A 57,671-nucleotide genomic window follows, 5' to 3' on the forward strand; every position below is an offset into this window, starting at 1 on the left:
AGAAATAAAGGACAAAGCCTATAAGAAGAAGGTATTTTTAGAATCGGGCTTTGAATATCCGATTAAAAATGAGGAAAAAGGTCTATTTCGCATTGAATATAAAATGATGAAGCCAGATAAAAGGTGGGAGAATGGAGAAAGTATACCCGAAATTGTTGGGAAGGCAATTATTTATTTTGATAATCAGCCATTAAAAACATTGCCAGTCTACTTTAAAGCCCAAAAGATGGACGAGGGTAATTCGTTTATAAACTTTTTTAGAAGTATTTTTATCTCCATTATTGGTGTGAAAACAGATGATTAACATAATTTGGGTATTGATGACGCTAATTGGAATTGTCTTTGCAATAGTGAACGGGACGATGGAGCAAGTTAATGAAGCGGTTTTTAAGGGAGCTTCTGAAGCTGTTACCCTTTGTATAGGGATGATAAGCATACTTGTATTCTGGCTGGGAATGATGAAAATTGCAGAGGATGCAGGGCTATTAAATAAATTATCGCAAGTTTTTAAGCCAATTGTAAGCAGACTCTTTCCTGAGGTCCCTCCTAATCATCCGGCAATGGGATATATTCTTTCTAATATGATGGCAAATATGTTTGGTCTTGGAAATGCAGCGACGCCACTTGGAATTAAGGCAATGGAAGAACTGAAGAATGTGAATGGAGGAAAGAATGAAGCTAGTCGTTCCATGATTACATTTTTAGCGATAAACACTTCTAGTATTACGCTAATTCCAACAATGGTTATTGCTATTCGAATGAAATACGAATCAGTTTCTCCGACAGAAATCGTCGGCCCAACATTAATTGCCTCGATAAGTTCAGCGATTGGCGCTATTTTAATTGATCGTTATTTTTACTATCGAAGAACAAGAAAAGGATGAAGCTGCATGCAAATTGTATCAATTATCTCATTATTGTTTATTCCTGTATTAATTGGCTTCATATTAATTTATGGAACCATTAAGCGTATTCCCACTTATGAGAGTTTTGTAGAAGGGGGAAAAGAAGGGATAAAAATTGCGGTATCCATTATACCTTTTCTTGTTGGGATGTTAGTAGCGATTTCTGTATTTCGCGCTTCTGGAGCTTTGGAATATTTCATGGAATTAATCAGACCGGGATTAGAATCAATAGGGGTACCACCGGAGATTTTTCCGCTTGCCATTATTCGTCCAATCTCTGGCTCGGCTGCTCTTGGAATGACCAGTGACCTCATTGCGACATATGGACCAGATTCCTTTATTGGCCGCCTTGCATCTGTTCTGCAAGGCAGCACAGATACAACCTTCTATGTATTAACCGTTTATTTTGGAGCGGTTGGAATTAGAAAAATGGGAGATGCGTTAAAAGTTGGCCTGTTGGCAGATTTAGTCGGTATTATAGCAGCCATTGTTGTAGTTACATTAGTCTTCGGTATGTAAATAGAGCTATATCTTAAAGATGCCTTAATTGGTATCTTTTTTTTCGTATTAAACCATTACTTTGAAAAAAGGCTGTTTTATGTCATAATTCAAAAGGATAGAATTAGGCAGATTGAATATTAATCCTAAGAAAAAATGGAGTGACATAATTTGGAAAGATTACAAAAAGTAATAGCGCATGCTGGTCTTGCTTCACGTAGAAAAGCGGAGCAGTTAATTTTAGAAGGTCATGTTAAAGTAAATGGAAAAGTTGTTAAGGAACTTGGTGTGAAAGTTTCATCCTCCGATAAAGTAGAAGTGAGCGGTATTCCTATTGAAAGGGAAGAGCCTGTTTATTTTCTTCTTTATAAACCAAGGGGAGTTATTTCCAGTGTACAGGATGATAAAGGAAGAAAAGTAGTGACAGATTATCTGCCGGCAGTGGAACAAAGAATATATCCAATTGGCCGCTTAGATTATGATACATCCGGCCTGTTATTGCTAACAAACGATGGAGAATTCGCCAATTTACTTATGCACCCGAAAAGTGAAGTAGAAAAGGTATACGTTGCAAAAGTAAAAGGAATTCCTTCACGTGAAAAAACAAGAAGTCTTGAAAAAGGGATAAAATTAGAGGATGGCATGACAGCACCTGCACGGGTAAAAATGATATCGATGGATAAGAAAAAGCAAACAGCAATTATTGAGCTAACGATCCATGAAGGTCGAAATCGTCAAGTAAGAAGAATGTTTGAAGCAATCGGCCATCCAGTGATGAAATTAAAACGGGAAAGATATGGAACTTTAACACTTCAAGGATTAAAAGCTGGAGAGGCGAGAGAATTAACCACTCATGAAGTAAAGCAGCTGCGAGTCCAAGCTCAGGCAAAATAGTTTGATTTTGGTAAATTTCATAGAATAGTCACACTTCCTTCATATTGTAAACATTATCATAATGGTGATAAATGCTATAATTGGGATGGACTTTTCTGTTAATCAAACTTATTAGAGGATTAAAGTTAATTTTTAAAGGGGATATTTGAATGAAAAAACAGCGTTTAGTAATAAGGTCAATTATATTGCTTTTATTAGGCGCAGCTGTTGCTTACACCTTATATGCAAACTTTACGAAAGAAGATGTTAAAAAAGTTGCAATTGGTGAAAAAGCACCTGATTTTGTTCTTGTGGATATGAACGGTGAAAAACACCGCTTGTCCGACTACAAGGGCCAAGGAGTCTTTTTGAATTTTTGGGGAACTTGGTGTAAACCTTGTGAACGCGAAATGCCGTATTTGGATAATCAATATAAGCAATTTAAAGACAATGGTGTACAGGTTTTAGCTGTCAATGTAGGAGAGTCAGATTTGTCAGTTAATAAATTTATTGATAAACATAATTTATCTTTCCCTGTTGTTATTGATAAGGATGGTCAGGTGCAAACGGCTTACAAAATTGGCCCGCTTCCAGCAACTTATATGATCGATAAAGATGGCAAGGTTGTTAAATATCATACTGGTCAGTTAACAGAAGAGATGATTAAAGATCTTATGGAAATGGTTAAACCATAAGTAGGGAGTTTTTAAAATGAAGGACGTAAAATGTGAATGCGGACACGTGAACCCGCACGGAACGATTCTTTGTGAGGCTTGCGGCAGGATATTGGAGGAGAATGAGAAAGAAAAAAAGCTCGTCGATATGCGCTATGAGGGCAGTGCACGCAGATCACAAACGTATAACAAAACAATTGTTGATAAAATATGGAATTTCTTTTCTTCGGTTAAGGTCGGAGTGTGGCTAATTGTTATCACTCTTGTTGCCTCTGCATTAGGTACGATTTTACCTCAGGAAATGTACATACCCCCAATCATGCCTGCTTCAGAATACTATGAAGATCAATATGGCTGGATTGGAAAACTATACTATGATTTAGGCTTTCATAACCTGTATAGCTCTTGGTGGTATTTAGTCGTAGTCGCTTCGATTGGGATTTCACTTGTTATTTGCAGTTTAGACCGGGTAATTCCGCTTTATCGTGCATTAAAGGCACAGCGTGTAACAAGACACGAAGGATTCTTAAAGCGCCAGCGTTTGTTTGGAATTTCTGAGGTGAGCAATCTAGATGACGCCTATGATAAGGTAAAAGGAAAATTAAAAGCAAAACGGTATAATATTCGTGAAGAGGATGGAAATATTCTTGCAGAAAAAGGCCGATTTTCAAGATGGGGCCCATATATAAATCATATTGGGTTAATCATTTTTTTAATTGGCGGAATGCTGCGATTTGTCCCTGGGATGTATGTAGATAAAGTTCTTTGGCTGCGTGAAGGGGAAACAAAAGTTATCCCGGAAACAGATGGAGAGTATTACTTAAAAAATGACCGTTTTATATTGGAAGTTTATGACAAAGATAAAGATGACAAAGTATTTAGTAAAGCACTGGACAAAGTAGGAATGGTAGCTAAAAACTTCCAGACAAATGTAACCCTTTATAAAAAGAAAGGGAACGCAATTGCAGGAGAAACTCCAGAGCTTGAAAAAGTAAAGGATTATGAGATTCGTGTAAATGATCCATTAAAGTTTGAAAGCTTTGCATTGTATCAGGTTGAGTATAAACTTGACGAATTAAATAAAATGACATTTGCTCTTTCAAATAAGGATACTCATGCAGAATACGGTAATCTTACAATTGATTTATTTGATCCGAAAGATAAGTATGATCTTGGGAATGGGTATTCAGTTGAGGTAGTAAGCTATTTCCCGGATTTTGAGTTTGATGAAAGCGGAGAACCTGTTACGAAATCAAGAATTCCAAACAATCCTGCTTTTGTCTTTAAAATGCTGACACCAGATAAACCTGATGGTGAGGTTAGCTTTGTTGCCATTAGACAAACAATTGAGCCGTTTGGTGATAATACTTATAAAATGGCATTTAAAGGTGTAGAAACGAAGAATGTTTCCGCTTTAACTGTCAGAAAAGATTTAACGTTATGGTTTATTTCGTTAGGCGGATTAATTTTCATGATTGGGGTCGCTCAAGGATCTTATTGGAATCATCGCCGGATTTGGATTCGCCGGATAAATAACGAAGTTTGGGTTGCAGGCCATACGAATAAAAACTGGTATGGGTTAAAAAGAGAAATGGGCTTTATTTTAGAGGATACAGGCATTAATCAGCCAGAAGATCAATCTGAGAAAGAAAACAAGGAATAGGGGAGAACCTTAATGGTAAGTCTTAGCGGAAATTTATTATATGCATCCTTCTTCCTGTATTTAGTAGCTACCGTATTTTTTGCGGGCGCTATTAAGGATAAAAAAGGAAAGCAATTAGAAAAGGGTCCAAATAAATGGGCTAAACTCGCTATTTTTATAACGATTATTGGCTTTATTGCACAACTGGGTTATTTTATTACACGCTGGATTGCTGCAGGGCATGCGCCTGTTAGTAATTTATTTGAGTTTACAACATTTTTCGGTATGTCATTAGTAGGTGCGTTCATTGTTATCTATTTGATTTACAAAACACCAATGCTTGGAGCATTCACACTACCTGTTGCAATATTAATGATTGCATACGCAAGTATGTTTCCGCGGGATATTTCTCCGCTCATTCCTGCATTGCAGAGTGATTGGCTTCATATTCACGTAACAACAGCAGCTGTAGGCCAAGCTATTCTTGCGATTAGTTTTGCGGCAGGAATTATCTACTTAGTAAAGGCTATTGACCAAACTAAATCAAGTAAGCGGACATTTTGGCTAGAAGCAATTATGTTTGGCTTAGTTTGTACAGTTGGATTTATTATTATTTCATCTACATTTTCCGGAATGGGCTATCAAGCTGAATTTAATTGGGTAGATAAAAATGACAAACAAGACCAAATGGAATATCATATGCCGGCACTTATCGGTCCTAATGAAGGAGAATTGCTAACTTCAGGAGCGTTTAAGCCATTAATAGAAGTTCCTGGAATTATTAATGCGAAAAAATTAAATACAGTTATTTGGTCATTAACATCTGGTATTATCCTATATTTATTGTTGAGGTTAATCTTACGTAAACGTATTGGGGCAGCTTTACAGCCATTGACTAAAAATATTAATCTTGACCTAGTGGATGAAATTGGCTACCGTTCAGTTTTAATCGGTTTCCCTGTCTTTACTCTTGGGGCTTTAATATTTGCGATGATTTGGGCCCAAATTGCTTGGACACGCTTCTGGGGATGGGATCCAAAGGAAGTTTGGGCACTTATTACGTTCTTATTCTATGCAGCTTTTCTTCATCTTCGGTTATCAAAAGGCTGGCATGGTGAAAAGTCGGCTTGGCTAGCTGTAATTGGATTTGTTATTATTATGTTTAATTTAGTTGCAGTTAACCTCGTTATTGCCGGGCTTCATTCATATGCGGGATCATAATGATTGCCGGAACAATGCAAACAAATTATTAATTTTCACCTGACTTACAAAGCCTTCACTTCGTGGAGGCTTGTTTCAAAAATATTTCTATTCATTAGTGAGAAAAGGGGAAATGTAAAATGGAAAACAACGTTAAGATACTTGTTGTTGATGATGAGGAAAGAATACGCCGTTTATTAAAAATGTATTTAGAAAGGGAGCACTTTATTATCGATGAAGCAGAAGATGGAAATGAAGCACTAACAAAAGCTTTAGCTAATGATTATGATATTATTCTTCTTGATTTGATGATGCCTGAAAAAGATGGAATTGAAGTTTGCCGGGAATTAAGAGAAAAGAAAGCTACCCCGATTATAATGCTTACTGCAAAGGGAGAAGAAGTTAATAGAGTGCAAGGCTTTGAAGCCGGTACGGATGACTATATTGTAAAACCATTCAGTCCAAGAGAAGTAGTTCTTCGTGTAAAAGCATTATTGCGCCGCTCATCTAAAACCTCTTATATTCAAACAGAAGCTGCTGCTGCGAAGGATATAATTGTTTTCCCGCATTTAACAATTGACAATGATGCACATAGAGTACTTGCTGATGGGAAAGAGGTTGCTCTTACACCAAAAGAATATGAATTACTCTACTTTCTTGCAAAATCCCCAGACAAAGTCTTTGACCGTGAGCAATTGTTAAAGGAAGTATGGCATTATGAGTTTTTCGGTGATTTACGTACTGTTGACACTCACGTGAAACGTTTACGTGAAAAATTAAACAAAGTTTCGGAGCAGGCTGCCAAAATGATTGTAACTGTATGGGGTGTAGGTTACAAGTTCGAGGTTAATAATGAATGATGCTTTGGAGAAGTGTTGTAGGGAAACTATGGGTTACAATTTTACTGCTAGTATCTTTAGTACTTTTTATTTTAACGATTATGCTCCTGGAATTCTTTGAGAAGTACCATGTTGATGAGATGGAAAGAGGGCTAAATAATACAGCGCAAAAAATTTCTCGTATTTTAGACGAGCATGATCGAGAAGTTGGTCTAGAAATTGCTTGGGAATTAGTTGATGATGTTACAGAGGTCGTTATTGTAACAAATCCAAATGAGTATTTTTATTCTCCTAATGAAAATCAAGCATTTAAGCTTCCTATCAAAAATCTCACGGAAGATCCAGATTTAAAAAAGGTCTTAACAGAAGATAAAACAGTGAAAAAAATGATTACATATTCACTTAATAAGGATAATGACAATAAGGATTCACGAATCTTGATCATTGGTGTTCCGCTTAGAGAGTCTACAAGTCCTAATGGAGCAGTTTACATTTATCAATCACTTGAAGTGATGGAAGAAACAACAAGAACGACAACTAAGTTTATTTTCCTCGCAGCTGGTGTAGCGATCATATTAACTACTATTTTTGCCTTTTTCCTATCAACTCGAATTACTGCACCTCTTCGCAAAATGCGTGAGGCGGCATTTGAGGTGGCAAGGGGAAAATTTGATACAAAAGTTCCTTTCCCATCACAAGATGAAATCGGAGAATTAGCGATTGCGTTTAATCAAATGGCAAGGCAGCTTAAATTTAATATGGATGCTCTAAGTCAGGAAAAGGAGCAGCTTGCAAGCATCTTAAGTGGTATGGCAGATGGGGTTATTACATTTAATAAGGATGGAACAATTCTCATTACAAATCCGCCAGCAGATCGTTTTTTAAATAGTTGGTATTATGAGCAGGGTGAAACGAATAATGACATTGCTGCAGTCCCAACGAAAGTAATGGAGCTTTTTCAGCTAGCTGTTAGTACGGAAAAAGAACAAGTTGGTGAAATTTCGATACAAGGCCGATTTTGGGTGATGATCGTCAGTCCTTTATATAGTAATAAATATATTCGCGGGGCTGTCGCAGTTATTAGAGATATGACTGAGGAAAGGCAGCTTGATAAACTAAGGCAGGATTTCATAGCAAATGTTTCACATGAGCTCAGAACACCGATTGCAATGATGCAAGGATATAGTGAGGCCATTGTTGATGATATTGCTGGAACAGATGAAGAAAAGAAAGAAATGGCAAGCGTCATTTACGATGAATCATTAAGAATGGGACGATTAGTGAATGAGCTTTTAGATCTTGCGAGAATGGAAGCTGGTCATGTCCAGCTTACAATGGAAGTTGTTGAAGTCCATTCTTTCTTGCAGAAAATTGTTCGTAAATTTCAAGGTCTGGCAAAAGAAAAGGAAATATATTTGACTTTACAGCTTAGTGAACAAATGGATCAGTTTATCTTTGATCCAGATGGTATGGAGCAAGTGTTAACCAATTTAATAGATAATGCAATCCGTCATACACCAAATTTGGGGAAGGTAATTGTTTCAGAACGGAATGATGATCGAGGACTCTACATAGAAGTAGAAGATTCAGGATCTGGCATTCCGGAAGAAGATTTGCCTTTTGTATTCGAGCGTTTTTATAAAGCGGATAAGGCTAGAACTAGAGGAAGATCAGGAACAGGTCTAGGGCTTGCGATTGCAAAGAATATTATCAATGCACACAAGGGGCAAATATCAGTTAAGAGTAAAATAGGTCAAGGAACGACATTTTCCCTTTTTATTCCTCGAAATATAGATTAATTTAGAAAAATGTGCAGATTTATCTTGATACACGGGAAACATTTAGATCTCAAGCATGTCTGTACAATGCATAATCTTAACTTGGAAGGATTTTCATAAAATCCTTCCTTTTTTTATCGTTATAAAAGTATAATAGGGCGAGAGGAATTATTTAGGTTGTAACCTTTTTTTAACCTTTTACGACTATTAAATTGAACGGGGAGGGAAATAGATGGACTCCGTTTTTGATGAATTATATAGAAAGTATCATCATGACGTTTTTCAATTTTTATTTTATATGGTTAAGAATAGGGAGCTTGCTGAAGATCTTGTACAGGAAGTATATATTCGAGTTCTCAAATCATATGAAAAGTTTGAAGGAAAAAGCAGTGAAAAGACATGGCTATTTTCCATTGCAAGAAATGTAGCAATCGATTCATTTCGAAAACAGAAGGGATGGAAACAGCGGCTGTTAGAAAAATTCGATTGGACCACACAACAAGTAAAAGATAATGATCCTTTACCAGAAGAAATTACTATTCAGAATGAAGAAATACAATATATTTATAAATGCCTTGATCAGTGTACGTTAGACCAAAGAATGGTTATTATCATGAGATATATTCACGAGCTTTCGATTTCTGAAGCAGCTGAAGCGCTTGGCTGGACGGAGAGCAAAGTAAAAACGACACAGCACCGTGCTCTAAAGATATTAAAGGTTCATATGGAGGATGTTAAAAGAAAGGAGGGAATAGAATTTGAAAAGGTCAGAATGGACTGATGATCAGATTGAGGAACTATTAGGACAAATGCCGCGAATTACAGATAATCGAGATCCTAGAGAAATTTATCATAATATCTCTCTAAAATTAAATAAGCGCAAACAAAGAATGTGGGTAATGCCTAGTGTAGCAACTGCAGGTGCTTTCATTCTGTTTTTCATCCTTGTTCCCAACCTTTTTGATTGGAATGGCGGTAAAGAAAATTCGATGGAATTAGCTAATAATTCTTCCACTGCTTCCGAAATGGCGATCGAAAAGAGAAGTTTCGATGAAGCTGAGCACCAAAATACTTCCTTAATAGATGAAAGACAACCGTCTACGAAAATGGCGGAAATTGACAAGAATCAAAAAATGGGGATAACCTCCATTGAAAATGTAGACCAATCAACAGCTGTCTATGAGGAAGATTTAGCCGGAAACGAAGTATTAACCTATGCTATTCCAGATGATACTGTTCAATTTATCGTACCAGTTAGCATCATAGTTCCAAAAGAGGATAATAAAACAAAATTTGATTTATTTAAAGAGAATATGGAAAGTCTGAGAGAGCAAGAATGGGGATTAAACGATTATTTTCCTCTGAAAGCAAATTTAGATTTTGAAGAAGAAAATAAAATATTAACAGTAGATGTTCAAGCTGATCATCCATATAGTATATCCTCAAATTCAGAGTGGCTTTTAAACCAAGTTTTAAATTACACAATGTCCACTTTAGATATTAAGAAGGTAAGGTTAACAACCGATGGAAATAATGGAATCGACTTTAGCCATATGGGTCAGATAAATGAATTTGTGTATAGTGATCAGCCTGGGGATGATGCTTATTATTTTTATTTTCCTAATAAGTCAGAGTCAAAGCCTTTTATCGTACCTTTTAAATTTTCCGATAAACAAAGTACGATCGCTGAAGCATTTGCTGTCATGAGAAACAGCCAGAAGGGGGAGAGACTAGTAGCTTCGATCCCAAGTACGATTCAATTTGACATTGAGGATAATCCGGATGAAAATAAGCTGGTAATCAGATTTGCAAATGACACAATTTTAAATAATGATGAGTCAACACTTCATACTCTTGAAGCTATATTATTAACTGCTAAAGAGTTTAATTATGATGTTGTTAAATTAGAAAATGTAAATATAGATAGAATAGGTCGATTTGATTTAACTCATGAAATAAAAGTACCTGTTGCACCGAACAAGCGAGAATATACACACTAACAATGAAGACAATCCAACTGGGTTGTCTTTTTGTTTTAATTGCGAAATCCATAGACTTAATCATCATTTTTACTATATTTAGTTCTAAAATAGCGCATAAAAACATACTGTGGATATGGGAAAAGAACAATTAATATAACATTGATACAGGAGGATACTATGCGCGATTACTTAAGACGCTTTATGATTGCAGGAATCATGGGGATATTTATTAGTTTATTATTTCTAGGAGGAAGTATGTACAAGCTATAAACATAAATAAAATTGATCTAAACAATGATAATACGATCAGCGAAAGAAATAGAAAATTTAATTCCTTCCCAATTCCTTGGTTTTCAAGTATAATAATAGTTGTAATAATTAAATACGGTCTATCTTCGGGGCAGGGTGAAATTCCCGACCGGCGGTGATGAGATTATTCTCTAAGCCCGCGAGCCTTTTTGGGGCAGGATTTGGTGCGATTCCAAAGCCGACAGTACAGTCTGGATGGGAGAAGATGGAGGTTCTGCAGACGTTCAAAAAATGCAGGTTTATTGAACGTTTATTTAGTGAGCCTTTAAATTTATCTCCCTCAAGTGCTAGCTTGAGGGTTTTATTTATGATGGCCACAGTTATCTGCTGAACCTTTCTTCTTTAGGAGAGATAGTCCTAAAAAGGAGAGAGGAACATGAAAAGATTTTCTGTTAAAGCTTTAGTTTCAATTGGGATGTTAAGCAGTATTTCATATGTATTGATGCTGTTAAATTTCCCGCTGCCACCGTTTCCACAATTTTTAATGATTGATTTTAGCGATATACCTGCATTAATCGCTGCGTTAATCTTTGGTCCGCTTGCAGGAATATTAGTGGAATTTATTAAAAATGTTTTGGATTACTTCATGACGGGAAGTGCAACTGGTGTTCCAGTTGGCCATATTTCAAACTTTGTTGCGGGGACCCTGTTTGTACTGCCAACTTACTTTGTTTATAACAAATTAAAAACGAAAAAGGGCATGACCTTCGGGCTTGTTGCTGGAACTTTTATTATGGCGGCTGTTATGAGTGTTTTAAATTACTTTATTATTCTGCCGGCATATACATTTTTCTTGAATGCGCCAGCCATGTCAGCTCCGGAAATGCGTACAATGATTGTAACGGGTATTCTTCCGTTTAATATAGTTAAAGGATTCATAATTACTATTGTATTTATGCTGATTTTTGCTCGTATGAGTACTTGGATTAATAAGCAAGGCTCATACAATAGTGCAGCTTAATGAATAAATCATAAAATAATAAGAAAGAGCAGCGGGAAACCGTTGCTCTTTCTTATTATGACTTACTCTACCTCTAATATTTTCTCTCCTAATGTCCAATCCATTGGACACATGCCGCCAGATTGAAGAGCATTTAAGACACGAATTGTTTCACTTGCGCTTCGGCCAACATTATTATTAGTCATATTTGCGTATTCAATCACTCCATCTGGTCCAATAATGTACATGGCACGATATGCAGCGCCTGTATTCGGATCTAAAACATCATAAGCTTGTGACATTTCTTTTTTGAAATCAGAAGCTAATGTAAGCTGAATATTCCCAATAGCGTTTGGATGATCTGCTTTAAGCCAAGCGCGATGTGTGAAAATACTATCAGTACTCACTGCTAATACTTCTGTATTTAGTTTTTCAAATTCAGGCAAATGTTTATCCATTACTCTAATTTCAGTAGGGCAAACGATTGAAAAATCATAAGGGTAAAAGAAAAGAATAAGCCATTTATTCTTATAGTGATCAAGACTGACTGAAATAGGCAAACTTGTTAAAGACGAAACGGTATCAACTTTAAAATTAGGTGCTGTTTGTCCGATATTCAACATAAGTAACATTCCTTTCGGGGCAAAACATTTTTGTATTTAGTAAAAATTCACTAGGTAATTATATCTAAAAATTATATTTATTTCAAAATATTAACCTATGTAATGATCTTAATTTTTACAAAGGAAAAGCCCCCATTCGCATAGAACAGGGGCAAATATTTAAACAGGAATGTTACTATTCAAATTTAAGTGGATCACCATCAAATGCATCGTCTGCAACTTTTATGGAATCAGTTGGGCAGCCTTCAAATGCATCCATCATATCATCAATTAATACATCTGGAATTTCAACAATTCCTTGGTTATCATCTAGAGTAACGAATGCAATGCCTTCGTCATCGTAATCATAAATATCTGGTGCTGCTGCTCCGCATGCTCCACATGCGATGCATGTTTCCTTATCAACAATTGTGTACTTAGCCATGAAAAATTACCTCCCAAGATTATAACAAAATAATATAAAAAATTTTCCTGTGTGAAGATGGAAACACATCCCTCATCCCCTATTGTAAAACTGAATGGGAAACATTTCAATAGTAAAAGTATTGAGAATGCTTATCATACAAGGTTCTAACAATAGTCAGAATTATAGAGGCTCATACTTTTTATTCATGATAAGATATAGGTGAGTGATTAATATTTAGCTTATCCAAAAAAGTAATAATATATGGTGTGATTTTATGATAGATACTTATTTAAAGTTAATAGTTTTGTATTGTTTACAAAAAATTAATGGACAGCGCTCTATTTATTCAATTTTTCATCTTCTTAAAGGAAAAAAGTCAGCTCAAACAATTCAGGATGCTCATTTCTTTCAATTAACAAATCTTTTTTATACTTTTCCTAATTTACAACGTACTGTATTAGAGGATATCGTTAGCTCTTTAACGGATGAAGGGATCGTAAAGCAAGATGCAGAGCAAAGTTACAGTTTAACTTCTAAAGGTGAAAAGCTGCTGCAGCATTCACTAACGGATCAGTCTATTCCAAATTCATTGAACGGATTAAAGTTTCATCAAATACTTGATCTTTTCTGGGAGAGGCTCTCATTAACAATTCAGGTTATTTCTCATTTAAAAAGCAGGGACACAATGTATCTGCCAATCCAAAGAAAAAAAGAAGCTCACTTCTGGGTAAAAAACTTCCTCCAGCAAACGGCTTTAAACAGGGATGAATTAGGCAAAAAGCTTTACATGGAGCTAGTGCAGTGTCTAGAGGGAAATAAAGAACTTAATCCTTCACTTCTCGTCCTTAGACTGACAGGTTATAAAAAAATCGGATTAACTCCATTGCAGGCTGCGGAGACTTTAACGATCGAATATGATAAATACCATATTCAATTTATTAGTCTTCTTCATTATATGCTTGAAAATATACAAACTAACCAAAAAGATTATCCTCTCCTAAGTATGTTTATTTCTCATGAACAACAATCTTTCTCGTTAACTCAATCTGCACACAAAACATTTTCATTATTGAAAAAAGGTATAATGATTGAAGAGATTGTTTCCATCCGACGACTTAAGAGAAATACAATAGAGGACCATATTGTTGAAATTGCACTAAATATTAAGGAGTTTGATATTTCTTCCTTCGTTAGTGTAAATAAGCAAAAATTAATAATAGAGGCATTTCAGAGAAGCTCGTCAAAACAGCTAAAATATATTCGCCAGTTAGTTCCCAGTGCAGACTATTTCGAAATACGTCTTACTTTAAGTAGAGCGGGTGAGCAGAATGAAACTTGAAAAGCTACTACAGCAACACTTTAACTACACATCATTTAGAACAGGGCAAAAGGAAGTGATTTCATCTTTATTAGAAGGAAATCATACAATAGCTATACTGCCAACTGGGACTGGTAAATCTTTATGCTATCAATTGCCTGGATATGCATTGAATGGACAAGTAATTATTATTTCACCTCTCTTATCTTTAATGCAGGATCAAGCTGAACAATTAATGATGAGAGGTGAGAAAAGAGTTATTGCATTTAATTCCTTTTTAACTTTTGAAGAAAAGCAGCAAGCTTTATGGCAATTAAATAAATTTAAATTTATATTTATTTCACCTGAAATGCTTCGAATTGAACATGTCATGACTAGACTAAAAGAGCTTCAAATCGCACTGTTTGTCATAGATGAAGCGCACTGTATCTCACAGTGGGGCTATGAATTCAGACCAGATTATTTAAAGCTTGGAGAAGTTAGAGAAAAGTTGGGAAATCCTCTTACTCTTGCCTTAACTGCTACTGCCACACCTGAAGTGAAGGATGATATTATTGCTTCACTATGCTTAGAGAATTGGAATGAGTTCGTTTATTCTGTAGATCGGCCGAATATTTCATTATCCGTGGAATTAATAAATTCCTTTGAAGAAAAAAAGAATAGATTAATTGAATTAATAAAAACATTAAAAGGTTCAGGTATTATCTACTTTTCAAGTAAAAAAATGGCTGAACAGATGGCCATCCTTTTAAAGGGAAATGGAATAAAAAAGGCAGCAGCCTATCATGGGGGAATGGAACAGGAATCAAGAATTTTGATTCAGCAGCAGTTTATTCAGGATCAATTAGAGATCATTTGTGCAACAAGTGCATTTGGAATGGGAATTAATAAGGATAATATTCGCTTTATTATTCATTTTCATATGCCACTTCAAATAGAGTCATATTTGCAGGAAATTGGCAGGGCTGGACGAGACGGCGGGAAAAGCCTCGCTGTATTGCTTTATTCCCCAGGAGATGAACAGCTCCCGTTTCAGCTCGCTGAAGGAGAGCTCCCTACTGAAAATCAGGTGAGCTGGCTGTTTAACTGGTTCTTAGACAATCCACAAGCTCTACAGAGATTAACAGATTATGAAGAAGAAATTAGAAGAATTTCCGGCCTTACCGACATTCAGTGGAGAATTATCGCTGACTTACTTCAAGGAATGGAAATGAATCAGCTTGAACATTCAATGAAGCAAATATATACGTTTATTCAAAAACGGCTAAATATTAAAAAGAAGAAAATTGAAGAAATGTATGATTGGACACAAATTTCAGAGTGCCGCAGAAAAAAAATCTTGAAGTATTTTAAAGAAGATAACACAATAGAGATAGAAGATTGCTGCGACTATTGCGGCATTGATTATTCAAAATTTTATTCTTCTAATGATAGAAATAAGATGATAACTCATGAATTAGATATTAATTGGAAAGAACGTTTGAAAGAAATACTATTAAGCGAGCGAATGAAATGAAAGATAAATATACTGGAATTATTAAAGAGCTTACAGAAAAAGAGCTGCTGTTTCATCTCTATTTAACACAAGCGATTCTATTTTTTATATCAATTATTTTAAGCATAATCTTATTTGACCGCATTTCTGACGTACTAAGCCTTTTTGAACTCAAAGATATTAATATTCTGCTTATCGGAGGAAGTGCGGGATTAGCGGTAGTTTTACTAGATCTTATTTTTATGAAGATACTCCCTCCGTCCTATTATGATGATGGAGGGTTAAATGAAAGAGTATTCCGTAATCGCGGTGTACTGCATATGGCGGTTATCGCAGCCATCGTAGCTTTTTGTGAAGAATTATTGTTTCGTGGAATCATACAGACCCATGTTGGTCTTGTTATTACCAGTCTAATTTTTGCGGTTATTCATTATCGTTATTTATTTAATTGGTTTTTGTTTTTAAATGTTGTTGTTTTAAGTTTTTTTATCGGCTATATTTTTTTTATAACAGAAAATTTATTCGTCACAATATTTATGCATTTTATTATTGATTTCTTACTAGGACTAAATATAAAATACCGACATAATAAAGGTTCCAAAAGGGAAACAGGAAGGGATGTTTCATGAATAAAGAAGGCCCTTATAGAGATCAAGCTGAACGCCTAAGAAAAAAGGTTGATCGCAAATGGGAAGCAGAACAATTCACAAATGGGAAAGAAGAATTACCACCAAGAAGCAGACTGCATCGTGAGAAAAGGAAGAAGAATAAATGGAAAGTAAAATATCCTGTTATCCGTCTTCTTGCCTTATTATTTATTTTACTGCCTATCACAATATTTACTATGTATAACTATTTACAAAAGAATAGCTCTTCAGGGACTGAGAAGGCAAGTACTCAATCAGGATATGAAACAATAGGCTTTGAAGAGGAAAAAAGTGAAAAAGGAACGATTATTGAAGAAAGAGAAGAGGATGTAGGGAAATCTGACCAAACAGATAGAGATCAAAAAGAAGAAAAGGATCATGTAACCCCAGCACCTGAATCACCAGTTGTAAATCACGCCGATGATAAGAGTTCTGTCAAACTAGATGAGAAAGTTGAAGAAGAACAAAAAGATAAAGCGAATGAGTCTAATAGTGAAGCTGAAGTGATCTATCATACTGTTAAAGCAAATGAAACGATGTTTCGAATTGCCATGAAATATTACAATTCACAAGCAGGTATCGATATTATTAAAAAAGCTAACGGATTGAGTAGTAATGATATTCAAGCTGGACAAGTATTGAAAATACCAAAGAAATAGATTCATATTCCCCAAACATATAATGCTGTACAAGCTCATACATTAAATAGAAAAGGAATAAGGACAATCCTTGACAAGTATGAGTGAATGGAGGGGGAATATGGAGTCATCTATAACAATGCTAGATGACCGAACCGATCAAGCTACCCGGCAAATGCTGCAAAAGGTAGTAGAAAGGAAACGGAAATTCGATAAATTAAAGCTACAGCATTTAATGACAATGTGGATTACAATTTTTTTGACTTTTTTTTACCTTTTATATATATATAAAACAGTTATGCAGCCTTATTCCTTTTCATTTTCAGCGATGTTCTCGGTTTACGTGAATGAAAAAGCAAATTTATATTTCCTTGTTATCACAGTTGGATTATATGGGTTAATGAATTTATTAAGAGAGAAAAGAGAAAAGGCAGAAAAAGAGTACCATGCTTTGCGCTGCGAAATTATTGATAAGAGCAAAGATTTATGGAAAAAAGAAGATGAATGGAAAAACAGGCATGTCGTATTTGAAATGATGAAGAAGAATTATGATATTAATTTATTTCATGAGAATAAATAGCTGAAAAAGAAGCAGTGATAGCTGCTTCTTTTTTAACTTCAGTAGTATTAGAAGATTCTCTTTTTGCCTTGCTCATCCTTTAGAATTTCTACTGCTTCCCTAAAACGCTGAGAATGAATAATCTCTCTTTCTCTTAAAAAACGAAGTCCGTCATTTAAGTCCACATCATCACTCATATTGATAATCCATTGATAAGTAGCTCTCGCTTTTTCTTCTGCGGCAATATCTTCATATAAATCGGCTATCGGATCTCCCTTTGCTTGAATATATGTTGCTGTCCAGGGAACCCCGCCGGAATTTTCATAATATAATGCGTTGTCGTGATTTGCATAGTGAGCATCAAGGCCAGCAGCCTTCATTTGCTCAGGAGTTGCATCCTTAGTCAGCTTAAACACCATCGTCGCGATCATTTCTAAATGAGCAAATTCCTCAGTCCCTATATCCGTGAGCAGACCGATAATTTTGTCAGGGATTGTATATCTCTGATTTAAGTACCTTAAGGCTGCAGATAGTTCCCCATCGGCCCCCCCATATTGTTCAATTAAAAACTTTGCCAGCTTAGGATTACATGTACTTACCCGAACAGGATACTGCAATTTCTTTTCATAAACCCACATAATCATTCCGCCCCTTCGTTTAAGTAAATTTCAAGTTAGTATAGATAAGTTAATTGCAGCACAGTCTAAACTTGCCATGGCCACGGTGCGTCGTCCCAGTTCCAAGGTTTGCCTGAATAGCTGTGGCCATATTGCATGAGCGGTCCAAATTGGCTTTCAAAGAGCTTCCTGATTTTCTTTCTTTCCTTCACATAGTGATTAAATTGATTGATGGCATCTTCATCACCATTGTGAGTATCAAGGTATAAACTTAATTCAACTAAAACAAAATCAACTGCCTGAAGCTGTTCCAATAATTGATAGTACTCTGCTGGCATTTGCTTCATGTTGAAGGTCCCTCCTTTGCCCTTTCATATGGACTATAATAAGGGTCATAGAATGCCTTCCATAAAGTTCCTGCTCGCAATGCTTCTATTGGAGTAAATTGAGGTAAATTAGGCGGCTGAAAGCCCATATAAAGATTTGGTGGGGTGGAATATGTTTTTACGACAATCGGTTTACAAGGATCAAAAGGACTGACATACGGATAGTAAGCCTTTTCTGGTGTAAACATGCAATCCCTCCTTCTATATGCGTCATTTCATCCTATGACAAAATTTCTTCATTCATGTTACATTCGGAAGGGATTTTATCTCTTGCTGCAGAATAAAGTAATTAGAAACTGTAAATCATACTTTGAGGTGATACGAATGTTTGTAAAAAGCGTTATGATTCCTAAATTCTCTAGCTACACAATTGATCACGAAGCAACAATTAAAGAAACTCTAGATACATTAGAAAAACATCAAATTGATGGATTGCCAGTTCTAGATGGCGATCACTATGTTGGAATGATTACTAGATATACAATTTATGAAAATTATTTTAACGCTGGACAAACAAAGGAAGATTTTATACAGAAGACGAAGGTTAAAGAAATTGCTACACATAAAGATCAATACCTCAAAGGGAATGAAATTTTTGAAAAAACACTTTTAAGTTTAAAAGACTTTCCTTTATTAGCAGTATTGGATGAATCTAAGAATTTTTTAGGGGTAGTAACTCGCTTTGATGTGCTTGAACAATTTCAATCGGCATTCGGAATGAACAAACCGGGTGTCAGAATAGCTTTCACAGCTTCTGAAACAGAAGGAAGATTAGCAAGATTATCAGAAATTGCCCACCAATTTCATGAGCATATCATTTCCATTGTTACATTTGATGAAACAGACAAGCTTGTCCGCAGAATCGTTATGAAGGTGGAAAAGAAAGACAACTTGCAAAAGTTTCTTCATAAGCTTGAGGATTCAGGATTCAGAATTCTCGATGTTTGCGAAGATTAATCAAGTGCCTCAACAATAATTATACGAGAAAAATGCATAATCCCTCTCATACATATTTATGGGAGGGATTATTTTTGATCAGAAAACATGTCAGCTTTATTGGGGGTTATTGTATAATTTCAAATCTGAATTGGCAAACAGCTGTATTTTTCTGTTTTTCTTTTCTTTATGGTATTATTTCTATAGATTTTAAGGAACTTAAACTCGCAAAAGTATAGACATAAAAATGGTGGGGCAGGAGACATGATGATTTATGCAGTAACTTTATCTTTATTAATACTTGGTATTGGGCTTATTCTATTTATGTATAAAGAGGCTTTCGCTGACCGGGTTATTCGGCATAACCTTTTCTTTGAAGAATTTCCGGAAAGTTTTGGAGAAATCAAAATCTTTTTTATTTCTGACATACATAAACGATTAATATCTGAAAAGCTAATTGAAGAAGTTCGTTCATTACACCCTAATATCGTTATTATTGGCGGTGATCTAGTTGAAAAAGGGGTGCCATTCCAAAGGGTTAAAGCAAATCTTGAAAAATTAAAATCACTCGGACCGGTATATTTTGTTTGGGGGAATAATGATTACGAAGTAGACTTTCGCAAGTTAGATACGCTGTTCTTGGACTGCGGAGTGAAAGTTTTGGATAATACGGCTGTTTCATTTGAGTCAGAAACTGGCGATCAATTGATTCTATTAGGTGTTGATGATATGAGTAAAAGACGAGACCGGCTTGATTTAGCACTTTCGGACGCAGGGGAAACAGGATTTAGAGTGTTAGTAAGCCATAGCCCTGATATTATTAGGAAGCTTAAAGAAGACCATCGCATTCAATTAATTTTAAGCGGACATACGCATGGCGGGCAAATACATATTTTGGGCTACAGTCCTTATGAAAAGGGAGGTATAAAAATACGAAAGGGTACGACATTATTAATAAGTAATGGTTATGGAACAACCGCTTTACCATTAAGATTAGGAGCAAAGGCAGAAACTCATGTCATAACTTTAAAAAAAGGGCAGAAGATCGGCTAACTCCCTCTTCTACAATATGGATGCAATGGTAAGATAAGCGCATAAGCTAAATAATTTAGACGACTCACCTTCTTTTGATTCTGTCATACACTAAATAAAAGAGTTGGTTCACGGCAGGGGGCAGTTACATGCGCTTAGAACGTTTAAATTATAATAAAATCAAAATATTTCTTACTCAAGATGACTTATCGGAAAGAGGACTGACGAAAGAAGATATTTGGAAGGATTCAATGAAATGGCATCAGCTGTTCCATGATATGCTGGAAGAGGCAAGTGTAGAATTCGGTGTCGAAATTCAAGGTTCTGTTGCAGTTGAAATCTTTTCAATGCATGCTCAAGGTATGATTATGATTGTAACGATGGAGGAGCCTAATGACGAGGAATTACTTCAGGATGGCTTTATTGAAATGCAAGTTATTATGGATGGCAAAGAGGAAATCCTGTATGAATTAGACGACTTAGAAAATGTCATTAGGTTAGCGAAATGCCTAGAAATCCACAAGATTACAAATGCAAGCCTATATAGGTATAATAATTACTATTATTTTCATCTAGCTAACCAACCTGCGGATGATATTAACAAGCTTGTGGCCATTTTATCAGAATACGGCAATCCGTCTATCGTAAGTATTCATGTGCTGATGGAATACGGATCTGAAATTATTAAAGATCAAGCTATTGAAAAGCTTACTTACTATTTTCAGTAAGAAACAGACGGAGGAGATTTTCTCCTCCGTTATATTTAAGTCTTTCTATTAAAAATAAATAATGATTTCTACCCGTATTGGGAAAAACAAAGGGAGAATATGAACATCGTTTCTAAACTGCTTATATACAATTTTGGTAAATATTTTTTCTGCCTTTTCCTTAATATTACAGAAGTGATAACGGTTACATATAATTATCAAAAAATGCGGAAAAAATTTTTTTCTATCTTGCATAAAATAATCAAAGGTGTATACTATTGCATGGAAGCGGACAACAAATGATAGGATTTCTAGGAGGTTTACAAATGGTGGCCAATAATGGTACTGATACAAATAAAGAAGACAAGCTTGACGTGTTAAAGTCAACGCAAACAGTTATTCATAAGGCTTTGGAAAAGCTAGGTTATTCTGATGAGGTGTTTGAACTATTAAAAGAGCCTCTTCGAATGATGACAGTTAAAATCCCTGTCCGGATGGATGATGGTACAGTGAAAGTCTTTACTGGCTACCGTGCACAGCATAATGATGCAGTGGGACCTACTAAAGGTGGAATTCGTTTCCATCCAGGTGTTACTGAAAAAGAAGTTAAAGCTTTATCTATTTGGATGAGCTTAAAGTGTGGTATTGTGGATCTTCCTTATGGCGGTGGTAAGGGTGGAATTATTTGTGACCCGCGTAATATGTCTTTCCGTGAATTAGAAGCACTGAGCCGTGGATATGTACGTGCTATCAGCCAAATTGTTGGACCAACTAAAGATATTCCAGCTCCAGACGTGTTTACAAACTCTCAAATCATGGCTTGGATGATGGATGAATATAGCAGAATTGATGAATTTAACTCACCAGGGTTTATTACTGGTAAACCATTAGTATTGGGCGGTTCTCATGGACGTGAAACAGCTACAGCTAAAGGTGTAACGATCTGTATTAGAGAAGCTGCGAAGAAGCGCGGCATCGAACTAGAAGGAGCTCGTGTTGTTGTACAAGGTTTCGGTAACGCAGGAAGCTTCTTATCTAAATTCCTTCATGATGCAGGTGCTAAAGTGATTGGTATCTCTGATGCATACGGTGCGCTTCATGATCCTAATGGACTTGATATTGATTATTTATTAGATCGTCGTGATAGCTTTGGTACTGTAACAAACCTATTCAATGATACAATCACAAACAAAGAGCTTTTAGAGCTTGATTGTGATATTCTTGTTCCTGCTGCAATTGAGAACCAAATTACAGATGAAAACGCTCATAACATTAAAGCGAAGATTGTTGTTGAGGCTGCAAACGGACCAACTACATTAGAAGCTACTCAAATCTTAACTGAGCGCGGAATTCTTCTTGTTCCAGATGTTTTGGCATCTGCAGGCGGTGTAACAGTTTCTTATTTTGAATGGGTACAAAACAATCAAGGTTACTACTGGTCTGAAGAAGAAATTGAAGAAAAGCTTGAAAAGATTTTAGTACAATCCTTCAATAATATTTATGAAACTGCTCAATCTCGCCGTGTAGATATGCGTCTTGCCGCTTATATGGTCGGTGTTCGCAAAATGGCAGAAGCTTCAAGATTCCGCGGTTGGGTATAAGCTAGAGTATTTGAATCTTAATGAAAAATCTCCTATCATATTTGATGGGAGATTTTTTTGATGCGTTAATTTTTCTGTTTTAACCATAGAAGGGAGTACGACAAAATGAAAAACGAAGAAGTCATCATTGTTGGAGGAGGACCATGTGGATTAGCGGCTGCAATTTCCCTTCAAGAAATTGGAATAATGCCGCTCATAATTGAAAAGGGAAACATTGTAAATGCAATTTTCCATTATCCGACACACCAAACTTTTTTCAGCACAAGTGAAAAATTGGAAATCGGGGGTGTGCCATTTATAACAGTTGACTACAAGCCGAGAAGAAATGAAGCATTATCCTACTATCGGGAAGTTGTTAAAAGGAAAAATCTAAGAATAAATGCTTATGAGAAAGTAATCAATGTCAGCAAACAAAGCAAGGAATTCATTGTTACGACGGATCAAGCCGAATATAAAGCAGCCTATGTCATTATTGCGACCGGTTATTATGATCATCCTAATTATATGAATGTGCCTGGAGAAAATCTGCCAAAGGTTTTTCATTATTTTAAAGAAGCTCATCCGTATTTTGATAAGGATGTTGTTGTAGTTGGCGGGAAAAATTCAAGTGTCGATGCTGCCATTGAACTAGTTAAAGCCGGTGCGAGAGTAACAGTCATTTACAGGGGGAGCGAATATTCTCCAAGTATTAAGCCGTGGATATTGCCGGAATTTGATTCTCTTGTTCGAAACGGTGTGATCAAAATGGAGTTTAATGCACATATTCAAGAAATTCAGGAAGATACAGTGATTTATACGGTTGGAGAAGAGCGTTATGAAATAAAAAATGATTTTGTTTTTGCAATGACTGGTTATCATCCTGATCATAGCTTTCTTCAGAAGATGGGTGTGGCAATTGACGCTGAATCAGGCAGGCCCATTATTAATAGTGAAACAATGGAAACGAATGTGGAAGGTATTTTCATTGCAGGCGTGATTGCTGCAGGAAATAATGCTAATGAGATTTTTATTGAAAACGGCCGTTTCCATGGAGACTTAATTGCTAAAGCAATTTCAGAAAAATAATCAAACGAAAAGAAATCGGCAAATACCGATTTCTTTTCCATTAAATCTTAAATATTTCCTCAATTTCGGTACGATTATTTGTCGTTTCTAGACCAACAAGCAATTTAATTCGGGCTTTTTGTCCATTGAGCCCATTTGAAAAAATGACTCCCAATTCCTTTAAATGCTTCCCTCCGCCTTCATAGCCATAGACATCCTGGGCAATTCCATTAAAACATCTGGACACAATTACTACAGCAATATTTTTTTCAATTAATGCTTTAATTCCTTCTACTGTGCCAGGCGGTAAATTCCCTTGTCCTAAAGCTTCAATGACAACACCATGATATTCAAGATCACGGATCGCCAATAGAAGGGTTGAATCCATACCTGCATGAGCTTTAATTAATGCTACACGAACTGAAACATTTTGAATGTTGTAATGTTCATAGTTTGTTGGGAGATGATGGAAAAATACACCTCGTTTCGTAACAATTCCAATAGGACCATATTGAGGGCTTTGGAAAGTGGATACATTGCTAGTATGAGTTTTTGTAACATTTTCCGCTGTATGAATTTCATCATTTAAGACAACAAGCACACCTTTATTTTTTGCTTCTTCACAGGAAGCTACATTAATAGATGAGATTAAATTATATAGTCCATCCGAGCCAATTTCATTGCTAGATCGCATTGCACCAGTTACCACTATTGGCAGCTCGGTCTGTACTGTTAATTGTAAGAAATATGCTGTTTCCTCCAATGTATCTGTTCCATGTGTGATAACAACACCAGAGATTTCACCTTTATCTACATAGCTATTAATAATTTCCTTTAGCTTTAGCATTTCAACAGGCGTAATGTGAGGTGAAGGCAGATTGAATGGCTCCTCAATAATAATATCTGCCATAGAAAGCAATTCGAGAGTTTTTTCAGTCATCGGATTGCGTTCGGAAGGCTTAACTGCACCTGTTGATGTATCTTCGCTCATTGAAATTGTTCCGCCTGTATGAATAACAAGTATTTTTTTCTTTTGCATAAAAAACTCCTCCAACTTGCTATAATTTAAAGTAAAAATAGTGTAGAAAGTGTATATTAGAATCAAAGTTTACTATTTTAGAAGATTTGGATATTTTTTATCCAATATTTGAAAATGCATTTTCTTTCGTCAAACATCGTGTTACGATTAATGTGTATTAATTGTACAACATTTACTTGTTTTATTGCGAATTCAGTTTGCAATTGGGGAATTGCACCAAATTAATTTAGAGAAATGAGGACAGTACATGCTTGGTATCTTATCTGCGGGTATTGCCCCTGGTTTAGCGTTATTAAGTTATTTTTATTTGAAAGATCAATATGATTCAGAACCGGTCTTTACAGTATTCAAGACCTTTTTATTTGGTGCGATTCTTGTTTTCCCAATCGCGTTTATTCAATATGTTCTTGAAACAGAGTACAACATAAAGTCTAGCTTTATTAATGCATTTCTAGCATCAGGTATGCTTGAAGAATTTTTTAAATGGTTTATTCTTTTTTATGCTGTCTATCAGCATGTTGACTTTAATGAACCGTATGATGGAATTGTTTATGGTGCATCAGTCTCATTAGGGTTTGCATCGCTAGAAAATATTTTCTACCTTATAACCTATGGATTAGAGCATGCAATTGGCCGGGCACTTTTGCCTGTTTCAAGCCATGCTTTGTTTGGGGTTATTATGGGCTATTATATAGGAAAAGGGAAATTTTCGGCAACCTCGAAGGGAAAATGGCTTATCTTGTCATTGCTTATCCCAGTCTTGCTGCATGGGACATATGACTTCATTCTAATGACCCAAGAGAACTGGATGCTTATTATGTTCCCGTTTATGATCTTTCTTTGGTGGCTAGGATTGAGAAAGGTAAAGAAAGCCCGTGAATTGAGTACAAAACATTTTGAAAATCAGCTAAATTTTTAAAAAGAACTCTTCATTTTGTAAATGAGGAGTTTTTTTTTTATTGAAAATGAGTTTGTATAAAAAACCATCTACTACAAAATATAGAGATAATGTTATAAAGATTTACTTTGGAGGTTACTATCCGTGAAAAAGAACATGTTGTTTACTAAAGTAATTCTTATTATCTCACTATGTATGCTGATTGTTCCAATGAGTGGGAACGAACAAAAGGCGACAGCTTTTACAAGTCAAGTCATCCAGCAAGGTGCAGTTGGTGATGATGTAATCGAACTTCAATCAAGACTGCAATACCTAGGATTTTATAATGGAAAGATTGATGGCGTCTTTGGCTGGGGAACATACTGGGCTTTAAGGAATTTTCAATATGAATTTGGGTTAAAGATTGACGGGATGGCAGGAGCTGAAACGAAAAATAAGCTCGTTAAGGCATCCAAATACAATCAGCAGTTTGTAAAGGAGCAAATGGCAAAGGGAAATAAGTTTACTCATTACGGCGGAATGAGTCTGGAATCACAAAAGAAGCCAGCGAACAAGGCTCCTGCTCCTGCTGCTCCTACTAAAAAACCGGCAGCACAAAAGCCAACATCTGCAAATATGCCTAACGGTTTTTCTCAAAACGACATTCAATTAATGGCGAATGCAGTTTATGGTGAATCAAGGGGAGAGCCATATACAGGACAAGTTGCGGTGGCAGCGGTTATTTTGAACAGATTAAATAGTGCAACATTTCCTAATACGATATCAGGAGTTATTTTTGAACCAGGTGCATTTACAGCAGTAGCAGATGGACAAATTTGGCTTACTCCTAATGAAAGAGCGAAAGAGGCAGTAATTGATGCAATAAATGGTTGGGATCCTACAGGGAATGCTCTTTACTATTTTAATCCTGACACAGCTACAAGTGCTTGGATATGGTCACGTCCACAAATTAAACGCATAGGAAAACATATTTTTTGCAAATAGAGAGGTGAAGAAGTTTGCTTAGAGGAATATTAATCGGAGTACTAACATTAGGTGTCGCAGGAACGGCTTTCTGGGGCTATCAGGAACATAGGGAAAAAAATGCAATCCTAATTAATGCAGAAAATAGCTATCAGCGCGCGTTTCATACTCTAACTTATAAAATTGATCTTCTCCATGATAAAATCGGAACAACATTAGCAATGAATTCCCGTAAATCATTATCACCGGCTTTGGCTGATGTTTGGAGGCTTACATCAGAGGCACATTCTAACGTTGGACAGCTGCCTCTTACCCTGCTCCCATTTAATAAAACAGAGGAGTTTCTAGCAAATATCGGTGATTTTAGCTATCGTACAGCTGTTAGGGATCTTGATAAAGAACCGTTAACTGATAAAGAGTATGAGAACTTAAAAAAATTATATTCCCATTCTGAAGAAATTCAGCAGGAGCTGCGCAAGGTACAGCATTTAGTGCTGAAAAATAACCTCCGCTGGATGGATGTTGAAATGGCACTGGCTTCGGGTAAAGAAACGGCAGATAATACGATCATTGACGGCTTCAAGACTGTGGAAAAAACAGTTGAAGGATACGGAGAAACCGATCTTGGTCCGACGAATGTCAGCCTCCAAAGACAGGAAAACAACTTTAAACACTTAAAAGGCAGGCAAATTTCAGAGGATGAGGCTGTGAAAATTGCCAGTAAATATTCTGGTCTAAAAAATAATTTATCCGTGAATGTGACGGAAAATGGCAAAGGATCGGATTATGGGTTTTATAGCGTAGCGCTTCTTGACCAAAAAACAAAACAAGAAGCCAGCATGGATATTACAAAAAGAGGCGGATATCCAATCTGGTTTATTCTATCTAGAGATATAAACAATCAAAAAATAAGTTTAAATGAAGCTAGTAATAGAGCAATAAATTTTCTCAATGAAAATGGATTTAAAGATCTTGATTTGTTTGAAAGTGCACAATACAACAATACAGGTGTATTCAATTTTGTATCAACCCAAGATCATATAAGAATATATCCGGACTCAATACGGATAAAAATTGCACTAGATAATGGAGGAATCGTAGGTTTGTCAGCAACAAATTACTTACAGCATAATCACAAAAGAAACATACAAAAGCCTGCGATCTCACTCGAAGATGCACGTTCAAAAATTAATCCTCAATTAAAAGTAATGGAAGACCGGTTAGCAGTAATTGAAAATGATCTAAAAGAAGAAGTGCTTTGCTATGAGTTTCTTGGTACACTCGGAAATGATACGTATCGAATATTTATTAATGCAGATGATGGTCATGAAGAGATGGTAGAAAAGTTAAAAAATGCAGAACCAATATATGATGAAGTTATTTAAGGAAAAGCGATATTTGCTTTTCCTTATTTTTGTAAGTTGAGATGAATAAAGTGGATGTACAAACACATTTATACATGTCATAATTAAATGACAAGATTATCCTTTGGATTTGAAAACGGATAGAGAAAGTGTGGTCAGCATGATAAAAATTGGTGATGTCCTTTTTTTAGAACCGAGGCATTCTGAAAATGTCGAAAAATATAAGTGCAGAGTTGTTGAAACGGCAGATAATTGTATTTATATTGATTATCCAATAAATATGAAAACAGAAAGAACAGTTTTTCTTATAGATGGCACTCAGTTAAAAGGGACTTTTGTCACTGGGGATGGAACTGTTTTTCTTTTTGAATGTGAAGTTCTCAGAAGGAGTATGGCTAATATTCCAATGATAATATTATCCTATCCAGGGGCAGATCAGCTTGTGAAAATTCAGCGTAGGCAATTTGTTCGCATTGAGACAGCAGTAGATGTGGCTGTTCATCCAACAGGAGGGGAATTTGAACCATTTGTTACAGTAACAGATGATATTAGTGCTGGAGGAGCAGCGATTATTAATGACAAATCAAGACCTCTTACACAAAATATAGTTCTTCAAACTTGGTTTGTTTTGCCTATGCAAAATGGAGAAGCTTATTATTTAAAGCTAAATAGTAAAATTGTCAGAATAGTAGAGTTGAATGAGTGGAAATCCCTTATTTCTCTTCAATTTATCGATATTTCAGCTGCTGATAGACAATTACTGCTTCGATTTTGTTTTGATCGTCAATTAGCATATAAGAAAAGAGGTATAGAAGTATAAAATAGGAATAAATTTCATAAAAAGCTCGCATACTTTATCATAAATATTACTTAATGCGGGGACGAAGTAAATGAAATCGATTGAAAGAATATTAATGAAAATCGTCATAATACAATTTTTATTTTTATTTATCACGCAAATATTTTTTCATAAATTTGATATTTTTCCTGAATTAAAACAGCTTACACAATATGAAGGTGTAACGGATAATAACTTTACAGAATTCCTTGAAACCTTCAAGGAGCAAAAATAGCAGGCGCAGCCTGCTTTTTGTTTTTTTGTATAGAATTAAAAGAAGTAAAGAGGTCAACATACTTTAATACGGTTATTTAAGCAGGCATATGATAAAATAAAATGGACAAGATCATAGAAATTGTAATGTTATCAGGAGGAACTATGAATAAAAAGATTTCGATTGCAATCGATGGCCCTGCAGCAGCAGGAAAAAGCACGGTTGCCAAAATTGTTGCAGAAAAACTTTCATACATTTACATCGATACAGGTGCAATGTATAGAGCTTTAACATATAAAGCGATAAGAGAGAAAATAGACTTAGAAAATGAGTATGATTTAGTAAATATACTAAAAGAAACAAATATTGAATTATTCCCTGGAGAGGATGGTCAATTAATATATTTAGATGGTCAAAATGTGTCATCCGAAATTAGATCAGCTGAAGTAACAAATTCTGTTTCCATTGCTGCAAAACATAAGCTTGTAAGAGAAGAAATGGTTGCCAGACAAAAGAGCTTTGCCGATAATGGCGGTGTTGTTATGGATGGAAGGGATATTGGCACACATGTCCTGCCGAATGCAGAGGTTAAAATATTTTTATTAGCATCGGTTGATGAACGTGCAATTCGCAGACATACAGAAAATTTAAAAAAGGGTTATCCATCCGATTTAGAGAAATTAAAAGAGGAAATCTCTTTAAGAGATAAATTAGATTCAGAACGTGAGGTTGCACCATTGAAAAAAGCAGATGATGCAATAGAAATTGATACAACCTCATTAAATATAGAACAGGTTGTAGAAAGAATCATGGTGCTTGTGCATGAAAGGATCGGTTGAAAGTGAATTTATATTCTTTTGCTAAAACAGTAGTTTATGGAGTTTTAAATCCAATATATCGTTTTGAAGTGATTGGAACAGAACATTTTCCGAAAGAGGGCGGTGTGCTTCTTTGTACAAATCATATACATAATTTTGATCCGCCGGTAGTAGGAATAAATGCACCTAGGCCAGTTCACTTCATGGCTAAAGAAGAATTATTTCGTGTCCCATTATTAGGAAAGATCGTTCCGCACTTAAATGCTTTCCCTGTAAAGAGAGGCATGAGTGACAGGGAAGCTTTAAGAAAAGGCCTTGCTATTTTAAAGGAAGGCAAGGTGTTAGGGCTTTTCCCAGAAGGAACAAGAAGTAAAACAGGTGAGTTAGGGAAAGGCCTTGCTGGAGCTGGCTTCTTTGCTTTACGGACAGATGCTTCTATTGTTCCATGTGCCATTATCGGTCCTTATAAGGCTTTTAAAAGATTAAAAGTCGTATATGGAAAGCCGATAGATTTGACTCCGCTGCGAGAAAGGAAAGCTTCAGCTGAGGAGACAACTGAATTAATTATGGGTGAAATTCGCAAACTGATAAATGAGAATAGTTAAACCTTCTTGCTTGACAAAAGAAGTGGTTTGTAAGAAGTTAGTAAAAAGGCGAATTTTATGCCCTTCCGCATTACTAATAAGGAGGAATACATATGTCTGAAGAGATGAATCAAGTTCAAGTGAGAAATTTTGAAGTTGGCGATAAGGTTACTGGACAAGTAACAAAAGTCGAAGAGAAACAAGTTATTGTGAATATTATTGACAGTAAGCTTGATGGAATCATTCCTATTAGTGAGTTATCAAGTCTTCACGTAGAGAAGGCTAGTGATGCTGTTTCAGATGGAGAGCAGCTGGAGCTTGAGGTGTTAAAAGTGGAAGAAGACGCATTAATTTTGTCCAAGCGAAAAGTTGATGCAGAAAAATCATGGACAGATCTTGAAGCAAAGTTCAATAATGGTGAAATTTTTGAGGCTGAAATTAAAGATGTTGTTAAGGGCGGCCTAGTTGTAGATCTTGGAGTTCGTGGATTTGTACCTGCATCCTTAGTAGAAGATTTCTTTGTTGAGGACTTTTCAGATTACAAAGGCAACACAATGACTTTTAAAATTGTTGAACTTGAGAAGGATAAAAATCGTTTAATCCTTTCACATCGTGCTGTAATTGAGGAAGCAAAAGGGAAGCAAAAGAACCAAATTCTTGATTCACTTGAGCCTGGTAAGGTGATTGAAGGAACTGTTCAAAGAATTACTGATTTCGGAGCTTTCGTTGATATCGGCGGTATTGATGGCCTTGTTCATATTTCACAGCTGTCTCATGAGCATGTGAGCAACCCTTCTGAAGTAGTTGCTGAAGGTCAAAAGGTTAAAGTAAAGGTTTTAAGTGTTGATCGTGCAAATGAACGTATTTCTTTATCAATTAAAGATACACTTCCTGGACCTTGGGCAAGTATAGCCGAAAAAGCGCCAAAGGGCAGCACGCTTAATGGAGTTGTGAAGAGACTAGTTTCCTACGGTGCATTTGTGGAATTATTCCCAGGAGTTGAGGGTCTTGTTCACATTTCACAAATTTCACATAAACATATTGCTACACCTCATGAAGTATTAAAAGAAGGCCAAGAAATTCAAGTAAAAGTATTAGATGTAAATGAGCAAGAGCAGCGTCTCTCTCTTAGCATCAAGGAGCTTCAAGATAAAGAACCTGAATATGTTACGGATTATGTGCTACCAGAGGAATCAAAAGGATTCCAGCTTGGAGATATGATTGGCGATAAATTAAAGAATTTAAAATGATAATGGTGTGATAAATGGTGTCTAGATCAAAGAGAAAATGGGATCATATTCAAATAGCTTTATCAACAGGGCAAAAAAGACAAGCGGGTTTTGAAGATATTTCATTTATTCACCAAAGTATGCCTCATTCTTCATTAGATCAGACAAATTTACACGTAAAAGTTGGCGGACTTTCTTTAAGTTCGCCAATTTTTATAAATGGAATGACTGGCGGCGGCGGAGAGAGAACGTTTCAAATTAATCGTGATTTAGCTTTGGCAGCAAAGGAATTGGGGATGGCAGTGGCTGTCGGCTCTCAAATGTCTGCTCTGAAAGACCCGGGAGAAAGAGAATCGTATCAAGTTATGAGAAAAGAATATCCCGAAGGCATTATTATTGGTAATCTAGGCAGTGAGGCTACCGTAGACCAAGCATTAGAAGCAGTAGAGATGATTAAAGCAAATGCCTTGCAAATTCATCTCAATGCTGTCCAAGAATTAACAATGCCTGAAGGAGACCGAGATTTTCGTTTTGCGCTTCAGAGAATTGAAGAAATAATAAAACATGTACATGTTCCTGTTATTGTAAAAGAAGTTGGCTTCGGAATGAATAAAGAAACAGTACAAAAACTGCAATCTATTGGCGTATCAGCTGTCGATGTTGGAGGGTTCGGAGGAACGAACTTTGCGAAAATTGAAAATGAGCGCCGTGAAAAGGCGTTTTCGTTTTTTAATGAGTGGGGAATACCTACAGCTATTTCTATAGCAGAAGTAAAACATGACTCAAAAGACTTGTCCATTATTGGATCTGGCGGCGTACAGACGAGTCTTGATATTGCCAAAGCTATAGCTCTTGGTGCTGATGCAGTTGGCATGGCGGGCTATATTCTGAAAATACTAATGAATAAAGGTCTTGAAGCTTTAGTAGAAGAGCTTCAAATAATACATCAAGAACTCAAGATGATTATGACCGCACTTGGCGCAGCTACAATTGCTGAACTTCAACAGGCTCCGATTATCATTTCGGGATATACGCACCATTGGTTAAATGAAAGAAGCGTTGATACAAAAAAATATAGTCAGCGAATTATCTCCGGATAAAGAAAAGGCTCTAGCAAGGAAATTCTTGCAGAGCCTTTTCCGTTTTTAGGAAATAATAAATTCGCGTGATGTGGATAACGTTGTGAAGAAATTTGTTTGCGTTCAGCTCCAGCGCCTACCCCCGACGTATAGGAAGTACTAGTGTCGACAATGCAACAGGACGTTGCGTTTTTGTCGACCTCTAGGTCACAAGCCAATCCTCTCAGAAAGGTAAAGAACACCTTTCAGAGAGGATCGACTTGTGCTTGTCGGGGGTGAGCACAAAGGAAAGCTTCTGCGAATAATCCTCGCAGGAACAATTGTCCTTTAATTGTTCCGAAGGCGCTTGCGCATTTGTTCCTACAATTTATTGTTATTTAAATCCCGGGCTTCTTCTGGACTTTGCATTTTGGTTGCACCATCATAGTGAAGAGCTTGATCTCTATCTGATTCCACTCTTCGGCTTTTCTTTAATTTTGACTCTTGACGATCCCTTCCCATTCATAAACACCTCCCTCTCATTAACATGGACTAGCTTAGACAATTTATTCAGTATGTACTGCACAAGTAATGGGAGATAGGTAAAATTCTCATGAATAAAGGGATTAAAAAGGGTTCCGAAGAGCCATAATGGGAAGCATAGGGAGGTGTGCATGAAGTGGAAGGATTGACTTTTTATTGGATCACGTGGATATATTGGGTGATCTCTACTTTTTTTATGAAAAAGGGAAGTTTATCGAGGTTTTATTTATCTTTATGGATATTAATGCTTATTATTATTTCGCCTTACTCTTTTTCCCTTTACGATTTTGAAATATCATTTGCAAGCATTATGCTGTTAGTAACGTTATTTTTAATGGTTAGTACAATCAAAAGCTTAAAAGCTGCATATGTTTTATTAAGCTCTTTTATTATTATGCTTGCTTATGTGTGCTTTCATTTATTTGAATTATTTGATCCGGTTTTACTCATTTTCCCAAGGAATTGGATGCTTGCTATACTGTTAATTTCTCTAACATTTATCCTGCAAGCTAATAAACTGTACCGGTTTATCATCCTCATATTAGGATCGATTCAAGGTGAATTTCTTTATGCATACATTCTTAATAAATATTCATTTCCGTTTTTAATCGGCTCATATGCTTATTTAGATGCTATTGCACTATCAACTGCACTGGCAGCCGCATGGACAAGCTTTGAATACTTAACGTCCTTCTATGAGAAGCATTTGAACCAAATTGAAAAGGAAAAACAGAAATTATCGTGAAACCATTTTATGTCTATTATGTAAAAGATCGTTGTTTTTTACTATTGAAAGCACACAGTGAATTGGAGCGGAAGGCGCTTGACTCCTGCGGGAAGTAGAGGAAAGGTCGAGACCCCGCAGACGGAACGGCGAAGAGGCTCGACTTCCTCCCCGCGATCGCTGCGTGCCTGTAGCGGAAAGGAACGGTTCACTGTTTAGTCATAAAAAGAAAGTTTACGAAAACAGAATTATAGAAAATTGATTTTCAATCCAGCTTTATCGTAAAACAGCAGGCTATTCCAAGTTTTTAATTGCTACTATGGTACTGCTTTGATAAGATTATAAAGTTAGGCCCTTCTATGTAACGTAAAGAAGGGTTTATTTAGCTAATTGGAATTTTAACCTTAATAATTTTTTCAGAAATGTTTTAGTTTCGATTAAATTTCCAATGAAGTATCACAAAGAATTACGTTGCCTTTGCCGAATGGACATGGCAAATGCTTAGTTTTTCTAATTAGGAATGAAAGGGTGATGTTCATGGCAAAGCCAGTTATAGCAATTGTCGGACGTCCAAACGTTGGAAAATCAACCATATTTAATAGAATAGTCGGAGAAAGGATTTCCATTGTAGAAGATATACCTGGAGTAACTAGGGATCGTATATACAGTTCAGGAGATTGGTTAAATCATGAATTTAATATCATTGATACAGGTGGTATTGATATTGGGGACGAGCCTTTCCTTGAACAAATACGCCAGCAGGCTGAAATTGCAATTGATGAAGCAGATGTTATTATCTTTTTAACTAACGGACGAGAAGGGGTAACGGCTGCAGACGAAGAAGTTGCAAAAATTTTGTATAAAGCGAAAAAGCCTGTTGTTCTTGGTGTTAATAAAATTGATAATCCAGAGATGAGAGAACAAATATATGATTTCTACGCACTTGGTTTTGGAGAGCCTTTTCCTATTTCCGGCTCACATGGATTAGGTTTAGGTGACTTGCTTGATGAAGCGGCAAAGCATTTCCCTAAGCACGGACAAAAGGATTATGATGAAGATGTAATCAAGTTTTCATTAATTGGCCGTCCAAACGTAGGAAAGTCCTCTCTAGTCAATGCAATATTAGGAGAAGATCGAGTAATTGTGAGCAATATTGCAGGGACAACTAGGGATGCAATTGATTCAGAGCTTACTTATAATGGAGAAAAATACGTCATTATAGATACAGCTGGTATGCGCAAAAAAGGTAAGGTATACGAAACGACTGAAAAATATAGTGTGCTTCGGGCATTAAGAGCCATTGAACGATCAGATGTAGTTCTCGTTGTCATCGATGGTGAGGAAGGTATAATTGAACAGGATAAGCGGATTGCCGGATATGCTCATGAAGCAGGACGAGCAGTAGTGATTGTCGTTAACAAATGGGATGCAGTGGAAAAAGACGAAAAAACAATGAAGGAATTTGAGCAAAAAATTCGCGAGCATTTCTTATTCCTTGATTATGCGCCAATCGTATTTCTATCAGCAAAAACAAAAAAACGGATTCATACCCTTATTCCAATGATTAATACAGCTAGTGAAAATCATGCTCTGCGCGTTGAAACTAGTGTATTAAATGATGTCATAATGGATGCAGTTGCGATGAATCCAACACCGACGGATAAAGGTAAGCGTCTGAGACTTTACTATGCGACTCAGGTTGCAGTTAAGCCGCCAACTTTTGTTGTCTTTGTAAATGAGCCTGATTTAATGCATTTTTCTTATGAACGCTTTTTGGAAAATAGAATTAGAGATGCTTTCGGTTTTGAAGGAACGCCAATTAAAATATATGCACGAGAAAGAAAATAAAAAACGTGAGTGCGTGTTCAGGAGGCATTAATTAATGGCTTCTGAACTCTGCCATTCTTAAAATGATTAAAAGGTGTGATGAAATGGAGCAAAGGGTTGAACGAGTAGCTGTGGTTGGAGCTGGCAGTTGGGGTACTGCCTTAGCTATGGTTTTAGCGGATAATGGACATGAAGTTCGTCTATGGGGTCATAACCTTTATCAAATTAATGAAATCAATGAAAATCACACAAACAAGAAATATTTACCTGAAATCATTCTCCCTGAAAGCATTACAGGATTTTATGATTTAAAGGAAGCGCTACTAGACGTACATACGATCATTCTTGCTGTTCCTACAAAAGCAATTCGTGAAGTAACGAGCAAGATAGATTCTATCATTGAACAACCAGTCACTATAGTCCATGTAAGTAAAGGCGTTGAACCAGATACACTTCTCCGCATATCAGAAATGATTGAGCAGGAAATGTCTCCCCTTCATCTTGGCAGTGTTGTTGTTTTATCTGGACCTAGTCATGCTGAAGAGGTAAGCTTAAGGCACCCAACAACTGTTACTGTGTCTTCAAAGAACATGGAGGCTGCTGAAGGAATCCAAGATTTATTTATTAACAATAATTTTAGAGTATATACGAATCCGGATATAGTCGGTGTTGAAATTGGAGGAGCATTAAAAAATATTATTGCACTTGCCGCAGGGATTACTGATGGCTTAGGATATGGCGATAATGCGAAAGCTGCCTTAATTACGAGGGGGTTGGCGGAAATTGCCCGTTTAGGAATGAAAATGGGAGCAAGCCCTCTTACTTTTTCAGGATTGACAGGAATTGGCGATTTAATTGTCACATGCACAAGTGTGCATTCACGAAACTGGAGAGCAGGTCACATGCTTGGAAAAGGGCATAATCTGCAAGAAGTTCTAGATAATATGGGAATGGTTGTAGAAGGGGTTAGAACGACTAAGGCAGCTAAACAGCTAGCTGAAAAATATGATGTGAGTATGCCAATAACTGACGTGCTTTACGAAGTTCTGTTCAATGATGTCAATGCAAAGGATGCAGTAGATCTCCTAATGGCACGTGGAAAGAAGAACGAGATGGAAGACCTAACAAATGTTCTTGAGTCTGGAATAAGTGAGTGAAAAAAGATTTGTAATTAAATTTTTTTATATAGGCATTCGAGGATACGTGAGAGCTTCTTTGTGCATACAATGCAACGAAGCAAACTGGTGAAATGAACAGGTGTATGGGTTATTTTAGTCATTTAAGCTTGAGTTAAAGAAATGCCCCTTTCTTTAACTCAGCTTTTTTTGTGATCTTAATAAATGTTTCTTTTTCAAACTTTCAAACTGTATGATATAATACATTCGGCAAAAGGAGTTGAGATCATGTCGCCGTCTTTAATGAAAATGTGGATATCGCTAGCATCAATGGGTTTTATGTTTATTTCCATTTTAATGATTTATTTAAGCCGCTATAAATTAGGCGGAATATTAAAGTTTCTTACAGCTTTTATTGCATATTTATTAATGATTGTTTCAGGGATAATCATTGTACTTGTTGTATTTAGTGGTCCAACTAGTGATTAGTATTAAATTATACATAGACTAAAAGGGTTGATTTAAATGAAAAAAGGTTTGCAGCTGCTTTGCTATTTGCTGCTATCTATACCGTTACTGAGTGGATGCATGTATCCAAAAGAAAATCTAGCACAAAATAAAGTTCCTTATGAAGATCAGCTTTCAGCTGTCCAAACTGCTGTAAATTCATATAAAGAAGCAAATGGCGGGCTATTGCCTATTAAAACAAGAGATGAAACAACCCCAATCTATCAAAAATATCCAATTGATTTCAAAAAGCTTGTCCCTCAATATATGGCTGCAATACCTGGGAATGCCTATGAATCAGGAGGGATTTTTCAATATGTTTTGATAGATGCTGAAACTGACCCTAAGGTTAAAATCTTTGATTTAAGAATGGCTGAAACGATTCGTGACATAAAGCTAAGAATGAAAGCACAAAAGTATCCGCCTTATAAAGAACAGATTGCTAAAAATGTTTTTACGATGGACTATCAAAAGCTTGGGTATAAAGAGGATCCTGCAGCACTTAGCCCGTATAGTGGCAGAAATCTGCCGTTCGTTATTACAGGCGAAGCTGAAGTTTATGTTGATTATACGAGTGACCTTCATGAAGCAATTAAAGACAAGGACCTTTCCTATGAACCTGGGGATGATATTAGGGGTATATTGACTAAAAGCTCTGCATTTGTTCCTGCTTATTCCCTCCCTTATACGATTGATGAAAAAACAAAAAATCCAATCTTTTTAGCGAAATAGGCATAACCCTTCTTCTGCAAAATATATTGTAGGAGAAGGGTTTTTTAATGTAATTTTAACATTAAATGTAAATGAACAGCATAATAGTGAAAAAATGTTATCTTTATCGGGGTAATTTATTATAAAAACTGTCATAACGAGGTAGGACAACGTCATAAACATATACTGTCCAAACGTAATTGATAGGATAATATTATCCCACAGATTCGGGAGGGGATCACTTGGAAAAGGTAGATATTTTTAAAGATATTGCCGAAAGAACAGGCGGCGACATCTATTTCGGAGTAGTAGGTGCAGTACGTACAGGCAAATCAACATTTATTAAAAAGTTTATGGAATTAGTTGTTTTGCCAAACATGACTAATGAAGCTGATAGGGCCCGCACCCAGGATGAACTCCCTCAGAGTGCAGCCGGCAAAACCATTATGACAACTGAACCAAAATTTGTACCAAATCAGGCAGCAACAGTTCATGTAGATGAAGGCTTGGACGTTAACATCCGTTTAGTTGATTGTGTTGGGTACACAGTGCCAGGAGCGAAGGGATATGAGGATGAAAATGGGCCAAGAATGATCAATACACCTTGGTATGAAGAGCCTATTCCATTTCATGAAGCGGCTGAAATTGGCACAAGAAAAGTGATTCAAGAGCATTCAACTATCGGCGTAGTTATTACAACTGATGGAACTATTGGGGAAATTCCTCGAGCGAATTACTTAGAAGCAGAGGAAAGAGTTATTAATGAATTAAAAGAGGTTGGAAAACCCTTCATAATGATTATTAATAGTGTACAGCCGCATCATCCAAATACAGAGGCTCTCAAAAATAATCTCTCTGAAAAATATGATATTCCTGTGTTAGCAATGAGTGTGGAAGGCATGAGAGAATCGGATGTATTAAATGTTATGCGTGAAGCTCTTTATGAGTTCCCGGTTTTAGAGGTCAATGTAAATCTACCAAGCTGGGTTATGGTTCTTCGTGAGGATCATTGGCTAAGAGAAAGCTATCAGGATGCTGTTAAAGAAACTGTAAAGGATATTAAGAGACTGCGCGACGTTGACAGGGTTGTTCATCAATTCAGCGATTTTGAATTCATCGATCGTGCAGGACTTGCGGGGATTGAAATGGGTCAAGGTGTCGCTGAAATTGACCTATACGCCCCAGATGATCTGTATGATGAAGTATTAAAAGAAATTGTAGGTGTAGAAATTCGCGGGAAGGATCATTTACTAGAATTAATGCAGGATTTTGCCCACGCGAAAACAGAGTATGATCAAATTTCGGATGCATTAAAAATGGTGAAGCAAACTGGGTATGGAATTGCAGCACCATCACTAGCGGATATGAGCTTGGATGAACCAGAAATTACACGACATGGATCAAGATTCGGTGTAAGGCTAAAAGCGGTTGCTCCGTCAATTCACATGATTAAAGTGGATGTTGAATCAGAATTCTCTCCAATCATTGGAACAGAGAAGCAAAGTGAGGAGCTAGTTCGTTATTTAATGCAAGATTTCGAGGATGATCCGTTATCAATATGGAATTCGGACATTTTTGGCCGCAGCCTCAGTTCTATTGTTCGAGAAGGCATTCAAGCAAAGCTTTCAATGATGCCTGAAAATGCAAGATATAAATTAAAAGAGACATTAGAAAGAATAATTAACGAGGGATCAGGCGGATTAATTGCCATTATTTTATAAGACTCCAATTGGGGTCTTTTTCTTTTTTACCCATATAAATTAACAAATAAACGTAAAATTGGCTGTTAAATCAAATGAAAATGAAAACTTTCCCATTAAAACGTGAATTATTCTTGATAACAGGAATCTATTGTGATAATCTTTTAAACAGAATTACCGTTGTAACACCTCAAACCCTTATTAATAAAGGATTTATAAGTAAATTTGATTGAAAAAAAATTGAATTTGATTTATTATTGGGCATGTTAAACAAAAATACGTTACAACGTTTAGAATTTAGTAATTTTGTTTACAAATGTTAGTAAGAATGCTTAATAGGTCAATTGATTAAGTTATCAATTACTTTTTTGGGAGGAGGTGAAACCATGAACAAGACAGAATTAATTAACGCAGTTGCTGAAAGCAGTGAACTTTCTAAAAAGGACGCTACTAAAGCAGTTGACGCAGTATTTGATGCAATCCTTGATGCTTTAAAAGCTGGTGATAAAGTACAATTAATTGGTTTCGGAAACTTTGAAGTTCGTGAGCGTGCTGCTCGTAAAGGACGCAATCCACAAACTGGTGAAGAAATCGAAATCGCTGCTAGCAAAGTTCCTGCATTCAAACCAGGAAAAGCACTTAAGGATGCTGTGAAATAAGTACATAAACGTGCTTAAATTAAGCATTGAGTTAAAACCGCGAATTTTTTCGCGGTTTTTTTCTTACCCTTCAAATCCCCTTCCAGTCTTATGCTTGTCGCCGAAGCAAGCAGGCACCTTCTGCTTTTCTTTGTCTAGCTTCAGGTGCCATCGGCTCGAGGTCATAAGTCATGCTGGCAAGAAGGTAAAGAGCGACCTTCCTGCCATCCTGTCTTATGCTTGTCGCCGATAAGCAGGCACCTTCCGCTTTTCATTGTCTAGCTTCAGGTGCCATCGGCTCGAGGTCATAAGTCATGCTGGCAAGAAGGTAAAGAGCGACCTTCCTGCCATCCTGCCTTATGCTTGTCGCCGATAAGCAGGCACCTTCCGCATTTCTTTTTGCTTGTTACGAAAATAATATGCTAATATGGAAATATTGAATTTAAGAATGTAGAGATTTTTTGAGGGGGAAATATTTGATGTCGAATGTAAACCGTGCGCAGATTGAAGAGGCCGTACGTTTAATATTAGAAGCAGTTGGAGAAGATCCAAACCGTGAAGGATTGTTAGATACACCAAAAAGAGTGGCAAAAATGTATGAAGAAGTGTTTATGGGGTTAAACCAAGACCCTAAAGAGTATTTTGAAACAGTATTTGGTGAAGACCATGAAGAACTAGTACTAGTAAAGGATATCCCTTTCTACTCATTATGTGAACATCATCTTGTTCCTTTTTACGGAAAAGCCCATGTTGCTTATATTCCAAGAAACGGACGAGTTACCGGATTAAGCAAATTGGCGAGAGCTGTAGAGGCAGTAGCCAAAAGACCGCAGCTTCAAGAACGAATTACATCTACAGTAGTGGAAGCTATTATGGAAAAGCTAGAGCCGCATGGCGCAATGGTAGTGGTAGAGGCGGAACATATGTGCATGACGATGCGCGGAGTGAAGAAACCAGGCTCTAAAACGGTTACAACTGCTGTTAGAGGTACTTTAGCTGAAGATGAGAAAGCTCGTGCTGAGGTGTTAGCTTTAATAAAGTTTTAGTCCATTCAACTAATTATGAGTGATTCATTCCTTCTTGTCGCTCAAATAATTGCAAAAGGGTGTTAGTATGGAGAAAAAAAATCCGGCTGGAAATGATTTTATTGTTATTAAAGCAAAAGAAGACGGTGTCAATGTCATTGGTTTAACAAGAGGGACTGATACTAGATTTCACCATTCAGAAAAACTAGATCAGGGCGAGGTCATGATTGCACAGTTCACTGAACATACTTCAGCTATTAAAATTAGAGGAAGTGCAAAAATATTAACAGCTTATGGTGAAATTGACAGCGAAGCAAAAAAATAAGGAAAATGATTTGCAGGTGTTTATATCGTGAACTCAGTATTTTCCTGAAATTCTCCTGTCAAGGCACACTAAGTTATGATATAATTGTCCTGCCTTATGGATATCAGTATAAAGTATAAATTATTAATCAAAAGTAAGATTTAAAGAGGACATGGCAGGCTTATTCCTATTTCAAAGCCTAAATCATGAGCCTCTTCAAATCTGTTGCTTTTTCATTGAGCTTTCATAGCAGAAATGAAGAAATCTTAAGGAGAACAAGGGTGATCGAATGCTAAACATGAAGGAAAAAGTGGCAGTTATTAAGGAGCAAATCGAAGAAAAGATACGGCACCCTTATTTACTTAAATACATAGAGTCTCCAATAATAGACGAAGACAAGCTTTTAATCCTGATTTCAGCTTTGGATCATATACAGCTTCCGGAAGATAAGCTTAGAAACTATGCCATTACAATCATGCTCATTCAGATAGCATTAGACACACATGAACTAGTTTCGAATGAAGAACTGCATGCTGATCAGCTAAAACATAGGCAGCTGACGGTCTTGGCAGGTGTTTATTATAGCGGTTTATATTATAAGATTCTTGCGGGTCTTGAAGATATTTCGATGATTCGTTCCCTAGCTACAGGCATTAAGGAAGTAAATGAACATAAGATATCTGTTTATCAAAAAGCTGTGGAAGCAGTAGATATTCTGATGGAAAGTATTAAAAAAGTTGAGTGCTCTTTATTTGATAAAGTATTTGATTTAATTGAGGATCGGAACTGGTGTGAGTTTGCCTCTAACCTCATGCTCTTAAAAAGGCTAATTTCAGAGAAGAATAAATACTTAAAAGGCGAATCATCGATTGTCTTTGATGTTCTAAACGTATTGTTAATTACTAAGCATGATTATTCAGAGCTAAGCGTCGAACAGCAGCATTTATTAATTAGCACATGTGACAGATATATTAATAACTCAAAGCAAATTATTGAAAAATATTTGAGCAAGCTTCCGACTCTAAATGAATGTTTGATAAACAGAGTCAACGCGATTATTAGTCAGCATCTGCCCGCAGAAAATATATTTGTGGAGGAAGGTTAAAAGCATGCAACAATCTAAAGAAGAGCGCGTCCATCATGTTTTTGAGAAGATATATGACAATTATGACAAGATGAACTCCGTTATTAGCTTTCAACAGCATATAAGATGGCGTAAGGACACCATGAAACGCATGAATGTCCAAAAAGGTTCCAAAGCTTTAGACCTTTGCTGTGGAACGGCTGACTGGACGATCGCATTGGCAAATGCAGTTGGACCAGACGGGGAAGTTGTTGGATTAGACTTCAGTAAGAATATGCTTAAAATTGGTGAACAAAAGGTAAAGGATAGCGGGCTGGAGCAAATTACCCTTGTTCATGGCAATGCAATGGAACTTCCTTTCCCTGATAATTCATTTGATTATGTTACAATTGGTTTTGGATTAAGAAATGTGCCTGATTATATGCAAGTATTGAGAGAAATGCGGAGAGTGCTTAAACCGGGTGGAATTGCAGCTTGCCTGGAAACCTCCCAGCCGACAATGTTTGGATACAAACAAGCGTATTATTTCTATTTCCGCTTTATCATGCCTTTGTTCGGTAAAATTTTCGCAAAAAGCTATAAGGAATATTCATGGTTACAGGAATCAGCCCGCGATTTCCCAGGTATGAAAGAGCTAGCAAACATGTTTGAGAAAGCTGGATTTGTTAATGTTTCTTTTAAGCCGTATAGCGGAGGAGTAGCAGCGGTGCATATTGGAAGGAAAGAAAAATAAATTTTTTTCTGAATGCTTTTTTCATAGACACTAATGTTCAATTTATTTATTTGTGAGCCATAGAAGCTCTGTATTTTGAACGAAATCTAATGTATGGAAGCTGCAGACAGGATTTTAAGCTGGGTGAGTATGAGAAATGAAATTGAAAATGATGTATTCATTTCTAAATTCCGATTTAAAGAATATAGAACAAACACTCGAGGAGACTGTCCAGGCAGAGTCTCCGTTATTACACCAAGCGTCCTTGCATTTATTGAAAGCTGGGGGAAAGAGAATTCGCCCTGTTTTTGTTTTGCTTGCTGGCAAGTTTGGCACATATGACATTAATAAAATCAAAAATGTAGCAGTAGCACTTGAACTTATTCACATGGCTTCCCTTGTTCACGATGATGTCATAGATGATGCGGAATTAAGGCGCGGCAAACCAACAATAAAAGCAAAGTGGGATAATAAAGTCGCTATGTATACAGGAGACTATATTTTTGCCCGATCTCTTGAGCTAATTACAGAAATTCAAAAGCCTTTTGCACATCAAATTTTGTCAGATACATTAGTTGAACTTTGTATTGGCGAAATTGAGCAGATCAAGGATAAATATAATTTTGAACAAAATTTAAGAGACTATTTCCGGAGAATAAAGCGGAAAACAGCCATCCTCATTGCTGTAAGCTGTCAATTAGGTGCGATTGCAGCTGATGTTGAAGAAGAAATTCATAAGAAGTTATATCGTTTTGGCTACTATGTCGGAATGTCTTATCAAATTATTGATGATGTTCTTGACTTTACTGGTACCGAAAAAGAACTTGGGAAACCAGCCGGTGATGATCTCCATCAAGGCAATATTACACTTCCAGTCTTGTTTGCTATGGAGGATGAAGAAATCCGGAAAGAAATTATTAAAGTGCGAGAGACGACAGAGCTTAGCGAGATTAAAAAAATCACCTCACTAATAAAAGACTCTGGTGCAATTGAGAGGTCTCTTCAGGTAAGTGATCTTTATTTAACTAAAGCATTAGATATATTAAAAGATCTTCCGCAACATCGAGCAAAGAAAACACTAATGGACATTGCTAAAGTAATTGGGCGAAGAAGTTTTTAACTAAATTATGATAGTGCACCACCGGTTGACTTGTATTATCTGCAAAACAATGTTAATATTTTCGTGGATTATTGGAAATAATAATTCACTATACATAGCTTTAGGAGTTGAAATTTATGGAAAAAACATTTTTAATGGTTAAGCCTGACGGCGTTCAGCGTAATTTAATTGGTGAGATTGTTGCCCGTTTTGAGAAAAAAGGTTTTCAGCTTGTTGGCGGTAAGCTTATGAGCATTTCACAAGAACTTGCTGAGCAGCATTATGGCGAGCACAAAGAGCGTCCTTTCTTCGGTGAATTAGTAGATTTCATTACATCTGGTCCAGTTTTCGCAATGGTTTGGGAAGGTGAAAATGTAATTGCAACAGCTCGCCAAATGATGGGAGCAACAAATCCAAAAGATTCAGCTCCTGGTACAATCCGTGGTGATTTCGCAGCTACAGTAGGAAAAAATATTATTCACGGTTCTGATTCACCTGCAAGTGCAGAACGTGAAATTGCTTTATTCTTTAAACAAGAAGAGCTAGTTGACTATTCAAAGCTAATGAATGAGTGGATTAACTAATTGTAAAGGTACTCGCACCATGCGAGTACTTTTTTTCTTATAAATTTCTTACTTCATATATCTTTATCTATAAAATATAGTCCTTTTTCTCTAATTTTCAGCTATACTTTAATTATCTGAGAATAGAATAAATATCGATATGAGGAGAAGGGCCAATGTCAAGTGATTATCAAAACTTTATTGTCAATATAAAGAATAAAACGGGAATTGATCTCTCCCTATACAAAGAGGCTCAAATGAAAAGAAGGCTTCTTTCCTTATCTGAAAAAAAAGGATATAAAACATTTCAGGACTTTTTTGAAGCGATTCGAAAAGATAATGGTCTATTAAATGAATTTTTAGATCGAATGACGATAAATGTATCTGAGTTTTACCGTAATGCAAAACGATGGGAAGTTCTAGAGAAAAAAATTCTGCCAAAATTGCTCGCACATAACAAACGTTTAAAAATATGGAGTGCAGCATGCTCCACCGGTGAAGAACCTTACACAATTGCTATGATCATGTCAAATTTTATGCCATTATCCCAAGTTCAAATATTGGCAACTGATATTGATGATAATGTCATTGCAAGAGCGAAAATAGGTACATATCCAGAAAGATCATTAAATGAAGTTCCGGAAGAGATGAAGCGAAAATATTTTATAAAAGACGGAAATTTTTATAATGTGTCTGAGGACATAAAAAAAACAGTCACATTTAAAAAACAAAACTTGCTTGCAGATCCATTCGGCGGTCCCTTTGATTTGATTGTTTGCCGAAATGTTCTCATTTATTTTACAGAAGAGGCAAAGGATGAACTTTATAATAAATTTAGCGGAGCATTACGTTCTGATGGTATTTTCTTTGTCGGAAGCACAGAACAGATTTTTAATCCAAACAAATATGATTTTGAAACAGAGGATACGTTCTTTTACAGAAAAAAATGATGGCAAGGAGTCTGAAATAAAGCAGGCTCCTTTCTTTATTTAAGTTATAAAAGTTTATATAGTAAATATTAATACTTACGTAGAAACAGAGGTAAAAGTTAATCTCTATAAAAGTATGAATAGCTTTTTTTTGTGAAAAATAAAATGAATTTTCTATTTTTACTATTCATATTTTTGCCGATATGATATATTGATACATAATTCTTTAATGAGTTGAAGGGGGAAAGAGTTTTGAGATATTTGACTTCAGGTGAATCACACGGACCGCAGCTAACCGCTATTATAGAAGGATTGCCTGCAGGACTTTCTTTGCTTGCTTCTGATATAAATTTTGAATTGGCCAGACGACAAAAAGGACATGGCCGAGGCAGAAGAATGCAAATTGAAAAAGATACTGTACAAATTACAGGCGGAGTGCGACACGGGATTACTTTAGGTTCTCCAGTTGCATTAGTCGTTGAAAATAATGATTGGAAGCATTGGACGAAAATTATGGGGCAAGATCCAATTGCTCCTGAAGAGGAAGATGAGATTAAAAGAAAAATTACTCGCCCCCGCCCAGGCCACGCTGATTTAAATGGTGCCCTTAAATACGGACATAGAGATATGCGCAACGTTCTTGAACGATCTTCTGCCAGAGAAACAACTGTAAGAGTAGCTGCCGGTGCAGTAGCGAAAAAACTGCTGTCAGAGCTAGGTATTCATGTAGCCTCCCATGTAATCGAAATAGGTGGAGTTAAATCAGCTGTCAGAGATTACGAATCTCTTGAAAAGTTAAAGGAAATTACAGAAGCCTCTCCAGTTCGCTGTATAGATCCAGATGCTGAAACGCTAATGATGAAGGCTATCGATGATGCTAAAGAGCAAGGCGATTCAATTGGCGGCATTGTTGAAGTAATTGTGGAAGGCATGCCTGCAGGAGTTGGAAGCTATGTCCATTATGACCGAAAGCTTGATGCTAAATTAGCTAGCGGAATAATGAGTATTAATGCTTTTAAGGGTGTAGAAATTGGCATTGGCTTTGAAGCGGCAAGTATACCAGGCAGCCAAGTTCACGATGAAATTGCTTGGAGTGAGGAAAAAGGCTATTACCGGAAAACAAATAGATTAGGCGGCTTAGAGGGTGGCATGTCGACTGGAATGCCAATTGTCGTTAGGGGAGTAATGAAACCAATCCCAACGCTGTATAAACCGCTTCAAAGTGTGGATATAGAAACGAAAGAACCATTTGCAGCGAGTATTGAGAGGTCTGATAGCTGTGCTGTTCCAGCAGCAGCAGTAGTTGCAGAAAACATCGTTGCTTGGGAATTAGCAGCTGCGATAGTTGACCAATTCTATTCAGATCGATTTGAAGCATTAAAGGAAAATATCGAGGCTCAGAAAAAGTTTGCGAGGGAATTTTAATGAACACTGTTACGATTGAAACAACTTCGAAAACATATCCCGTATATGTTGGAGCAGGTGTTATCAGCAAGCTTTGTTCGTTTATCCAACAATCGTTTCCTTCCTTAACTACAATTATGGTTATGACTGATGAAACAGTTGCGGATATATATTTATCTGAAATAAAAAATGCTTTATCTGATTATAAAACGGAAATATGCATTGTACCAAGCGGGGAAAAAGCAAAAACGTTTGATGTATATTATCATTCGTTAAGTTTTGCCTTAGAAAAAAAGCTTGACCGTAAATCACTATTGATTGCATTTGGCGGCGGTGCCATAGGCGACTTAGGCGGGTTTGTTGCATCTACATACATGAGGGGAATTCCTTTTATTCAGGTGCCAACGACAATTCTTGCCCATGATAGTGCAGTTGGCGGGAAGGTTGCCATTAATCATCCTCTTGGTAAAAATATGATCGGGGCTTTTTATCAGCCGGAAGCTGTATTTTATGATCTGAATTTTTTAAGTTCTCTTCCTTTAAACGAAAGGAGATCAGGCTTTGCAGAAGTCATAAAGCATAGCTTAATTCACGATGCTTCATTTTATGAGTGGCTGATGGAGCATATTCATTCATTAGAAACACTTAATGAAGCTGATTTGCGCTCTGCGCTAGTTAGAGGTATTGAAATTAAGAATTATTTTGTTTCAAGAGATGAAAGAGAATCTGGGATTCGTGCATACTTGAATTTCGGACATACACTTGGCCATGCCATTGAAGCTGAAATGGGCTATGGCAAGTGGACACATGGGGAATCTGTTCTCATCGGCATGTTATTCGCACTGCAATTAAGCAGGAATATAGCAGGTTTACATTTTAATATCGTGGCTTTTAAAGAGTGGCTTTCAGAACTTGGCTATTTGACAGAATTGCCAGATCTGCTAATGATAGATAAATTGATCCATCGTATGAAACAGGATAAAAAATCAATAGGACAAAAAATTAACTTTGTCCTACTAAATGAGATTGGCAGACCTGGTTTATATGAAGTTTCAGAAACAGAAATAGTTAATCAGCTTAAGATTTTTCAGCAATAGAGGAGGGGATATTTGTGATTCGCGGAGTTAGAGGAGCTACTACTGTAAAGCAAAACGATGAAAAAGAAATTATTGAGGCGACAGAAGCTTTACTAAGAAAGATGATAGAGGAAAATAAGATTGAGGCAGATATGGTTGCTTCCGTCTTTATTTCAGTGACTGATGATATTACAGCAGTTTTTCCGGCTAAAGCAATGAGACTAATAAAGGGATGGAAGTATGTTCCTGTGATGTGCATGCAGGAAATACCTGTTACATCCTCATTAAAAAGATGTATTCGAGTCATGATGCATGTAAATACAACTATCCCTCAGCAAGATATCTGTCACATCTATTTGGAAGAAGCTATTAAATTAAGACCGGATCTTAATTCTGTTAATCAGTCGTAAAAAAGCATAAGAAACGAATTCTGACGACATTGCATAGAAAAGGTGAGATTATATATGAAATGGAAAGAGCAGTTGCTTCAATTAACCCCATACCAGCCTGGAAAACCAATTGATGAAGTGAAAAGACAATATGGCTTAGAAAATATTATTAAACTTGCCTCTAATGAAAATCCGTTTGGATGCTCAGAAAAAGTTACGACAGCCTTAAAGTGCAACAGTGCAGCATTTCCTTTATATCCAGATGGAAATGCAACTAATTTAAGAGAAAAAATAGCTAGTCATTTTGGTTTAAGCCCTTCTCAATTTATTTTTGGGAATGGCGCTGATAATATCATTCAAATCATTTCACGTGCCCTGTTAAAACCAGGAACCAATACAGTTATGTCTGCAGGAACATTCTCACAATACAAACATAATGCAATTATAGATGGTGCTGAGGTTAGGGAAGTGGCACAAATCAATGGAGAGCATGATCTTGAGGGTATGCTTAAAGTCATTGATGAAGCAACATCTGTCGTATGGGTTTGTAACCCTAATAATCCAACGGGAACATATATACCAGAAAACGAATTAGTTTCATTTTTAGAAAAAGTGCCAAGTGATATTTTAGTTGTGATTGACGAAGCATACAATGAATACGTTGTTGCTGAAGACTATTGTCAATCAGTAAACTTGCTGGACCGTTTTCCAAATATCATTATCCTCCGCACATTCTCAAAAATTTATGGGCTCGCAAGTCTCCGTGTGGGCTATGGCATAAGTCATTCAGAGATCATTAGAGCTTTAGAGCCTGCGAGAGAACCATTTAATGTGAGTACAATTGCTCAAGAAGCTGCTATTGCTGCTCTTGAAGACCAAGATTATGTTGCATTCTGTAAACAAAAAAATCGTGAGGGTCTCCAGCAGTTTTATTTATTTTGTGATGAAAACGGCTTAAGCTATTATCCATCACAGGCAAACTTTGTATTAATCGACTTTAATAAAGATGGAAATGAAGTATTCCAGTATTTGCTTGAGAGAGGATTCATTGTGCGTTCAGGTAAAGCCCTTGGCTTCCCTACATGTGTAAGAGTGACAGTAGGATCAAAAGAGCAAAATGATGGCGTTATTGGGGTGATGAGCGATTTATTAACCGAAAAGACTATTTTGTCTTAAAAAAGAAATCTTCCATTCAGAGGCTATCATGGCCTCTGTACTTTTTTCGATAAATTTTTTTTCGTCGTAGTCATGCTTAGCGTTTACATAGAAGAAAAGGTGGTGAGCCGCTTGCAAGGCCGTGTATTTGTTATTGGTTTAGGTCTAATTGGAGGTTCTTTAGCTCTATGCGTAAAAAGAAATCATAGGGATGCACTTGTTATCGGATATGATGTTAATGAAGAACAGACAAAGCTTGGTCGTATGCTTGGAGTCATTGACGAAATCGCCTTATCGATTGAAGAAGGTGCTAAACAAGCTGATTTAATTTTAATAGCTACACCAGTGAAGGTAACTGAAAAGGTTATTAAAATCCTCGAAACCATTCCATTAAAAGATCATGTGATTATTTCTGATGCCGGAAGCACAAAGAAAGAAATCGTACAGCTGGCAAGAAATTTTAAAGACAAAGGATTAACTTTTATTGGCGGGCATCCGATGGCTGGGTCGCATAAAAGCGGTGTAACTGCTGCGAAATCAATACTGTTTGAAAATGCTTTTTATATTTTAACACCTGAAGATCATATTACCGAACATAAGCTTCAGGAGCTGCAATATTGGCTGTCAGGTACGAAAGCTAGGTTTATAACTTTAACACCTGAGGAACATGACTATTTAACTGGTGTAATTAGCCATTTTCCACATATTATAGCTGCTTCACTCGTTCACCAGGCTGAGAAAACGAGTGCAAAGCAAAAGCTCGTTCCAAGCTTAGCGGCAGGAGGATTTCGTGATGTAACGAGAATTGCCTCCAGCAGTCCTGAAATGTGGAGAGATATTCTTCTGCATAATAAAGATGTCATGCTGAGTCTTTTAGATGATTGGCAAGCAGAAATGACAAAGGTAGCTGAAATGCTCACTAAAGAAAATGAGGATGAAATCTTTCATTACTTTCATCGTGCTAAACAATTCCGTGATGAATTGCCACAAAAAGAAAAAGGGGCAATTCCATCATTTTATGACTTATTTGTCGATGTTCCTGACTATCCAGGTGTTATTTCTGAAATTACAGGTTATTTAGCGAAGGAAGAAATTAGTATAACAAATATTCGAATTTTGGAAACACGAGAGGATATTAACGGGGTCTTAGTCATAAGCTTCCAAACAGAGGAAGACCGGACACGGGCGGATCTTTGTATTCATAATTATACAAACTATGAAACATCAATGGGACTTTAGTTTACTGATGCAAAAGATTAAAAGTAAGTGGGAAAAATTGCTTGTAAGGGGTGTTTTTTTTGAAGCCAATTAAATTACAGACAAATATTTCATCATTAGAAGGGACAATCGCAATCCCGGGGGATAAATCAATCTCACATCGATCTATTATGTTTGGTGCCATTGCAAAGGGCAAAACAAAAGTTACAAACTTTCTGTTAGGAGAGGATTGCTTAAGTACGATTTCATGCTTCAAAAAATTAGGAGTATGTATTGAACAGGAGGATAATCAAGTAGTAATAGAGGGAAAAGGTATAGATGGACTGCAAGAGCCTTCTCAAATATTAGATGTTGGTAATTCAGGGACTACAATTCGATTATTAATGGGAATACTGGCTGGCCGCCCTTTTCATTCGGTATTAGTTGGTGATGAATCTATTGGTAAAAGACCAATGACAAGGGTAACAAAGCCATTGCAAACGATGGGTGCTGTTATTCATGGTAGAAAAAACTCGGAGTATACACCAATTTCTCTTACAGGGGGACCATTGGATCCCATCCAGTACTCAATGCCGGTAGCAAGTGCTCAAGTCAAGTCATCTCTGCTATTTGCCGGTCTTCAGGCTAATGGCATGACAACTATTGTGGAGCCGGCGAAAACGAGAGACCATACTGAAAGAATGATAGGAAAGTTTGGAGGTTCCATTGATGTTGATGGCTGTACGGTACGAATTACGGGTGGTCAGAAGTTAACAGGAACGGACATCCATGTGCCAGGAGACATTTCCTCAGCCGCATTTTTCCTCGTAGCTGGAGCTATTGTTCCTAATAGCTGCATTACCTTAAAAAATGTCGGATTAAACCCGACGAGAACCGGAATTATCGATGTTATGAAGGAAATGGGTGCTGATATTACGATTGTCCCATATGATGAAGATGCTTTTGAACCAAGCGGTGACATCACTATTAAAACATCAAATCTTAAGGGAATAACGATTAAAGGAGATTTAATTCCTAGACTGATTGATGAAATTCCTGTTATTGCTTTATTAGCTTCTCAAGCTGAGGGTGTGACAGTGATTCAAGATGCAGAGGAACTGAAGGTAAAGGAAACTAACCGAATTGACACCGTCGTTAATGAGCTGAAGAAGCTTGGAGCTAATATTGAAGCTACAGCTGATGGAATGATTATTAAAGGAAGAACAGATTTAACAGGTGGAACTGTTTCAAGCTACGGCGACCATCGAATTGGGATGATGCTATCGATCGCTGCAGCCATCTGTAAGGAAGATGTATTCCTCGAAAACGAGGAGTCTATTTATATTTCTTATCCGTCTTTCTTTAGTCACTTAGAAGGACTAATTAAGTAATTCCAATATAAACAAAGAGGCTGATATTCCGGTCTCTTTTTCCCGTTTTTAAGGTAATGAAAAATAAGTATTCATAAATTATTATTTTTTTCATAGCTTGTCATAAGACCGTAAAAAGGGTGGTTTTATGACATATATCATTGAAAACGCCAATATTTTAAAAGACCAGAAAATAACAAAAGCCTCACTGTTAGTTGATAATGCAACGATATTATCAATTAAACCAGCCTTTAAAAGGTATAAGCACATGAAAATGAATGCTGACCCTTTTATTATGACCCCTTCACCAATTTTACTAAAAAAAGAGTTCCCATTTGAAAAGCCTTTTCAAGAAATGAAAAAGTATTATAAGGAAGAGTTCCTCCTCAAGGGGTGTACAACCTTTATAACAATGGCTGAAGTTCAATATGAGCATGAATTAACAGATGCGATTAAACACTTAAAAAAAAGTCTATTAAATAGTCCAATCGATTATGTTATTGGCATTCGAATTCCCATCCGTTTATTGACTGTATCATTTATGAGAAAGTGCAAAAAAGAAAAGATCCCTGCTATTTTTGTTGATATTGATGTAGTGGACGAGCTATACAATATTCCATGGGGATGGCTGAGAGATGCCATGTTCCCTTATAACAGCCCATTAATTCCAATTTTTAAAAGTGAAAATGAACGAGAACAGAAGCTTGCTGCGATCGAATGGACTCGAATTATGGAGGAAGAAAAAGTACCACACGTAAAAGAGGAGATTCAGGAAGACTGCCCTATACCATATTCAGTACTATCTAAGATAGGCATCTATCCCTTTAAAGCAAGTATCCATCAAGGTTGTGAACTATCGTATAATTTATATTGGAAGACTAGAGAGATTAGAAAAATTGAAGAAACCCAATTGTTTCACTATCATAGAGATAAGCTTGTCACGACAGTTCAAAACGGAGAAGTTATCCGTTTTGGAGGAGAGGTTATTTTTCGTCCTGGCTATGGCAAGCATGTTACAATAAAAACACCATCATTTTTTAAGATCGATGCTTAATTTTGAAAGGAACTTGAATATGGAAAAAGTAAACAAAATCATTTCTTTATTAGAAAATGGTCAACATGATGAAGCGTTAAGACAGTATGAATCCATTTTATTAAATGGTTCCCATGAGGAAAGATTCGTTTTAGGTGAGGAACTACTGCATTTTGGATTTTTAGAGGAGGCCAAAAGCCTTTTTAAAAGACTTCTCGAGTCTTATCCAGAAGAGGGAGAATTACTAGTGCTTTTAGCTGAAACTCATATTGATCTTGGCGAAGAGGATGAAGCCATTCTCGTATTAGAACAGGTAAAGGCAGAGGACCCAAGCTTTCCGCAATCACTTTTGCTGCTCGCTGATCTTTATCAATTGGAAGGCTTATACGAGGTAAGTGAACAAAAGCTCTTAAAAGCCAAAGCTATTTTGCCTAATGAAGTCATCATTGACTTCGCAATGGGAGAACTTTATGCAGAGCAGGGAAGATTTATGGAGGCAGCAAGAGTGTATTTAAAAGTTCTTGAAACGGATGAGATCATTGCTGGAGTGAATGTAAACCAGAGGATGGCTGAAGTTCTAAGCGTTGGCGGATCGTTTGAGGAAGCTTTGCCATATTATGAAAAAGCAATGGAGGATAAGCTTGAGATTAATACATTGTTCAGCTATGCATTCACTGCTTTACAGGCAGGTTATAATCGAACAGCTATCGAAAAATTCAACGAACTAAAAGAACTGGACCCAGAATACAATTCTTTGTATATCAACCTTGCCAAAGCATATGAACGTGAAGAGGAATTAGAAAATAGTCTTAACACAATTAAAGCTGGTATGAAATATGATGAATATAATAAGGAATTGTTTTATTTTGGCGGGACAATTTCATTAAAGCTTGGACAGGATACAGAAGCAGAAAATTTCCTAAGAGAAGCACTTGCACTTGATCCAGAATTTATTGAAGCAGCTCTTGCATTAACTAAGCTATTTCTTCATCAAGAACGTTTTGAAGATGTTTTGGAAATAACCTCTTTACTTAGTGATTTTGGGGAAGAAGAACCTCGACTTCTTTGGGATGCTGCTATCGCCAATCAAAACCTAGAAGAATATTCTTTGGCATTAAACAAATACAGTAATGCATATACTTTCTTTAAGGAAGAGCCGGAATTTCTATTAGATTACGGAAATTTTCTAATTGAAGAAGGAAAAACCGATGAGGCTGCCGAAATTTTTAGTAAATTAGTAAAGCTTGAACCTGGTATCATGGAATATCAGGATATATTACAAAGACTTTTGGATTAAAGATCAAAGTTCATTGGGCTTATTCACTTTCTAATAGCAGAGGAGGGAATCGAATATGTCAGCCCCTGTATCTGTCAACGAGAAAAAGGATTTTATTCGCTGGTTTTTAAATCATTATCAATTAAAGAGACGGGAATGTGTGTGGATTTTAAATTATTTAATGAGCCATGATCAGTTAATGGAAAAGGTTCATTTTGTAGAGCATGCACAATATTGTCCAAAAGGGTTAATCATGTCAACTCATTGTGTAGATGAAGTCCCTTTTCGTTTCTACAAGGAAAATGTTATGACGACTGATGCAGAGAAATCTTTTCACGATATTCGGCTAAACCGTGAGGAGGATATTTTTATTCAATTGAATTTCCATGCATCGAATAAGGCCCATCAATATGCTGCTGTATTAGAAGAAAACCCGTACTTGCCTAATAAAATGCTAATAAGTGAAAAGGATAAATTGGCCGCAGAAAGATTCCTTTATGACAGTATTCAAAAGTTTCAAAAGGAAAGCCTTCTGCGGAGGATTGATGAAGCTTTGGATAATCAAGATAAAGAAGCTTTCAAACAATTAACAGATGAATTGAAAAGATTAAATTCTTAAATTTTGCTTGCTATGAAATAGCAGGCTTTTTATTTTTTTGTCGCATTTTTATAATAGTGTTAAGATAAGTAGGATAAATTAGATATATGGAGTGAATTGGATGAAGTGGATACCTCAGGATATTGATATGTTTCTTCAATCTAAAGAATATGTTGACACAGCAGTGTTGCCCTTGCTGCCTGTTTCCCTAAGCGGCGAAATGAAACAAACAGCATCTATGTGCGATTTTATTTCATTGCTTTCCGTTCAGCTTGAAAGACAATTTAGAGGGAGAATACTCATGCTGCCTGGCTATTCTTATCTTAAATCTTCTGCCATGGACAAGCTTCAGGAGGATGTGAAGATATGGGAGACTGAATTATTATGTAATGAATTTAAGCATGTTTTTTATGTTACCTCTGATAGCAGCTGGAAGGCTGTGGAGAGCTGTTTAAAAGGTAAATTAATTTGGCTGCCATCACTTCCGCTAGAAAATATGGATGAACGCAATCGAAATATAATTCTTGAAGATCAAGTAAAACAGCTTATGAATTTATTCATGCAAAGCTGGCAAACTGTCGAGTAAGCAAAAAGGCAATTGGGGAAATCTCTCCCGAAAGACAAAATTCCCTATGATAAAATGCACCACATTTTAAAGATGATACATTTAAGTGATTTTTAATCCAGATTTAGCATTTGTTCACATACTCTACATGTTTTTACCAAAGGATTATATTGACCTTCATTAGAGATTGATATATCATGGTTATGTCCTAGTTTTATATTGTGTTGAATTTTGTCCGTTGGACTTAACTTCATAATAGAGGGGGGAAAAGAATGAGCAAAAATCGTGTATCTAGACGTCAATTCCTTAGCTATACTCTAACTGGTGTAGGCGGTTTCATGGCTGCAGGTATGTTAATGCCTATGGTTCGCTTTGCTGTTGATCCAGTTCTTCAGGCGAAAGCTGAAAGTGATTACATACCTACAAAGCAAAAAGTTGCAGATATTTCAGATGTTCCAACTAGGGTTGACTTTACATTTGAGCAGCAAGATGCTTGGTATACTTCAGATGTTACTGGTACTGCATGGGTATACCGTGATGAAAAGGGTGAAGTGATGGCATTATCACCTGTATGTAAGCATTTAGGCTGTGTTGTCGACTGGAATACTGACAAAACACATCCAGACCATTTCTACTGTCCTTGTCATGGCGGACTTTATACAAAGGATGGTACAAACGTTCCTGGAACTCCGCCAAGTGCTGCACTTGACGTATATCCTTACATTGAAAAAGACGGTTTCCTATACTTAGGAAAAGCTAAGCCGCGAAAGGGGGCGTAATCATTGTTAAACAAAATTTATGATTGGGTAGATGAACGTTTAGATATTACGCCTTTATGGCGCGACATTGCAGACCATGAAGTACCTGAGCACGTAAACCCTGCTCATCACTTCTCTGCATTCGTATACTGCTTTGGTGGTTTAACGTTCTTCGTTACTGTAATTCAAATTTTATCTGGAATGTTCTTAACTATGTATTATGTTCCAGATATTAAAAATGCTTGGGAATCTGTTTATTACCTGCAAAACCATGTAGCATTTGGACAAATCGTCCGCGGAATGCACCACTGGGGAGCAAGTTTAGTCATTGTAATGATGTTCTTACATACGCTTCGTGTATTCTTCCAAGGAGCTTATAAGAAGCCTCGTGAATTAAACTGGGTTGTTGGTGTGCTGATTTTCTTCGTTATGCTAGCACTTGGTTTAACAGGCTACTTATTACCATGGGATATGAAAGCATTATTCGCAACAAAGGTTACAATGCAGATTATTGAATCTACACCGCTTATTGGTGTGCAATTAAAAACATTAATTGCTGGTGATCCAGATATTGTTGGGGCACAAACAATTACTCGTTTCTTTGCGATTCACGTATTCTTCTTGCCAGCTGCATTATTTGCACTTATGGCTGCGCACTTTGTCATGATTCGTAAACAAGGTATTTCTGGACCGTTGTAAAAATACGATTATCGAT

At 36.5% G+C, this 57,671-nt stretch carries 64 protein-coding genes and 1 riboswitch (1 of these 65 only partly in view); of the genes, 57 read left to right on the forward strand and 7 right to left on the reverse strand.

The features are described 5' to 3' along the window. The 12 genes from H0173_RS11460 to H0173_RS11515 all read left to right on the forward strand — a co-directional run. Positions 1 to 304: the final stretch of a D-alanyl-D-alanine carboxypeptidase family protein gene (locus H0173_RS11460; protein ID WP_221846655.1), read on the forward strand. The gene continues 845 nt to the left of window position 1, outside the view; 304 of the gene's 1,149 nt are visible here — the last part of the coding sequence; its start codon lies beyond the left edge, outside the window; it ends in the stop codon at positions 302 to 304. Then, a complete protein-coding gene (locus H0173_RS11465) occupies positions 297 to 884 on the forward strand; it encodes a nucleoside recognition domain-containing protein (protein WP_221846656.1) in 588 nt (195 codons plus the stop codon). Before H0173_RS11460 ends, H0173_RS11465 begins: the two co-directional genes overlap by 8 nt. Positions 885 to 890: 6 nt before the next feature. After that, positions 891 to 1,424, forward strand: coding sequence for a spore maturation protein (locus H0173_RS11470; RefSeq protein ID WP_221846657.1), 534 nt, complete (start codon positions 891 to 893; stop codon positions 1,422 to 1,424). A 150-nt stretch (positions 1,425 to 1,574) separates the two neighbouring features. Next, entirely contained in the window at positions 1,575 to 2,297 is a 723-nt protein-coding gene (gene rluB, locus H0173_RS11475; RefSeq protein WP_221846658.1) for a 23S rRNA pseudouridine(2605) synthase RluB, read from the forward strand. A gap of 149 nt (positions 2,298 to 2,446) precedes the next feature. After that, positions 2,447 to 2,971, forward strand: coding sequence for a thiol-disulfide oxidoreductase ResA (gene resA, locus H0173_RS11480; RefSeq protein ID WP_221846659.1), 525 nt, complete (start codon positions 2,447 to 2,449; stop codon positions 2,969 to 2,971). 16 nt (positions 2,972 to 2,987) lie between these two features. Then, on the forward strand, positions 2,988 to 4,613 hold the full coding sequence (resB, locus tag H0173_RS11485) for a cytochrome c biogenesis protein ResB (protein WP_221846660.1): 1,626 nt from the start codon (positions 2,988 to 2,990) through the stop codon (positions 4,611 to 4,613). Positions 4,614 to 4,625: 12 nt separating this feature from the next. After that, positions 4,626 to 5,813 carry a c-type cytochrome biogenesis protein CcsB gene (ccsB, locus tag H0173_RS11490; protein ID WP_221846661.1) on the forward strand — a complete coding sequence of 396 codons (1,188 nt, stop codon included), beginning with the start codon at positions 4,626 to 4,628 and terminating at the stop codon, positions 5,811 to 5,813. 119 nt (positions 5,814 to 5,932) lie between these two features. After that, complete coding sequence (locus H0173_RS11495) at positions 5,933 to 6,652, forward strand: response regulator transcription factor (protein ID WP_221846662.1); 720 nt, start codon at positions 5,933 to 5,935, stop codon at positions 6,650 to 6,652. After that, complete coding sequence (locus H0173_RS11500) at positions 6,649 to 8,430, forward strand: ATP-binding protein (protein ID WP_221846663.1); 1,782 nt, start codon at positions 6,649 to 6,651, stop codon at positions 8,428 to 8,430. Before H0173_RS11495 ends, H0173_RS11500 begins: the two co-directional genes overlap by 4 nt. 211 nt (positions 8,431 to 8,641) lie before the next feature. Further along, positions 8,642 to 9,190, forward strand: coding sequence for an RNA polymerase sigma factor SigX (sigX, locus tag H0173_RS11505; RefSeq protein ID WP_221846664.1), 549 nt, complete (start codon positions 8,642 to 8,644; stop codon positions 9,188 to 9,190). Next, on the forward strand, positions 9,168 to 10,409 hold the full coding sequence (locus tag H0173_RS11510) for a hypothetical protein (RefSeq protein WP_221846665.1): 1,242 nt from the start codon (positions 9,168 to 9,170) through the stop codon (positions 10,407 to 10,409). Before sigX ends, H0173_RS11510 begins: the two co-directional genes overlap by 23 nt. Before the next feature lie 369 nt (positions 10,410 to 10,778). After that, positions 10,779 to 10,911: riboswitch (FMN riboswitch) on the forward strand. Between the two features lie 165 nt (positions 10,912 to 11,076). After that, positions 11,077 to 11,661: an ECF transporter S component gene (locus H0173_RS11515; RefSeq protein WP_221846666.1), complete on the forward strand. Its 585-nt coding sequence runs from the start codon at positions 11,077 to 11,079 to the stop codon at positions 11,659 to 11,661. 62 nt (positions 11,662 to 11,723) lie between these two features. Here the strand turns inward: H0173_RS11515 and H0173_RS11520 are convergent, their stop codons facing one another. Then, the gene (locus H0173_RS11520) at positions 11,724 to 12,263 is read right to left on the reverse strand and encodes a peroxiredoxin (protein WP_260631146.1); all 540 of its coding nucleotides are present in this window, start codon (positions 12,261 to 12,263) and stop codon (positions 11,724 to 11,726) included. A gap of 175 nt (positions 12,264 to 12,438) precedes the next feature. After that, positions 12,439 to 12,687: a ferredoxin gene (locus tag H0173_RS11525; protein WP_221846668.1), complete on the reverse strand. Its 249-nt coding sequence runs from the start codon at positions 12,685 to 12,687 to the stop codon at positions 12,439 to 12,441. A gap of 256 nt (positions 12,688 to 12,943) precedes the next feature. On the opposite strand from H0173_RS11525, the gene H0173_RS11530 reads away from it, so the two are divergent. The 5 genes from H0173_RS11530 (at position 12,944) to H0173_RS11550 (ending at position 17,347) form a co-directional block, all read left to right on the forward strand. Continuing rightward, entirely contained in the window at positions 12,944 to 14,008 is a 1,065-nt protein-coding gene (locus tag H0173_RS11530; protein ID WP_221846669.1) for a YpbB family protein, read from the forward strand. Then, complete coding sequence (locus H0173_RS11535) at positions 13,998 to 15,503, forward strand: RecQ family ATP-dependent DNA helicase (RefSeq protein WP_221846670.1); 1,506 nt, start codon at positions 13,998 to 14,000, stop codon at positions 15,501 to 15,503. Before H0173_RS11530 ends, H0173_RS11535 begins: the two co-directional genes overlap by 11 nt. Continuing rightward, on the forward strand, positions 15,500 to 16,111 hold the full coding sequence (locus tag H0173_RS11540) for a CPBP family intramembrane glutamic endopeptidase (RefSeq protein ID WP_221846671.1): 612 nt from the start codon (positions 15,500 to 15,502) through the stop codon (positions 16,109 to 16,111). Before H0173_RS11535 ends, H0173_RS11540 begins: the two co-directional genes overlap by 4 nt. Continuing rightward, positions 16,108 to 16,788 carry a LysM peptidoglycan-binding domain-containing protein gene (locus H0173_RS11545; protein WP_221846672.1) on the forward strand — a complete coding sequence of 227 codons (681 nt, stop codon included), beginning with the start codon at positions 16,108 to 16,110 and terminating at the stop codon, positions 16,786 to 16,788. The genes H0173_RS11540 and H0173_RS11545 overlap by 4 nt, the downstream gene beginning before the upstream one ends. A 100-nt stretch (positions 16,789 to 16,888) precedes the next feature. After that, on the forward strand, positions 16,889 to 17,347 hold the full coding sequence (locus tag H0173_RS11550; protein ID WP_221846673.1) for a YpbF family protein: 459 nt from the start codon (positions 16,889 to 16,891) through the stop codon (positions 17,345 to 17,347). 47 nt (positions 17,348 to 17,394) lie between these two features. On the opposite strand, the gene H0173_RS11555 is transcribed toward H0173_RS11550, so the two are convergent. From H0173_RS11555 to H0173_RS11565, 3 genes are all read right to left on the reverse strand, one after another. Continuing rightward, positions 17,395 to 17,964, reverse strand: a complete 570-nt coding sequence (locus H0173_RS11555; RefSeq protein ID WP_221846862.1) for a manganese catalase family protein — start codon at positions 17,962 to 17,964, stop codon at positions 17,395 to 17,397. A 65-nt stretch (positions 17,965 to 18,029) separates the two neighbouring features. Beyond that, on the reverse strand, positions 18,030 to 18,290 hold the full coding sequence (locus H0173_RS11560) for a spore coat protein CotJB (RefSeq protein WP_221846674.1): 261 nt from the start codon (positions 18,288 to 18,290) through the stop codon (positions 18,030 to 18,032). Beyond that, positions 18,287 to 18,517, reverse strand: a complete 231-nt coding sequence (locus H0173_RS11565) for a spore coat associated protein CotJA (RefSeq protein ID WP_221846675.1) — start codon at positions 18,515 to 18,517, stop codon at positions 18,287 to 18,289. The genes H0173_RS11560 and H0173_RS11565 overlap by 4 nt, the downstream gene beginning before the upstream one ends. A 136-nt stretch (positions 18,518 to 18,653) precedes the next feature. On the opposite strand from H0173_RS11565, the gene H0173_RS11570 reads away from it, so the two are divergent. From H0173_RS11570 to H0173_RS11590, 5 genes are all read left to right on the forward strand, one after another. Beyond that, positions 18,654 to 19,286: a CBS domain-containing protein gene (locus H0173_RS11570; protein ID WP_221846676.1), complete on the forward strand. Its 633-nt coding sequence runs from the start codon at positions 18,654 to 18,656 to the stop codon at positions 19,284 to 19,286. Positions 19,287 to 19,532: 246 nt separating this feature from the next. Then, positions 19,533 to 20,318 carry a metallophosphoesterase gene (locus H0173_RS11575; protein ID WP_221846863.1) on the forward strand — a complete coding sequence of 262 codons (786 nt, stop codon included), beginning with the start codon at positions 19,533 to 19,535 and terminating at the stop codon, positions 20,316 to 20,318. 128 nt (positions 20,319 to 20,446) lie between these two features. Then, positions 20,447 to 21,025 (forward strand): genetic competence negative regulator, encoded by a 579-nt coding sequence (locus H0173_RS11580; RefSeq protein ID WP_221846677.1) that lies wholly within the window; start codon positions 20,447 to 20,449, stop codon positions 21,023 to 21,025. 305 nt (positions 21,026 to 21,330) lie between these two features. Next, the gene (locus H0173_RS11585) at positions 21,331 to 22,605 is read left to right on the forward strand and encodes a Glu/Leu/Phe/Val family dehydrogenase (protein ID WP_221846678.1); all 1,275 of its coding nucleotides are present in this window, start codon (positions 21,331 to 21,333) and stop codon (positions 22,603 to 22,605) included. A gap of 105 nt (positions 22,606 to 22,710) precedes the next feature. Beyond that, positions 22,711 to 23,670 (forward strand): YpdA family putative bacillithiol disulfide reductase, encoded by a 960-nt coding sequence (locus H0173_RS11590; RefSeq protein WP_221846679.1) that lies wholly within the window; start codon positions 22,711 to 22,713, stop codon positions 23,668 to 23,670. Positions 23,671 to 23,710: 40 nt separating this feature from the next. Here the strand turns inward: H0173_RS11590 and H0173_RS11595 are convergent, their stop codons facing one another. Next, complete coding sequence (locus H0173_RS11595) at positions 23,711 to 24,688, reverse strand: asparaginase (RefSeq protein ID WP_221846680.1); 978 nt, start codon at positions 24,686 to 24,688, stop codon at positions 23,711 to 23,713. Positions 24,689 to 24,935: 247 nt separating this feature from the next. Between H0173_RS11595 and prsW the strand changes: the two genes are divergently transcribed. The 9 genes from prsW to fni all read left to right on the forward strand — a co-directional run bounded on the left by prsW (position 24,936) and on the right by fni (position 32,696). Further along, positions 24,936 to 25,607, forward strand: a complete 672-nt coding sequence (prsW, locus tag H0173_RS11600; RefSeq protein WP_221846681.1) for a glutamic-type intramembrane protease PrsW — start codon at positions 24,936 to 24,938, stop codon at positions 25,605 to 25,607. Between the two features lie 123 nt (positions 25,608 to 25,730). After that, entirely contained in the window at positions 25,731 to 26,570 is an 840-nt protein-coding gene (sleB, locus tag H0173_RS11605; protein WP_313770632.1) for a spore cortex-lytic enzyme, read from the forward strand. Between the two features lie 14 nt (positions 26,571 to 26,584). Continuing rightward, entirely contained in the window at positions 26,585 to 27,934 is a 1,350-nt protein-coding gene (ypeB, locus tag H0173_RS11610; protein ID WP_221846682.1) for a germination protein YpeB, read from the forward strand. Between the two features lie 139 nt (positions 27,935 to 28,073). After that, complete coding sequence (locus H0173_RS11615; RefSeq protein WP_221846683.1) at positions 28,074 to 28,733, forward strand: flagellar brake protein; 660 nt, start codon at positions 28,074 to 28,076, stop codon at positions 28,731 to 28,733. A gap of 70 nt (positions 28,734 to 28,803) precedes the next feature. Next, positions 28,804 to 28,986 (forward strand): YpfB family protein, encoded by a 183-nt coding sequence (locus H0173_RS11620; RefSeq protein ID WP_221846684.1) that lies wholly within the window; start codon positions 28,804 to 28,806, stop codon positions 28,984 to 28,986. Positions 28,987 to 29,129: 143 nt separating this feature from the next. Continuing rightward, positions 29,130 to 29,804: a (d)CMP kinase gene (gene cmk, locus H0173_RS11625; RefSeq protein ID WP_221846685.1), complete on the forward strand. Its 675-nt coding sequence runs from the start codon at positions 29,130 to 29,132 to the stop codon at positions 29,802 to 29,804. 2 nt (positions 29,805 to 29,806) lie between these two features. Further along, a complete protein-coding gene (locus tag H0173_RS11630; RefSeq protein WP_221846686.1) occupies positions 29,807 to 30,388 on the forward strand; it encodes a lysophospholipid acyltransferase family protein in 582 nt (193 codons plus the stop codon). 92 nt (positions 30,389 to 30,480) lie between these two features. Then, positions 30,481 to 31,617 (forward strand): 30S ribosomal protein S1, encoded by a 1,137-nt coding sequence (gene rpsA, locus H0173_RS11635; protein WP_221846687.1) that lies wholly within the window; start codon positions 30,481 to 30,483, stop codon positions 31,615 to 31,617. Positions 31,618 to 31,634: 17 nt separating this feature from the next. Then, positions 31,635 to 32,696 (forward strand): type 2 isopentenyl-diphosphate Delta-isomerase, encoded by a 1,062-nt coding sequence (gene fni / locus H0173_RS11640; protein ID WP_221846688.1) that lies wholly within the window; start codon positions 31,635 to 31,637, stop codon positions 32,694 to 32,696. A 339-nt stretch (positions 32,697 to 33,035) separates the two neighbouring features. Here fni and H0173_RS11645 read toward each other — a convergent pair whose 3' ends face one another. Then, complete coding sequence (locus H0173_RS11645) at positions 33,036 to 33,176, reverse strand: YpzI family protein (protein WP_221846689.1); 141 nt, start codon at positions 33,174 to 33,176, stop codon at positions 33,036 to 33,038. A gap of 157 nt (positions 33,177 to 33,333) precedes the next feature. On the opposite strand from H0173_RS11645, the gene H0173_RS11650 reads away from it, so the two are divergent. The 26 genes from H0173_RS11650 (at position 33,334) to qcrB (ending at position 57,655) form a co-directional block, all read left to right on the forward strand. Next, a complete protein-coding gene (locus tag H0173_RS11650) occupies positions 33,334 to 33,942 on the forward strand; it encodes a YphA family membrane protein (RefSeq protein WP_221846690.1) in 609 nt (202 codons plus the stop codon). A 516-nt stretch (positions 33,943 to 34,458) separates the two neighbouring features. After that, a complete protein-coding gene (gene der, locus H0173_RS11655) occupies positions 34,459 to 35,769 on the forward strand; it encodes a ribosome biogenesis GTPase Der (RefSeq protein ID WP_221846691.1) in 1,311 nt (436 codons plus the stop codon). An 83-nt stretch (positions 35,770 to 35,852) separates the two neighbouring features. Next, positions 35,853 to 36,905, forward strand: coding sequence for an NAD(P)H-dependent glycerol-3-phosphate dehydrogenase (locus H0173_RS11660; protein ID WP_221846692.1), 1,053 nt, complete (start codon positions 35,853 to 35,855; stop codon positions 36,903 to 36,905). 246 nt (positions 36,906 to 37,151) lie between these two features. After that, complete coding sequence (locus tag H0173_RS11665) at positions 37,152 to 37,352, forward strand: DUF2768 domain-containing protein (protein WP_221846693.1); 201 nt, start codon at positions 37,152 to 37,154, stop codon at positions 37,350 to 37,352. Between the two features lie 36 nt (positions 37,353 to 37,388). Then, positions 37,389 to 38,102 (forward strand): hypothetical protein, encoded by a 714-nt coding sequence (locus H0173_RS11670; RefSeq protein ID WP_221846694.1) that lies wholly within the window; start codon positions 37,389 to 37,391, stop codon positions 38,100 to 38,102. 221 nt (positions 38,103 to 38,323) lie between these two features. Then, entirely contained in the window at positions 38,324 to 39,802 is a 1,479-nt protein-coding gene (gene spoIVA / locus H0173_RS11675) for a stage IV sporulation protein A (protein ID WP_221846695.1), read from the forward strand. A gap of 365 nt (positions 39,803 to 40,167) precedes the next feature. Then, positions 40,168 to 40,440: an HU family DNA-binding protein gene (locus tag H0173_RS11680; RefSeq protein WP_066294243.1), complete on the forward strand. Its 273-nt coding sequence runs from the start codon at positions 40,168 to 40,170 to the stop codon at positions 40,438 to 40,440. A gap of 458 nt (positions 40,441 to 40,898) precedes the next feature. Next, positions 40,899 to 41,465, forward strand: a complete 567-nt coding sequence (gene folE, locus H0173_RS11685) for a GTP cyclohydrolase I FolE (RefSeq protein WP_221846696.1) — start codon at positions 40,899 to 40,901, stop codon at positions 41,463 to 41,465. 67 nt (positions 41,466 to 41,532) lie between these two features. After that, entirely contained in the window at positions 41,533 to 41,769 is a 237-nt protein-coding gene (mtrB, locus tag H0173_RS11690) for a trp RNA-binding attenuation protein MtrB (RefSeq protein WP_221846697.1), read from the forward strand. Positions 41,770 to 42,037: 268 nt separating this feature from the next. Continuing rightward, positions 42,038 to 42,853 carry a heptaprenyl diphosphate synthase component 1 gene (locus H0173_RS11695; protein ID WP_221846698.1) on the forward strand — a complete coding sequence of 272 codons (816 nt, stop codon included), beginning with the start codon at positions 42,038 to 42,040 and terminating at the stop codon, positions 42,851 to 42,853. 4 nt (positions 42,854 to 42,857) lie between these two features. Continuing rightward, on the forward strand, positions 42,858 to 43,565 hold the full coding sequence (locus H0173_RS11700) for a demethylmenaquinone methyltransferase (protein ID WP_221846699.1): 708 nt from the start codon (positions 42,858 to 42,860) through the stop codon (positions 43,563 to 43,565). A gap of 136 nt (positions 43,566 to 43,701) precedes the next feature. Beyond that, complete coding sequence (hepT, locus tag H0173_RS11705; protein ID WP_221846700.1) at positions 43,702 to 44,664, forward strand: heptaprenyl diphosphate synthase component II; 963 nt, start codon at positions 43,702 to 43,704, stop codon at positions 44,662 to 44,664. A gap of 116 nt (positions 44,665 to 44,780) precedes the next feature. Continuing rightward, positions 44,781 to 45,227, forward strand: coding sequence for a nucleoside-diphosphate kinase (gene ndk, locus H0173_RS11710; RefSeq protein ID WP_221846701.1), 447 nt, complete (start codon positions 44,781 to 44,783; stop codon positions 45,225 to 45,227). Between the two features lie 155 nt (positions 45,228 to 45,382). Next, the gene (locus tag H0173_RS11715; RefSeq protein WP_221846702.1) at positions 45,383 to 46,156 is read left to right on the forward strand and encodes a CheR family methyltransferase; all 774 of its coding nucleotides are present in this window, start codon (positions 45,383 to 45,385) and stop codon (positions 46,154 to 46,156) included. Positions 46,157 to 46,387: 231 nt separating this feature from the next. Next, the gene (gene aroC, locus H0173_RS11720) at positions 46,388 to 47,560 is read left to right on the forward strand and encodes a chorismate synthase (protein ID WP_221846703.1); all 1,173 of its coding nucleotides are present in this window, start codon (positions 46,388 to 46,390) and stop codon (positions 47,558 to 47,560) included. Continuing rightward, positions 47,560 to 48,636, forward strand: coding sequence for a 3-dehydroquinate synthase (gene aroB, locus H0173_RS11725; protein ID WP_221846704.1), 1,077 nt, complete (start codon positions 47,560 to 47,562; stop codon positions 48,634 to 48,636). Before aroC ends, aroB begins: the two co-directional genes overlap by 1 nt. Before the next feature lie 14 nt (positions 48,637 to 48,650). Further along, positions 48,651 to 49,025: a chorismate mutase gene (aroH, locus tag H0173_RS11730; RefSeq protein ID WP_221846705.1), complete on the forward strand. Its 375-nt coding sequence runs from the start codon at positions 48,651 to 48,653 to the stop codon at positions 49,023 to 49,025. Positions 49,026 to 49,079: 54 nt separating this feature from the next. Further along, positions 49,080 to 50,180 carry a histidinol-phosphate transaminase gene (gene hisC, locus H0173_RS11735; RefSeq protein ID WP_221846706.1) on the forward strand — a complete coding sequence of 367 codons (1,101 nt, stop codon included), beginning with the start codon at positions 49,080 to 49,082 and terminating at the stop codon, positions 50,178 to 50,180. A gap of 111 nt (positions 50,181 to 50,291) precedes the next feature. Continuing rightward, positions 50,292 to 51,398: a prephenate dehydrogenase gene (locus H0173_RS11740; protein ID WP_221846865.1), complete on the forward strand. Its 1,107-nt coding sequence runs from the start codon at positions 50,292 to 50,294 to the stop codon at positions 51,396 to 51,398. A 59-nt stretch (positions 51,399 to 51,457) separates the two neighbouring features. Next, a complete protein-coding gene (aroA, locus tag H0173_RS11745; protein ID WP_221846707.1) occupies positions 51,458 to 52,747 on the forward strand; it encodes a 3-phosphoshikimate 1-carboxyvinyltransferase in 1,290 nt (429 codons plus the stop codon). 127 nt (positions 52,748 to 52,874) lie between these two features. Continuing rightward, on the forward strand, positions 52,875 to 53,780 hold the full coding sequence (locus H0173_RS11750; RefSeq protein ID WP_221846708.1) for a hypothetical protein: 906 nt from the start codon (positions 52,875 to 52,877) through the stop codon (positions 53,778 to 53,780). Positions 53,781 to 53,799: 19 nt separating this feature from the next. Then, positions 53,800 to 55,056 (forward strand): tetratricopeptide repeat protein, encoded by a 1,257-nt coding sequence (locus tag H0173_RS11755; protein WP_221846709.1) that lies wholly within the window; start codon positions 53,800 to 53,802, stop codon positions 55,054 to 55,056. Positions 55,057 to 55,111: 55 nt separating this feature from the next. After that, on the forward strand, positions 55,112 to 55,654 hold the full coding sequence (locus tag H0173_RS11760; RefSeq protein ID WP_221846710.1) for a ReoY family proteolytic degradation factor: 543 nt from the start codon (positions 55,112 to 55,114) through the stop codon (positions 55,652 to 55,654). Positions 55,655 to 55,754: 100 nt separating this feature from the next. Then, positions 55,755 to 56,219, forward strand: a complete 465-nt coding sequence (locus H0173_RS11765) for a YpiF family protein (protein WP_221846711.1) — start codon at positions 55,755 to 55,757, stop codon at positions 56,217 to 56,219. A gap of 251 nt (positions 56,220 to 56,470) precedes the next feature. After that, entirely contained in the window at positions 56,471 to 56,977 is a 507-nt protein-coding gene (locus tag H0173_RS11770) for a QcrA and Rieske domain-containing protein (protein WP_221846712.1), read from the forward strand. Between the two features lie 3 nt (positions 56,978 to 56,980). Next, positions 56,981 to 57,655, forward strand: coding sequence for a menaquinol-cytochrome c reductase cytochrome b subunit (gene qcrB, locus H0173_RS11775; protein ID WP_221846713.1), 675 nt, complete (start codon positions 56,981 to 56,983; stop codon positions 57,653 to 57,655). Positions 57,656 to 57,671 lie beyond the last annotated feature (16 nt).

Origin of the sequence: Bacillus sp. S/N-304-OC-R1, assembly GCF_019749375.1 — a bacterium.
Classification (GTDB): domain Bacteria; phylum Bacillota; class Bacilli; order Bacillales; family Cytobacillaceae; genus Cytobacillus.

Bases quoted from the DNA above. Each gene is read 5' to 3' on its own strand.
- H0173_RS11465 (WP_221846656.1), top strand. From the start codon at position 297: ATGATTAACATAATTTGGGTATTGATGACGCTAATTGGAATTGTCTTT.
- H0173_RS11470 (WP_221846657.1), top strand. From the start codon at position 891: ATGCAAATTGTATCAATTATCTCATTATTGTTTATTCCTGTATTAATT.
- resA (WP_221846659.1), top strand. From the start codon at position 2,447: ATGAAAAAACAGCGTTTAGTAATAAGGTCAATTATATTGCTTTTATTA.
- resB (WP_221846660.1), top strand. From the start codon at position 2,988: ATGAAGGACGTAAAATGTGAATGCGGACACGTGAACCCGCACGGAACG.
- ccsB (WP_221846661.1), top strand. From the start codon at position 4,626: ATGGTAAGTCTTAGCGGAAATTTATTATATGCATCCTTCTTCCTGTAT.
- H0173_RS11495 (WP_221846662.1), top strand. From the start codon at position 5,933: ATGGAAAACAACGTTAAGATACTTGTTGTTGATGATGAGGAAAGAATA.
- H0173_RS11500 (WP_221846663.1), top strand. From the start codon at position 6,649: ATGATGCTTTGGAGAAGTGTTGTAGGGAAACTATGGGTTACAATTTTA.
- sigX (WP_221846664.1), top strand. From the start codon at position 8,642: ATGGACTCCGTTTTTGATGAATTATATAGAAAGTATCATCATGACGTT.
- H0173_RS11515 (WP_221846666.1), top strand. From the start codon at position 11,077: ATGAAAAGATTTTCTGTTAAAGCTTTAGTTTCAATTGGGATGTTAAGC.
- H0173_RS11520 (WP_260631146.1), bottom strand. From the start codon at position 12,263: ATGTTGAATATCGGACAAACAGCACCTAATTTTAAAGTTGATACCGTT.
- H0173_RS11525 (WP_221846668.1), bottom strand. From the start codon at position 12,687: ATGGCTAAGTACACAATTGTTGATAAGGAAACATGCATCGCATGTGGA.
- H0173_RS11530 (WP_221846669.1), top strand. From the start codon at position 12,944: ATGATAGATACTTATTTAAAGTTAATAGTTTTGTATTGTTTACAAAAA.
- H0173_RS11535 (WP_221846670.1), top strand. From the start codon at position 13,998: ATGAAACTTGAAAAGCTACTACAGCAACACTTTAACTACACATCATTT.
- H0173_RS11540 (WP_221846671.1), top strand. From the start codon at position 15,500: ATGAAAGATAAATATACTGGAATTATTAAAGAGCTTACAGAAAAAGAG.
- H0173_RS11545 (WP_221846672.1), top strand. From the start codon at position 16,108: ATGAATAAAGAAGGCCCTTATAGAGATCAAGCTGAACGCCTAAGAAAA.
- H0173_RS11550 (WP_221846673.1), top strand. From the start codon at position 16,889: ATGGAGTCATCTATAACAATGCTAGATGACCGAACCGATCAAGCTACC.
- H0173_RS11555 (WP_221846862.1), bottom strand. From the start codon at position 17,964: ATGTGGGTTTATGAAAAGAAATTGCAGTATCCTGTTCGGGTAAGTACA.
- H0173_RS11560 (WP_221846674.1), bottom strand. From the start codon at position 18,290: ATGAAGCAAATGCCAGCAGAGTACTATCAATTATTGGAACAGCTTCAG.
- H0173_RS11565 (WP_221846675.1), bottom strand. From the start codon at position 18,517: ATGTTTACACCAGAAAAGGCTTACTATCCGTATGTCAGTCCTTTTGAT.
- H0173_RS11570 (WP_221846676.1), top strand. From the start codon at position 18,654: ATGTTTGTAAAAAGCGTTATGATTCCTAAATTCTCTAGCTACACAATT.
- H0173_RS11575 (WP_221846863.1), top strand. From the start codon at position 19,533: ATGATTTATGCAGTAACTTTATCTTTATTAATACTTGGTATTGGGCTT.
- H0173_RS11580 (WP_221846677.1), top strand. From the start codon at position 20,447: ATGCGCTTAGAACGTTTAAATTATAATAAAATCAAAATATTTCTTACT.
- H0173_RS11585 (WP_221846678.1), top strand. From the start codon at position 21,331: ATGGTGGCCAATAATGGTACTGATACAAATAAAGAAGACAAGCTTGAC.
- H0173_RS11590 (WP_221846679.1), top strand. From the start codon at position 22,711: ATGAAAAACGAAGAAGTCATCATTGTTGGAGGAGGACCATGTGGATTA.
- H0173_RS11595 (WP_221846680.1), bottom strand. From the start codon at position 24,688: ATGCAAAAGAAAAAAATACTTGTTATTCATACAGGCGGAACAATTTCA.
- prsW (WP_221846681.1), top strand. From the start codon at position 24,936: ATGCTTGGTATCTTATCTGCGGGTATTGCCCCTGGTTTAGCGTTATTA.
- H0173_RS11615 (WP_221846683.1), top strand. From the start codon at position 28,074: ATGATAAAAATTGGTGATGTCCTTTTTTTAGAACCGAGGCATTCTGAA.
- H0173_RS11620 (WP_221846684.1), top strand. From the start codon at position 28,804: ATGAAATCGATTGAAAGAATATTAATGAAAATCGTCATAATACAATTT.
- cmk (WP_221846685.1), top strand. From the start codon at position 29,130: ATGAATAAAAAGATTTCGATTGCAATCGATGGCCCTGCAGCAGCAGGA.
- rpsA (WP_221846687.1), top strand. From the start codon at position 30,481: ATGTCTGAAGAGATGAATCAAGTTCAAGTGAGAAATTTTGAAGTTGGC.
- H0173_RS11645 (WP_221846689.1), bottom strand. From the start codon at position 33,176: ATGGGAAGGGATCGTCAAGAGTCAAAATTAAAGAAAAGCCGAAGAGTG.
- der (WP_221846691.1), top strand. From the start codon at position 34,459: ATGGCAAAGCCAGTTATAGCAATTGTCGGACGTCCAAACGTTGGAAAA.
- H0173_RS11660 (WP_221846692.1), top strand. From the start codon at position 35,853: ATGGAGCAAAGGGTTGAACGAGTAGCTGTGGTTGGAGCTGGCAGTTGG.
- H0173_RS11665 (WP_221846693.1), top strand. From the start codon at position 37,152: ATGTCGCCGTCTTTAATGAAAATGTGGATATCGCTAGCATCAATGGGT.
- H0173_RS11670 (WP_221846694.1), top strand. From the start codon at position 37,389: ATGAAAAAAGGTTTGCAGCTGCTTTGCTATTTGCTGCTATCTATACCG.
- H0173_RS11680 (WP_066294243.1), top strand. From the start codon at position 40,168: ATGAACAAGACAGAATTAATTAACGCAGTTGCTGAAAGCAGTGAACTT.
- folE (WP_221846696.1), top strand. From the start codon at position 40,899: ATGTCGAATGTAAACCGTGCGCAGATTGAAGAGGCCGTACGTTTAATA.
- mtrB (WP_221846697.1), top strand. From the start codon at position 41,533: ATGGAGAAAAAAAATCCGGCTGGAAATGATTTTATTGTTATTAAAGCA.
- H0173_RS11695 (WP_221846698.1), top strand. From the start codon at position 42,038: ATGCTAAACATGAAGGAAAAAGTGGCAGTTATTAAGGAGCAAATCGAA.
- H0173_RS11700 (WP_221846699.1), top strand. From the start codon at position 42,858: ATGCAACAATCTAAAGAAGAGCGCGTCCATCATGTTTTTGAGAAGATA.
- hepT (WP_221846700.1), top strand. From the start codon at position 43,702: ATGAAATTGAAAATGATGTATTCATTTCTAAATTCCGATTTAAAGAAT.
- ndk (WP_221846701.1), top strand. From the start codon at position 44,781: ATGGAAAAAACATTTTTAATGGTTAAGCCTGACGGCGTTCAGCGTAAT.
- H0173_RS11715 (WP_221846702.1), top strand. From the start codon at position 45,383: ATGTCAAGTGATTATCAAAACTTTATTGTCAATATAAAGAATAAAACG.
- aroB (WP_221846704.1), top strand. From the start codon at position 47,560: ATGAACACTGTTACGATTGAAACAACTTCGAAAACATATCCCGTATAT.
- hisC (WP_221846706.1), top strand. From the start codon at position 49,080: ATGAAATGGAAAGAGCAGTTGCTTCAATTAACCCCATACCAGCCTGGA.
- H0173_RS11750 (WP_221846708.1), top strand. From the start codon at position 52,875: ATGACATATATCATTGAAAACGCCAATATTTTAAAAGACCAGAAAATA.
- H0173_RS11755 (WP_221846709.1), top strand. From the start codon at position 53,800: ATGGAAAAAGTAAACAAAATCATTTCTTTATTAGAAAATGGTCAACAT.
- H0173_RS11760 (WP_221846710.1), top strand. From the start codon at position 55,112: ATGTCAGCCCCTGTATCTGTCAACGAGAAAAAGGATTTTATTCGCTGG.
- H0173_RS11765 (WP_221846711.1), top strand. From the start codon at position 55,755: ATGAAGTGGATACCTCAGGATATTGATATGTTTCTTCAATCTAAAGAA.
- H0173_RS11770 (WP_221846712.1), top strand. From the start codon at position 56,471: ATGAGCAAAAATCGTGTATCTAGACGTCAATTCCTTAGCTATACTCTA.